The organism is Sphingomonas sp. DG1-23, assembly GCF_030730875.1.
Taxonomy (GTDB): domain Bacteria; phylum Pseudomonadota; class Alphaproteobacteria; order Sphingomonadales; family Sphingomonadaceae; genus Sphingomonas.
The window spans coordinates 169,108-226,778 of the sequence record NZ_JAVAMA010000001.1 but is presented as its reverse complement, the minus strand read 5'-3'; the positions used below and the strand labels follow the sequence as shown (position 1 = coordinate 226,778).

46 protein-coding genes and 1 tRNA gene (1 of these 47 running past the window's edge) are annotated in these 57,671 nt (G+C 66.9%); 30 read left to right on the top strand and 17 right to left on the bottom strand.

The window, feature by feature from the left end; genetic code table 11:
• The first annotated feature begins 85 nt into the window (after positions 1-85).
• From Q9Q95_RS00980 to Q9Q95_RS00965, 4 genes are all read left to right on the top strand, one after another.
• Entirely contained in the window at positions 86-1,387 is a 1,302-nt protein-coding gene (locus Q9Q95_RS00980; RefSeq protein ID WP_371876654.1) for an Hsp70 family protein, read from the top strand.
• Between the two features lie 97 nt (positions 1,388-1,484).
• Complete coding sequence (locus Q9Q95_RS00975) at positions 1,485-1,676, top strand: hypothetical protein (protein ID WP_306093193.1); 192 nt, start codon at positions 1,485-1,487, stop codon at positions 1,674-1,676.
• A gap of 78 nt (positions 1,677-1,754) precedes the next feature.
• Complete coding sequence (locus tag Q9Q95_RS00970; RefSeq protein WP_306093192.1) at positions 1,755-5,117, top strand: amidohydrolase family protein; 3,363 nt, start codon at positions 1,755-1,757, stop codon at positions 5,115-5,117.
• A 101-nt stretch (positions 5,118-5,218) separates the two neighbouring features.
• On the top strand, positions 5,219-7,036 hold the full coding sequence (locus Q9Q95_RS00965; protein ID WP_306093191.1) for a DUF885 family protein: 1,818 nt from the start codon (positions 5,219-5,221) through the stop codon (positions 7,034-7,036).
• On the opposite strand, the gene Q9Q95_RS00960 is transcribed toward Q9Q95_RS00965, so the two are convergent.
• From Q9Q95_RS00960 to Q9Q95_RS00950, 3 genes are read right to left on the bottom strand one after another with little or no spacing between them, the layout of a single operon-like run.
• On the bottom strand, positions 7,037-7,507 hold the full coding sequence (locus tag Q9Q95_RS00960) for a hypothetical protein (RefSeq protein ID WP_306093190.1): 471 nt from the start codon (positions 7,505-7,507) through the stop codon (positions 7,037-7,039). It abuts the gene before it with no gap.
• Between the two features lies 1 nt (position 7,508).
• On the bottom strand, positions 7,509-8,984 hold the full coding sequence (locus Q9Q95_RS00955) for a hypothetical protein (protein WP_306093189.1): 1,476 nt from the start codon (positions 8,982-8,984) through the stop codon (positions 7,509-7,511).
• Complete coding sequence (locus Q9Q95_RS00950; protein WP_306093188.1) at positions 8,896-10,866, bottom strand: DUF4157 domain-containing protein; 1,971 nt, start codon at positions 10,864-10,866, stop codon at positions 8,896-8,898. Before Q9Q95_RS00950 ends, Q9Q95_RS00955 begins: the two co-directional genes overlap by 89 nt.
• 258 nt (positions 10,867-11,124) lie before the next feature.
• Here Q9Q95_RS00950 and Q9Q95_RS00945 point away from each other — a divergent pair, with 258 nt between their 5' ends.
• From Q9Q95_RS00945 to Q9Q95_RS00935, 3 genes are all read left to right on the top strand, one after another.
• Positions 11,125-11,568, top strand: a complete 444-nt coding sequence (locus Q9Q95_RS00945; protein ID WP_306093187.1) for a GNAT family N-acetyltransferase — start codon at positions 11,125-11,127, stop codon at positions 11,566-11,568.
• 469 nt (positions 11,569-12,037) lie between these two features.
• Entirely contained in the window at positions 12,038-15,052 is a 3,015-nt protein-coding gene (locus Q9Q95_RS00940) for a TonB-dependent receptor domain-containing protein (protein ID WP_306093186.1), read from the top strand.
• A 349-nt stretch (positions 15,053-15,401) separates the two neighbouring features.
• Positions 15,402-16,460, top strand: a complete 1,059-nt coding sequence (locus Q9Q95_RS00935; RefSeq protein WP_306093185.1) for a hypothetical protein — start codon at positions 15,402-15,404, stop codon at positions 16,458-16,460.
• A 321-nt stretch (positions 16,461-16,781) separates the two neighbouring features.
• On the opposite strand, the gene Q9Q95_RS00930 is transcribed toward Q9Q95_RS00935, so the two are convergent.
• Together Q9Q95_RS00930 and Q9Q95_RS00925 are read right to left on the bottom strand one after the other, a co-directional pair.
• Entirely contained in the window at positions 16,782-17,483 is a 702-nt protein-coding gene (locus Q9Q95_RS00930; protein WP_306093184.1) for a hypothetical protein, read from the bottom strand.
• Positions 17,484-17,512: 29 nt separating this feature from the next.
• A complete protein-coding gene (locus Q9Q95_RS00925; RefSeq protein WP_306093183.1) occupies positions 17,513-18,487 on the bottom strand; it encodes a hypothetical protein in 975 nt (324 codons plus the stop codon).
• Between the two features lie 400 nt (positions 18,488-18,887).
• Between Q9Q95_RS00925 and Q9Q95_RS00920 the strand changes: the two genes are divergently transcribed.
• Positions 18,888-19,637: an SDR family NAD(P)-dependent oxidoreductase gene (locus Q9Q95_RS00920; RefSeq protein ID WP_306093182.1), complete on the top strand. Its 750-nt coding sequence runs from the start codon at positions 18,888-18,890 to the stop codon at positions 19,635-19,637.
• 12 nt (positions 19,638-19,649) lie between these two features.
• Here the strand turns inward: Q9Q95_RS00920 and Q9Q95_RS00915 are convergent, their stop codons facing one another.
• The gene (locus tag Q9Q95_RS00915; protein WP_306093181.1) at positions 19,650-20,276 is read right to left on the bottom strand and encodes a response regulator transcription factor; all 627 of its coding nucleotides are present in this window, start codon (positions 20,274-20,276) and stop codon (positions 19,650-19,652) included.
• The gene (locus Q9Q95_RS00910) at positions 20,269-23,352 is read right to left on the bottom strand and encodes a sensor histidine kinase (RefSeq protein ID WP_306093180.1); all 3,084 of its coding nucleotides are present in this window, start codon (positions 23,350-23,352) and stop codon (positions 20,269-20,271) included. Before Q9Q95_RS00910 ends, Q9Q95_RS00915 begins: the two co-directional genes overlap by 8 nt.
• 155 nt (positions 23,353-23,507) lie before the next feature.
• Here Q9Q95_RS00910 and Q9Q95_RS00905 point away from each other — a divergent pair, with 155 nt between their 5' ends.
• From Q9Q95_RS00905 to Q9Q95_RS00890, 4 genes are all read left to right on the top strand, one after another.
• Entirely contained in the window at positions 23,508-23,903 is a 396-nt protein-coding gene (locus tag Q9Q95_RS00905; protein ID WP_306093179.1) for a hypothetical protein, read from the top strand.
• Positions 23,904-23,979: 76 nt separating this feature from the next.
• Complete coding sequence (locus Q9Q95_RS00900; protein ID WP_306093178.1) at positions 23,980-24,666, top strand: response regulator transcription factor; 687 nt, start codon at positions 23,980-23,982, stop codon at positions 24,664-24,666.
• A gap of 82 nt (positions 24,667-24,748) precedes the next feature.
• Entirely contained in the window at positions 24,749-25,123 is a 375-nt protein-coding gene (locus Q9Q95_RS00895; protein WP_306093177.1) for a response regulator transcription factor, read from the top strand.
• Positions 25,124-25,175: 52 nt separating this feature from the next.
• Entirely contained in the window at positions 25,176-26,804 is a 1,629-nt protein-coding gene (locus Q9Q95_RS00890) for a sensor histidine kinase (RefSeq protein ID WP_306093176.1), read from the top strand.
• A gap of 36 nt (positions 26,805-26,840) precedes the next feature.
• On the opposite strand, the gene Q9Q95_RS00885 is transcribed toward Q9Q95_RS00890, so the two are convergent.
• Positions 26,841-27,665, bottom strand: coding sequence for an alpha/beta fold hydrolase (locus tag Q9Q95_RS00885; RefSeq protein ID WP_306093175.1), 825 nt, complete (start codon positions 27,663-27,665; stop codon positions 26,841-26,843).
• Positions 27,666-27,990: 325 nt separating this feature from the next.
• On the opposite strand from Q9Q95_RS00885, the gene Q9Q95_RS00880 reads away from it, so the two are divergent.
• The 11 genes from Q9Q95_RS00880 to Q9Q95_RS00830 all read left to right on the top strand — a co-directional run bounded on the left by Q9Q95_RS00880 (position 27,991) and on the right by Q9Q95_RS00830 (position 37,581).
• Positions 27,991-28,743 carry an SDR family oxidoreductase gene (locus Q9Q95_RS00880; protein ID WP_306093174.1) on the top strand — a complete coding sequence of 251 codons (753 nt, stop codon included), beginning with the start codon at positions 27,991-27,993 and terminating at the stop codon, positions 28,741-28,743.
• Positions 28,744-28,777: 34 nt separating this feature from the next.
• Positions 28,778-29,539 carry an SDR family oxidoreductase gene (locus Q9Q95_RS00875; protein ID WP_306093173.1) on the top strand — a complete coding sequence of 254 codons (762 nt, stop codon included), beginning with the start codon at positions 28,778-28,780 and terminating at the stop codon, positions 29,537-29,539.
• Between the two features lie 8 nt (positions 29,540-29,547).
• On the top strand, positions 29,548-29,949 hold the full coding sequence (locus tag Q9Q95_RS00870; protein WP_306093172.1) for a hypothetical protein: 402 nt from the start codon (positions 29,548-29,550) through the stop codon (positions 29,947-29,949).
• Positions 29,950-29,977: 28 nt separating this feature from the next.
• Positions 29,978-30,442 (top strand): carboxymuconolactone decarboxylase family protein, encoded by a 465-nt coding sequence (locus Q9Q95_RS00865; protein ID WP_306093171.1) that lies wholly within the window; start codon positions 29,978-29,980, stop codon positions 30,440-30,442.
• A 71-nt stretch (positions 30,443-30,513) separates the two neighbouring features.
• Complete coding sequence (locus tag Q9Q95_RS00860) at positions 30,514-31,278, top strand: sensor histidine kinase (RefSeq protein WP_306093170.1); 765 nt, start codon at positions 30,514-30,516, stop codon at positions 31,276-31,278.
• Positions 31,275-31,904: a glutathione S-transferase N-terminal domain-containing protein gene (locus tag Q9Q95_RS00855; protein ID WP_306093169.1), complete on the top strand. Its 630-nt coding sequence runs from the start codon at positions 31,275-31,277 to the stop codon at positions 31,902-31,904. Before Q9Q95_RS00860 ends, Q9Q95_RS00855 begins: the two co-directional genes overlap by 4 nt.
• Positions 31,901-32,677, top strand: coding sequence for an SDR family oxidoreductase (locus Q9Q95_RS00850; protein WP_306093168.1), 777 nt, complete (start codon positions 31,901-31,903; stop codon positions 32,675-32,677). The genes Q9Q95_RS00855 and Q9Q95_RS00850 overlap by 4 nt, the downstream gene beginning before the upstream one ends.
• Positions 32,678-32,719: 42 nt before the next feature.
• On the top strand, positions 32,720-33,502 hold the full coding sequence (locus Q9Q95_RS00845; RefSeq protein ID WP_306093167.1) for an alpha/beta fold hydrolase: 783 nt from the start codon (positions 32,720-32,722) through the stop codon (positions 33,500-33,502).
• Positions 33,503-33,530: 28 nt separating this feature from the next.
• Positions 33,531-34,559 carry an HlyD family secretion protein gene (locus Q9Q95_RS00840; RefSeq protein WP_306093166.1) on the top strand — a complete coding sequence of 343 codons (1,029 nt, stop codon included), beginning with the start codon at positions 33,531-33,533 and terminating at the stop codon, positions 34,557-34,559.
• Positions 34,556-36,163 carry an MFS transporter gene (locus tag Q9Q95_RS00835; protein WP_306093165.1) on the top strand — a complete coding sequence of 536 codons (1,608 nt, stop codon included), beginning with the start codon at positions 34,556-34,558 and terminating at the stop codon, positions 36,161-36,163. Before Q9Q95_RS00840 ends, Q9Q95_RS00835 begins: the two co-directional genes overlap by 4 nt.
• Positions 36,160-37,581, top strand: a complete 1,422-nt coding sequence (locus tag Q9Q95_RS00830; RefSeq protein ID WP_306093164.1) for an efflux transporter outer membrane subunit — start codon at positions 36,160-36,162, stop codon at positions 37,579-37,581. The genes Q9Q95_RS00835 and Q9Q95_RS00830 overlap by 4 nt, the downstream gene beginning before the upstream one ends.
• Positions 37,582-37,782: 201 nt before the next feature.
• Here Q9Q95_RS00830 and Q9Q95_RS00825 read toward each other — a convergent pair whose 3' ends face one another.
• The 4 genes from Q9Q95_RS00825 to Q9Q95_RS00810 are packed head-to-tail and all read right to left on the bottom strand — an operon-like array spanning position 37,783 to position 43,430.
• Positions 37,783-38,487, bottom strand: coding sequence for an ABC transporter ATP-binding protein (locus Q9Q95_RS00825; protein WP_306093163.1), 705 nt, complete (start codon positions 38,485-38,487; stop codon positions 37,783-37,785).
• 13 nt (positions 38,488-38,500) lie between these two features.
• Positions 38,501-39,895: a DUF3526 domain-containing protein gene (locus Q9Q95_RS00820; RefSeq protein ID WP_306093162.1), complete on the bottom strand. Its 1,395-nt coding sequence runs from the start codon at positions 39,893-39,895 to the stop codon at positions 38,501-38,503.
• Positions 39,892-41,322, bottom strand: coding sequence for a DUF3526 domain-containing protein (locus Q9Q95_RS00815; protein ID WP_306093161.1), 1,431 nt, complete (start codon positions 41,320-41,322; stop codon positions 39,892-39,894). The genes Q9Q95_RS00820 and Q9Q95_RS00815 overlap by 4 nt, the downstream gene beginning before the upstream one ends.
• Positions 41,322-43,430 (bottom strand): TonB-dependent siderophore receptor, encoded by a 2,109-nt coding sequence (locus tag Q9Q95_RS00810; RefSeq protein WP_306093160.1) that lies wholly within the window; start codon positions 43,428-43,430, stop codon positions 41,322-41,324. Before Q9Q95_RS00810 ends, Q9Q95_RS00815 begins: the two co-directional genes overlap by 1 nt.
• Positions 43,431-43,829: 399 nt before the next feature.
• Here Q9Q95_RS00810 and Q9Q95_RS00805 point away from each other — a divergent pair, with 399 nt between their 5' ends.
• Positions 43,830-44,480: an RHS repeat-associated core domain-containing protein gene (locus Q9Q95_RS00805; RefSeq protein WP_371876668.1), complete on the top strand. Its 651-nt coding sequence runs from the start codon at positions 43,830-43,832 to the stop codon at positions 44,478-44,480.
• 1,034 nt (positions 44,481-45,514) lie between these two features.
• Here the strand turns inward: Q9Q95_RS00805 and Q9Q95_RS00800 are convergent.
• From Q9Q95_RS00800 to Q9Q95_RS00790, 3 genes are all read right to left on the bottom strand, one after another.
• Positions 45,515-45,991 (bottom strand): integrase arm-type DNA-binding domain-containing protein, encoded by a 477-nt coding sequence (locus Q9Q95_RS00800; RefSeq protein ID WP_306093159.1) that lies wholly within the window; start codon positions 45,989-45,991, stop codon positions 45,515-45,517.
• Positions 45,992-46,022: 31 nt separating this feature from the next.
• The gene (locus Q9Q95_RS00795) at positions 46,023-46,163 is read right to left on the bottom strand and encodes an Arm DNA-binding domain-containing protein (protein ID WP_306093158.1); all 141 of its coding nucleotides are present in this window, start codon (positions 46,161-46,163) and stop codon (positions 46,023-46,025) included.
• A 151-nt stretch (positions 46,164-46,314) separates the two neighbouring features.
• Positions 46,315-46,390 (bottom strand) — tRNA-Thr (locus Q9Q95_RS00790).
• A 203-nt stretch (positions 46,391-46,593) separates the two neighbouring features.
• On the opposite strand from Q9Q95_RS00790, the gene Q9Q95_RS00785 reads away from it, so the two are divergent.
• The 6 genes from Q9Q95_RS00785 to Q9Q95_RS00760 all read left to right on the top strand — a co-directional run bounded on the left by Q9Q95_RS00785 (position 46,594) and on the right by Q9Q95_RS00760 (position 56,310).
• On the top strand, positions 46,594-47,847 hold the full coding sequence (locus Q9Q95_RS00785) for a hypothetical protein (protein ID WP_306093157.1): 1,254 nt from the start codon (positions 46,594-46,596) through the stop codon (positions 47,845-47,847).
• 84 nt (positions 47,848-47,931) lie between these two features.
• Positions 47,932-52,554, top strand: coding sequence for an NAD-glutamate dehydrogenase domain-containing protein (locus tag Q9Q95_RS00780; protein WP_306093156.1), 4,623 nt, complete (start codon positions 47,932-47,934; stop codon positions 52,552-52,554).
• 741 nt (positions 52,555-53,295) lie between these two features.
• The gene (locus Q9Q95_RS00775; RefSeq protein WP_306093155.1) at positions 53,296-53,940 is read left to right on the top strand and encodes a PepSY-associated TM helix domain-containing protein; all 645 of its coding nucleotides are present in this window, start codon (positions 53,296-53,298) and stop codon (positions 53,938-53,940) included.
• A gap of 11 nt (positions 53,941-53,951) precedes the next feature.
• Positions 53,952-54,473, top strand: coding sequence for a DUF2271 domain-containing protein (locus tag Q9Q95_RS00770; RefSeq protein WP_306093154.1), 522 nt, complete (start codon positions 53,952-53,954; stop codon positions 54,471-54,473).
• A gap of 17 nt (positions 54,474-54,490) precedes the next feature.
• Positions 54,491-55,348 carry a DUF4198 domain-containing protein gene (locus Q9Q95_RS00765; RefSeq protein WP_306093153.1) on the top strand — a complete coding sequence of 286 codons (858 nt, stop codon included), beginning with the start codon at positions 54,491-54,493 and terminating at the stop codon, positions 55,346-55,348.
• 62 nt (positions 55,349-55,410) lie between these two features.
• A complete protein-coding gene (locus tag Q9Q95_RS00760; RefSeq protein WP_371876651.1) occupies positions 55,411-56,310 on the top strand; it encodes an FAD:protein FMN transferase in 900 nt (299 codons plus the stop codon).
• A gap of 43 nt (positions 56,311-56,353) precedes the next feature.
• Here the strand turns inward: Q9Q95_RS00760 and Q9Q95_RS00755 are convergent, their stop codons facing one another.
• On the bottom strand, positions 56,354-57,037 hold the full coding sequence (locus Q9Q95_RS00755) for a Fe2+-dependent dioxygenase (RefSeq protein ID WP_306093152.1): 684 nt from the start codon (positions 57,035-57,037) through the stop codon (positions 56,354-56,356).
• Positions 57,038-57,173: 136 nt separating this feature from the next.
• Positions 57,174-57,671, bottom strand: the 3' end of a protein-coding gene (locus Q9Q95_RS00750) for a TonB-dependent siderophore receptor (protein WP_306093151.1). Its footprint extends 1,905 nt past the window's final position; the window shows 498 of its 2,403 coding nt (coding positions 1,906-2,403); its start codon lies beyond the right edge, outside the window — the gene reads right to left on this strand; the stop codon is at positions 57,174-57,176.

Sequence of the window (57,671 nt, the reverse complement as noted above, 5' to 3'; positions counted from 1 at the left end):
TCCTTGCCCTGTCGTGCCGGCATTGCCATAGGCGGCGGCCCGCGCAGGCCGTCCTGCAAGTTCCGAAACCATGCAGGAGAAGCACGTGCACAGCCTCGCTGGCCCCGATGCGCTCGGGCTCGATTTCGGCACCACCAACACCGTCGTCGCACTCGGTTCGGGCGACGGCGAATCGCGGCTGGTGGAGTTTGCCGGCGCGGCGGCGGCGGGATCGGTGTTCCGCACGGCCTTGTGCTTCTGGGAGGAAGAGCGTGGCTGGAATGGCATTGTGCACGAGGCGGGGCCGTGGGCGATCGCCGAGTTCCTCCAGTCGCCGCTCGACAGCCGCTTCGTCCAGTCGTTCAAGACCGTCGCCGCGAGCCCGTTGTTCGAGCGCGCGCAGATCTTCGGCAAGCCGCTGCGCTTCGAGGATCTCGGCCAGCGCTTCCTCCAGAAATTGGTGGCGCATGCCGGCGGGCAGCTCGACCAGCGCCCGCGCCGGGTGATCGTCGGGCGCCCGGTCGAATATGCCGGGGCGCGGCCCGACCCCGCGCTGGCGCGGCAACGCTATGACGCGATGCTCCATGGCTTCGGCACCGAAGTGCATTATGTCTACGAGCCGCTGGGGGCCGCCTATAGCTATGCCGCGCGGCTGACCGAGCCCGCGACGGTGCTGGTCGCCGATTTCGGCGGCGGCACCACCGATTTCTCGATCGTGCAGGTCGCCGAGCCGGGCGCGGCGCGGCGCTGCGTGCCGCTGGGCTCGACCGGTGTGGGCATCGCCGGCGATCGGTTCGACCAGCGCATCGTCGACCGGCTGGTGCTGCCTCTGCTCGGCAAGGGTGGCGAATATCGCTCGTTCGGCAAATTGCTGCCGATCCCCGGCGGCTATTTCGCCGAGTTCGCGGATTGGTCGCGGCTCGCGCTGATGCGCAACCGCCGGACGCTGGACGAATTGCAGCGCCTCCAGCGGGACGCCGTCGATCCCGAGCCGATCGGCCGGATGATAGCGCTGATCGAGCACGAACAGGGCTTTCCGCTGTACGATGCGGTGGGGCGGCTCAAGCGGGCATTGTCGAGCGAGAGCCATGCCGAATTCGCCTTCGAGGGCGACGGCGTGTCGATCGCGGCCGATGTGCGCCGTGCGGATTTCGAGCAGTGGATCGGCGAGGATCTGGTCCGCATCGAAGCCGCGATGGACGCGGCCTTTGCCCGCGCCGCCACGCCGCCCGAGAAGATCGACCGGGTGTTCCTCACCGGCGGTTCGTCGCTGATCCCGGCGATCCGGACATTGTTCGAGCGGCGTTTCGGCGCGGATCGGATCGCGAGCGGCGGCGAACTGACCTCGATCGCGCATGGGCTCGCATTGATCGGCCAGCAGGAGGATCTGGCGGGCTGGGTCGCCTGAAACGGGCGGACTTTTCGATCGATGGGGGGACACCCTCTGCCGCAGGCGCGTTGACGCTCCCGAATGGCGCATTCCGCGCTGACCGATGGAGAGAGACATGGCAGACGCCGCGACGGTTTCGAATGGCAAGACGGCGCTCACCGACGATTTCCGGACCCATTTCTCCGGAAGTGCGCCGATCACCGAAAAAGCGAAGAGCTTCGCCAGGGCGCGGCCGTGGACCAGCGCGGCGTTTCTCGGGATCGCGGCGATGGCGGTGCTGAACGCGGTGCGCGGCGCCCGCCGCTGATCGGCGGAAACGCTTCTAATCTGATGGATTCCCTTCTCGACCGGCGATAGGGATTGCCGGTCGAGAAAAGGGGAATTCATGAAAGCCTACGCGATCGCGCTCGTCTCGCTGGTTGCACTTGCCGCGCATCAGGCCGCGGCGCAGGTCGCGCCGCCCAGCCAGCAAAAGCCGGTGCAGGAGACTCAGGCACCCGAGGACGAGATCGTCCGTCCGGTCGAACAGCAGGCCCCGCAGCCGCAGCCGGCACCGACCGGTGCACCCGTGCCTGCCGCCCCGGCCGCCGCGAAGGCTGACAAGCCGGCGAAATGGGACGTCAATGCACCCGCCGGCGCGACCATTCGCCAGATCCCGATCCGCGTCTCCGAAGGCAGCTGGATGGATCTCGACGTCAGCCCCGATGGCGGCACGATCGCATTCACCTTGCTCGGCGACATCTACACCATGCCGATCGCCGGCGGCACGCCGACCCGGATTGCCGAAGGCCTCGCCTGGGAAGTCCAGCCGCGCTTCTCGCCCGACGGGCGCCGCATCGCCTTCACTTCGGATCGCGGCGGCGGCGACAATATCTGGGTGATGAACCGCGACGGTTCGGACAAGCGCCAGGTGACCAGGGAGGAATTCCGGCTGCTCAACCAGCCGAGCTGGAGTCCCGACGGCCGCTACATCGCCGCCAAGAAGCATTTCACCACCGGCCGCTCGCTCGGCACCGGCGAAGTCTGGCTCTATCACGTCTCGGGCGGCGGCGGGGTGATGCTGGTCAAGCGTCCCAACGAGACCCATCAGAAGGAACTGGGCGAGCCGATCTATGCGAAGGACGGCAAGTCGATCTTCTACACCCGCAACGTCACGCCGGGCCCGATCTTCGAATACGCCCAGGATTCGAACACCGGGCTGTTTGACATCGAGCGCTACGATCTCGACACCGGGGAGGTGACCACCGCGGTGAGCGGCGCCGGCGGCGCGGTGCGGCCGACGCCCTCGCCCGACGGCAGGAAAATCGCCTTCGTCCGGCGCGAGGCGACCCGCTCGAAGCTGTATGTGAAGGATCTCGCCTCGGGAGAGGAACGCAAGATCTACGACGATCTCGACCAGGACGTGCAGGAGACCTGGGCGGTCACCGGAGTCTATCCGAACATGGCATGGACCCCCGACGGCAAGTCGCTGGTCTTCTGGGCCAAGGGCAAGATCCGCCGGATCGACGCCGACGGATCGAACGCGCGCGAGATTCCGTTCGCCGTAAACGACACCCGTGGCGTGATCGATGCGCCGCATCCGCAGATCGCGGTGGCGCCCGATCGCTTCACCACCACGATGCCGCGCTTCGCCACCGTATCGCCGGCCGGCGATCGGGTGGTGTTCGAGAGCCTCGGCAAGCTCTGGATCAAGCCGATGGCCGGCGGCGCGGTGAAGCGGCTGACCAGCGGCGGCGACGGCTTCGAATTGTTTCCGAGCTGGTCGCGCGATGGCCGAACGATCGCGTTCGTCGGTTGGACCGATGCCGGGCTGGGACGCATCCGCACCGTTGCGGCAAGCGGCGGCGCGGCGCGCGACGTGACCAGCCAGCCCGGCCATTATGCCCGGCCACGTTTCTCGCCCGACGGCAAGACGATCGTGTTCGAGCGGGTCGGCGCGGGCAACCTCACCAGCCCCAATTGGTCGCAGGATCCCGGCGTGTACCGGGTCGCCGCGGCGGGCGGCGACGTGATCCGCGTCGCCAAGGGCATGGCGGCACCGCAATTCGGCGCCGCGAACGACCGCATCTTCATGATCGGCGAAGGCGAGAAGGGCGCGCGCGAGCTGGTCAGCACCGATCTCGGCGGCAAGGACAAACGCGTCCATGCCAGCGGCGAGCTGGTGACCGATTATGCGGTAGCGCCGAGCGGCGAGTTCGTCGCGTTCCGCCAGAATTATGCCGCGTTCGTGGTGCCGCTGATGCCGGGCAACCAGTCGGTCGCGCTGGCCAGCGACGGTAAGGCGCTGCCGGTGACGCGGGTGAGCGCGGGCGGTGCGGATTATCTCCATTGGTCGAACGACGGCAAAAGGCTGCACTGGAGCCTCGGGCCGACGGTGTACACCGCCGAGACCGCGCAGCTCTTCCCGAACGCGCCGCGTGCCGAGGGCGCGCCGGAATTCGTCCCGCCCTCCAGCGGCGTGTCGCTGGCGCGCGAGGTGACGGCGGCCAAGCCGGACCGCACGGTGGCACTCACCGGCGCGCGCGTCGTGACGATGGCCGATGCCAATGGCGGGATCATCGACGACGGCGTGGTGGTGATCCGCGGCGACCGCATCGTTGCGGTCGGCCCGCGCGCCTCGACGGCCGTCCCGGCGGGCGCGACGCAGATCGATGTGGCCGGCAAGACGATCATTCCCGGGCTGATCGACGCGCATGCGCATGGCCCGGCGGGAAGCGACGAGCTGATCCCCCAGAACAACTGGTCGATGCACCAGAATCTCGCGCTCGGCACCACGACGATCCACGATCCGTCGAACCGGTCGAGCGAGATCTTCGCCGCGTCCGAGCTGCAGCGCGCCGGGATGATCCTCGCCCCACGCATCTTCTCGACCGGCGAGATCGTCTATGGTGCGAAGGCGGCCGACGTCTATGCCCAGATCGACAGCCTCGACGATGCGCTCGCGCATGCCCGGCGGCTCAAGGCGCAGGGCGCGCACAGCGTCAAGAACTACAACCAGCCGCGCCGCGAGCAGCGCCAGCAGGTGGTCGAGGCGGCGCGGCGCGAGAATATGCAGGTCGTCGCCGAGGGCGGGTCCTTGTTCGGCATGGACATGACGATCGTCGCCGACGGCAATTCGACGCTCGAGCACAATGTCCCGCTCGAGACCTTTTATGACGACGTGCTGCAATTCTTCCCGCAGACGAGGACCAACTACACGCCGACTCTGGTGGTCACCTATGGTGGGCTCGCCGGCGATCCCTATTGGCGGCAGGCGACCGACGTCTATGCGCATCCGCTGCTGCGTGCGCATACGCCGCCGACGGTCCTGCTCGCCGACAATGCCCGGCGGATCAAAGCGCCCGAGGATAATTTCGTCGACGACGACAATGCCCGCGAGGCGCACAAATTGGCGAAGCGCGGCGTGCTCGTCTCGATCGGCGCGCACGGTCAGCAGGCTGGAATCGGCGCGCATTGGGAGCTCTGGTCGTTCGTCCGGGGCGGGATGACGCCGGTCGAGGCGCTGCGCGCGGGCACGATCGTGTCGGCCCAGTCGCTCGGCATGGCGCGCGACATCGGTTCGCTCGAACCGGGCAAGCTCGCCGATCTGGTGGTGCTCGATGCGGATCCGACCGCCGATATCCGCAACAGCGACAAGGTGTCGCGGGTGATGCTCGGCGGGCGACTCTACGATGCGGCGACGCTTGACGAAGTCGGGACGGGAACGGCGAAGCGCGGCGCCTATTGGTGGGAAAAGACCGGTCGGTAAGGTCATCGCCCGTCGTCCCGGCGAAAGCCGGGATGACGGGCGGAGGCGCGATGCGGCAGGAAATCCCGGCCTTCGCCGGGATGACGAAGCGGGAGAGTAAAGTGGATCGTCGTGAATTCCTGGGCGGCGTCAGCGCATTCTCCCTCGCCGCCGCATGGCCTGCCGCCGCCACGCCGCGCAGCCAGGCAACCGCTGACAAGAAGCTCTCGTCGTTGCTCGACCGCTTCTTCTACGATCGGCTGAACGACGCTCCCGAGGCAGCGACCCAGCTCGGCCTCGACACCGGCGCGCGCGCCGGGCTGCGCGCCAAGCTCAGCGACAATTCGGCAGCGGGCGTGGCGAAGGCCCTGGCGCGGTCGAAGCGCGAGCTCGCCGAGTTGCGCGCCATTCGCCCGGCTTCCTTGTCGTCGTCGGCGCGGCTCGATCAGGAAGTCGTCGCCTATCAGCTCGAGCGCAGCATCTCCGCCGCGGCGCGCTTTCCTTACGGATCAAACAGCGACGGCTTCGCGCCTTATGTGCTGAGCCAGCTCGGCGGCGCCTATCGCGACGTGCCCGACTTTCTCGATTCGCAGCATCGGGTGGGAAATGCCGCCGATGCCGACGCCTATCTCGCTCGGCTGGAGGCGTTCCCGCGGACGATCGACAGTGACACCGCCCGCCAGCGCGACGATGCCGCACGTGGGGTGTTCGCGCCCGATTTCATCCTCGACACCACGCTCAGGCAGATCGCCGCGATGCGCGATCAGGCCGCGGGCGAGACGGTGATGGTCGCTTCGCTGGCGGGCAAGCTCGCGGCGGCGAAGCTGCCGGCGGATCGCGCGAAGGCGGCCGAGAAGCTCGTCGCCGAACGGATCTTCCCGGCGATCGATCGCCAGCGCGCGCTGGTGACCGAATTGCGTGCAAAGGCAGTGCACGACGCCGGCGTCTGGCGGCTGCCCGAGGGCGACGCCTACTACACCGCCGCGGCGCAGGCGGCGACGACCACCAGCCTGACCGGCGCCGAAATCCACCAGCTCGGACTGGAGCAGGTCGCCGAGATCGGCGCGCGGATCGATGCGATCCTGAAAGCGCAGGACATGGGGCAGGGGAGCGTCGGCGAGCGGCTGGTCGCGCTCAACAAGCGCCCCGATCAGCTCTTCCCCAATACCGATCCGGGGCGCGAGGCATTGCTCGAGGCGTTGCGCGCGCAGGTCGTGGCGATGCAGAAGCGGCTCGGCGAGCAGTTCCGCTCGTTGCCCAAGGCGCCGGTCGAAGTGCGGCAGGTGCCCGCGGCGATCCGCGCCGGCGCGCCCGGCGGCTATTATCAGAACGCCTCGCTCGATGGATCGCGGCCGGCGATCTACTTCATCAATCTGCGCGACACGTTCGATCGCCCCAAATTCGGGCTGGCGACGCTGACGCATCACGAGGCGGTGCCGGGGCACCATCTCCAGGTGACGCTCGCGCTCGAATCGCCGAACATCCCGCTGATCCGGCGCCGGGCCGACTTCAATGCCTATACCGAGGGCTGGGCGCTCTATTCGGAGCAACTGGCCGACGAGATGGGTATGTACGACGGCGACCCGCTCGGGCAGGTCGGCTATCTCCAGTCGCTATTGTTCCGCGCGACGCGGCTGGTGGTCGATTCGGGGCTGCACCACAAGCGCTGGTCGCGCGAACGGGCGACCGATTATTTCATCGCGACCACCGGCATCGCCCGCGGCCGCAGCCAAAGCGAGATCGACCGCTACACGGTATGGCCGGGCCAGGCATGCAGCTACAAGATCGGACATACCCTGTGGGTGCGCCTGCGCGACAAGGTGAGGGCGGCGCAGGGGGACAAGTTCGATCCGCGAGCGTTCCACGACGTGCTGCTCGAAGGCGCGATGCCGCTGACGGTGCTCGAGCGCGTCGTGCAGGAGCGCTTCCTGAAGGTTTGATCAGCGGGCCTGGAGCAGCGCGCGCAGCCTGCCGACCAGATCGGTCCCGGGCAGCGTCTCGATCGGCTCGCCCGTCAGGTCCGCCACCACGCTGACCACGTCGACCGAGATCAGGTTGACCCGCGCCAGCGTCTCGCGGTCGATCGGGACGGTCTCGATCGCCGCGATCGTCCCGTCCTCGACGCGGATCTCGGCCCAGTGGATGAACACCGCGCAATAGGGGCATTCCCAGGTCTGGCAGATCCGCACCGGCGCCCCCGGCACGACCGGGTTGACCAGGAGATAGCCGTTATAATCCCCGGCGTTCGCCCGTGCCGGATCGATTTCCAGCCGATCGCCCACGCCGAGCTCCGCCATCGCCGGCTCGGCCGGCAAATAGGTGGTCATTCCCGTGGTGTAATCGGCAGGCGTCACCTTGCCGGTGACCGGGCACCGCAGCGCGGCAACGAGATAATCGTAGCTATATCCCATGCTATTTCTTCGGCAGCGGCAGCACGTTGATGGTCTGTCCCTTGATGGTCACCGAAAAGCCATTTGGATAGAATTCGGCAACGCTCTTGCCGAGCTTCGCCGGATCCTTGCCGGTTGCCAGCAGCAACCGATTGTAGATGCCGGGGTCGTGGGTGGCCAGCGTCGGCGTGGTGCCGGGCTCGGTCTTGGCGAAAAATACGTCGGCGACGATGGCGCGGTCTTCGGCGCCCTTGTTCTGGCCGACGGTCAACCGCTCGAGCTCGGACACCACGTCCTTATACGGCTGGCTGTCGCGCGGCACGGTGATGTCGAACGCGTCGGTGCCGCCGCCCTTGGTGCCGATCACCTTGGATACCCGCATGTCGGGCGAGCCCTGCGCGTCGATCCGCTTGAGCGCGGCCTCCTCGCCCGGCTGGAGCTTCGTGCCTGCCGCGCGCTTTCTCTGCGCGATGATCACATTCTCGTCGACGATCAGCGATTGCTTGCCGAGCGGCCGGCTTGGGAGCCCCCCTTGCTTGGTCGCGGCGAACACGCCCATTTCGGCCTTGGTCTGGGCGAGCGTGGCGTTCTTGCTGTTTGCCCAGAGCTTGAGGAAACCCTCGGTCTGGGCCGCATCGAGCCCCAGCGACTTGGCGTGCGCGGCAACCGATTCCATGTCCGCCACGGCCTGGATATAGCCGGTCTTGAGCAGAGCGAGGTCTTCGGGTGCCATCTTGGCTATGTCGCCGATCAGATTGATCGCCTCGTTGGTCTTCACGAACACCTTGAAGTCGTGAATGCCCTGCTTGGCGGTGAGATAGACCGCATAGATCAGCCGGCCGAATTCCTCCGCGCCGGGCAGGATCACCATCCGCAGCACCGCCGGCGGCCGCAGGATCGCCTTCCACGCCGCCCGCGCCTCGACGCGCGCTTCGGCCGCGCGCACGATGGTGGCGCGGATGCCTTCCTCTACATCGGTAAGCTTGGCGGTCAGCTTGGCGACGTCGTTCGCTTCCGCCCCGGCCTCGAAGGCCTGGATCGCGGGGCGCAGCTTGGGCAGCACGCTGGCGAACGCCGCGGCATCGAAGCCGGCGCCGATTACCGCCACGATCACCCAGGCGATGGTCGGGTCGTCGGAGCTGAGCTGCGCACCATAGGCGGCCGACTTCATCTCGTAGCGGCGGAATTCCTCGAGCGCCTGATAGGCGCCGATGCCGAGCGCGGTCCCCCCGGCGAGCACTGCGACCGTCCCGCCGCCGCCGGTCAGAAGCCCGGCGGCGACTGCGATCACCCCGAGGATGATCTGGGGGATCGCCTCGATCCAATGCACGTCGGAGATATGGTCGCGGATGATCCGCTCGCGCACGCCCTCCAGCCCCTGCGCGGCGAAGGAGGCGGCGAGCAGCTTGTCAAGGCCATAGATTTGCGACGGCTTGTCCTCGAGCGCCTTGCGCGTCGTCTCGATGTCCTTGCGGCGCGCGGCGATGTAATCGAGCATTTGCTGACGGCGCCCGCCCGCCGAGGTGGTGCGGGCGAACTGCTCGCGATCGAAATCGTTCTGCTGGATTAGCGGGTGGTCCTTCCCCGCGGTGCTCACCTTGCTCGATCCGCGCGCCCGGGCCTCGTTGCGCTTGCCGACCCAATAGGCCTGATCCGCCATCTCGTCCGGCGTCATCGGCATCTGCGCATGCTCGTCGCGGATCTTGTCGCCTTCTTCGTAATCGCCGCGCGCGCCCGATTGCTCGACCGACTGGTGCAGTGCGTCCATGCTGCCCGTGGCGCTGTAGCGTTCCTCCTCCTTCCAGAGCGTATGGGCATTGGTCGAGCATCACTTTCGCGAGCGCCAGCGTCTCCTTCTCGAAAGCCGCTTCGTAGCGGTGGAGCAACGCCTCGAAATCGGTGATCCCGCCGGGGAAGCCGGCAGTGACCAGATCGGCGTTGAGCTCCGCGCGCATCTTGTTGGTGGTTGATAGCGTCCCGATGCCGGTGCCGCCCACCATCCCGCCCCCGGGGATTCTGCTCGCCCCCGCACCCATCGTGCTGGTCTTCTGCAGCGACATCAACTCGCGGTAGCGCGTGTAGAGCGCGTCCATGTTGAACAGCCGCGTCTCCACCGTGCGGCGTTCGCTGGTGACCTCGGCGCGCTGCTTGCGCTCGGCGAGATAGCGATCGACCGCGCTTTCATAGACCGACCAGTCGGTGGTCCGCGCGGTGACGCGGCTCTTATATTCGGCCAGTTCGAGCGGAGTCAGCTCGGAGATCTTCTGCGCGATGCGCAGCGCGTCGTCATAATGCTCGGGCGGGATGACGGTGGTGGCGGTCTCGTCGAAGATGAACGCCTTGATCTCGGGCGGCAGCGCCTCGATCGCTTCGCGCTGGCGCAGCAGATTGGCGCGGATCGTGTCCAGCGTCTTGCCCATCTTCTTGTCGTCGCCGCCGGAGCCCAGCTTCTGCCCGACCTTGTACTGGGTCTTGTTCCAGAACTCCTCATAGGCCTCGCTCTCGATCGCGGCACGCTCGCCGGGAGGAAGCGACGCTGCGAACTTGTCGCGCGCCTTCTTCTCCTCGGGGCTCGACGGCTGGATGTTGCGGTCGCGGACGGGGACGATGATATAGCCCTTGCGGACATCGGCATCGGTCACGACCATCGGGTCGCCTACCCAGGTCCAGTTGGTCGCGGCGCGCACCTTGGCGACGGCGGGGTCGGCGGCGGCGGCGGCATATTGGAGGCCGAGCTCCTTGAGCAGCTCCGCGCTGCTGAGCACGCGCGTCACCTTGACGGCAAAGGGGATTGATACTCCCGTCTGCTCGCCTTCCTTGCTCTGGCGCTGCACCCGTTCGCCGATCTCCGACTGCTGCGCCACGTGCGCGAGTTCGTGCGCCAGCAAGTGCAGCCCGCCACGGCTGCCGGGATCGAATCGCCCCGCGCCGAACAGGATGCTGCCGCCCTTCGCAAAGGCATGCGCGTTCACCGCCGCCGTCGCGCTGGCCGAGGCGGCATCCGAATGCACGCGCACGCGCGAGAAGTCCCAGCCGAAGCGGGGCTCGAAAAAGGCGCGCATGACCGGCGCCAGCGGCTGCCCGCCGCTCCGCGAACCATCGGCGGCCAGCGCCCTGCGCGGCGCATCGCGTGGCGGGTGCGGCGGGTCGCCGCTCAGCGCCTTGGCGGCGGCCTCGTCGGCCCGGCGCTCGAGCATGTCCTCGTCCGGGGCCTTGTCCGCCAGCGACGTCGCGGCGGCGGAATAAGTGGGGATCTGGGCCAGCTTCTCGCCCAGCGAGCGTCGGGGCGGCGCGCCGATGTCGACCGAAGGTCGTGCCGACGGCGCCGCGATGCGCGATTCAGCGCGCTCCGTGATCGGTGGAGGACTCCACCTACGCATGACCGGGAAAGCGCTGCATCGCGGCTCCACGACTCGGTGATGCGCAATATCCTACGGGCAGGGCCAATGCCCGCAAAGCGAATATTGGAAACTTCTGTCGGGTTTCAGCCTCGGAGAAAACTTTATGGTCGTGTATCCTGTATTTACGCAGTTCGGATGGGTATCTTGGCAATATTACGGCGGAAGGTTTATTGAAGTGCGCCGAACACATGCCGGGATACAGCCATGACTGACATATCGGGCATTCGCGCAGCACGCGTGGACGAGCGCGCCGATCTGGAAGCGCTGCAACGACGCGCATCGCTGGCTTGGGAAACATATCGAGAGGCGTTGCTGCAGCATCCGGAGGCGATCGACCTTCCTGTCGGGCAAATCATCAAGGGGGATGTATTCGTCTGCGAACGCGAGGATGGGGTGAAGGGCTTCATGGTGGTCCTGTCGCGTCCCGATGGGCAGGCCGAACTCGACGGTCTGTTCGTCGATCCGGCGGTGTGGCGCACCGGGCTGGGGCGCGACCTGGTGCGCGCTGCGCGTGCCGTGGCGAGCCGGCGCGGGGCGAATTCGCTGCAGGTAGTGGCGGCGCCGGAAGCGCGCGGCTTTTACGAGGCGTGCGGTTTCGTCGCTTCCGGCACGGCGCAGACCCGTTTCGGGCCGGCGATCAACATGACGCTGGCCCTAGAGCGGCCAGCCGACCGATCGTAAACCGATAACTTACCTCGGCTGGAAGCAGGTGGTCAGCTGCCACTCGCCCCAGGCGTCACCCCCGGACCTGTTCCGGGGTCCGCCGTACCACGACGGCGGCGCTCTCCACTCCCCTTCGTCCAGCCGCCCGCTGGATCCGGCACAAGGCCGGAGTGGAGGAGAATTTGGGGTGTTAATGGCCGCGGGCGCGCTTCGTCGTAAAGTGCGGTTTTCAAAGCACAGGTGCCGGAATTCGTAAACCAAGTTTCGGAATTATAGTTGTCCAGAACGTTTCTGTGTGACAGCACCGGTGTTACCGACGTTGGGGGAGGGGCATGGCGTGAAATGGGCGGATCGCCCGTCGCGCGCGAATGCCAGGCGGTACGATTGCGCGAAAAGCAGTCGACGCCACTCCGATCCCGCCAGACGCGGCAGGGAATGAAGAGGAGTTAGAATGCTGTTCAGGGGTTTGTTGGCCACGAGTTGCTGCGTGGCCGCATTGGTTGCGCTGCCTCCGTCCGCACAGGCACAGGACGCGCCGGAATCTGCCGGCGATCCGGTTGCCGCAACGCAGGTGCCCGCGGATGCCGATAGCAACGACGTGACCGAGAGCGTCGGAATTGTCGTCACCGGCACGCGCATCGTGCGCCCGAACAACCGCTCGGCTGCACCGATCGTCACCACTACCTCGGCCGAGATCGCCGCGCAGGGCGCGACCACGATCGAGGAAGTGCTCAATCGCCTGCCGCAGGTCCAGGTCAATTCCGAGCAGAATTTCAGCGACTCCGAAGGCCGCCAGCGCATCAAGCTGCGCAGCCTCGGATATGAGCGCACGCTGATGCTGATCGACGGATTGCGCATTGGACTGCCCAACACGGTTGACGTCGGCATCATTCCGACCGCGCTGGTCGACCGGGTCGACGTGCTGACTGGCGGCGCCTCGTCGGTCTATGGCTCCGACGCGGTCTCGGGCGTGGTCAATTTCATCCTCAAGAAGAACTTCGAAGGGGTTCGCCTCGACGCGAACTACAGCTTCTTCAACCACAACAATCGCGCAGGTGACGTCACCGACGCCGTCCGGCGCGCCGGGTTCAATTCGGCGACCGGTACGGCCAATGACGGAGGCCGCGCCGACGTCAGCCTGGCAGCGGGCGTCAACCTGTTCGACGACAGGGTCAACATCAGCGGCTTCGTCAACTATCGCCAGTCGGAGCTGGTGCGCTTGCGCGACCGCTCCTTCTCGCAGTGCGAAGTGGTCCAGCCCAGCAACACCGCGACCTTGTCTTGCTCGCGCGCCAGCTATACGCCGGCCGGCACGATCATTCCCCAGTCGGGCGCGAGCGCCGGGCAGGTGCTGGTCAACAACCCGAACGGCAACGGGACTTTCATCCCGATCAACAGCGGCCCGTCCGCCGCTTCCGCCAATCCCTATGACGACTGGGCTTTCCAGCGCCCGTTCGAGCGGCTGAATTTCGGTGGGTTCCTGACGGCGCAGATCAGCGACCATGTCGAATTCTACAGCACGGCGCTGTTCTACCGCGACAAATCGTACAACACCCAGCTCAACCGCAACTACTCCTTCACTGCCTATGGCAGCGATCCGTTCCGGGTGAATTGCGACAACCCGTTCCTGTCGGCCTCGCAGGCGCAGGTGCTGTGCGGCGCCAATGCCGGGGTCGCCGGGCAATACGCCCCGCTCGACGTGCGCTATCGCTTCGACGGGCTGCCGCTGGTCGAGCAGAAGTTCACCAACGAAGGCTATCGGATCGTCGCGGGGCTGCGCGGCCGGGTGCTGGACGATGTCTGGTCCTATGACGTGGCGGGCATGATCTCGCGCGCACGGCTCGACACGATCGACGTGCCGTTCGCGCAGTTCGACAACATCAATCGCTCGCTCGACGTGGTCAATGTCGGCGGCCGGCCGACCTGCCGCTCGGTGGTCAACGGCACCGATCCCAGCTGCGTGCCGTTCAACGCGTTCACGCCGTTCAACCAGGATCTCGCGCTCAACAATTATCTCTACGGCGAAGCCTCGGGCGGAATCAGCACGCGCATTCCGCGCCTGCTGCAGTTCGTCGGCACGGTCAGCGGCGATCTCGGCAAATACGGCATGACCTCGCCGTTCGCCGAGCAGGGCCTCGCGATCGCGCTGGGCGGCGAATATCGCGAGGAGATGGAACGCACCATCGTCAACGAGATCTACCAGCAGAACAATGGTGGACAGAACCAGCGCTTCACCCAGAGCATCCTCGAAGGAAATATCGAGCTGCAGGCGCCGCTGGTCGAGGACCAGTCGTGGACCAAGCTGCTCCAGGTCAATGCCGGCTATCGCCTGTCGAAATATAATCGTCTCGACGGCAAGTTCGGGACATGGAAGGTCGAGGGCCTGTGGTCGCCGATCTCCGACCTGACCTTCCGTGCATCGTACAACAAGTCGCAGGCCGCGCCCGGCGTGGGCACGGCGGCGGGTGCCGCCAACATCTTCTGGAACCAGGGCTTCTACGCCGATCCCTGCGCCCCGCGGATCAACCCGGCAAATCCCAATGGTCCGCGTCTGCCGCCGTCGGCAACGCCCGAGCAATGCGCCAATACCGGGCTTGCCCCCAATCTCTACGGCAGCACTACGCTGATCTGCCCGGACGATCGCTGCACGGTGCGCGAGGGCGGTTTCGACCTCAAGCCGGAAACCGCCTATACCAAGACGTTCGGCGTCGTGTTCCGGCCGCGCTTCGTGCCCGGGCTCACCGTGTCGATCGATCGCTGGCTGATCGACCTGCAGGACCAGCTCGACTTCCTGCAGCCGCAGAACCTGATCAACGAGTGCCTCGCCACCGGCAACGAGTATTTCTGCCGCGGCATCGTGCGCAATCCGAACGGGACGCTGTCGAGCTCGCCGGCGACCAGCCCGGCGACCGGCTGGGTCGCGCGCGGATCGGCGAACGGCTACAAGTCGCAGTCGCACGGCTGGGACTTCCAGGGGCAGTATAATGTCGGGCTCGGCTCGGTCGGACGGCTCGACATGAGCTTCAACGGCACGCTGATGACGCGCGTCGGCTCGCAGGCCTCGCCGACGATCGATCCGCGCGATTGCGTCGGCTATTTCGGCAATCTGTGCGGCGAGAGCATGCCGCGCTGGGCGCACCAGCTGCGCACCACCTGGACCTCGCCCGAGCGGACGACCAGCGTGTCGCTGAACTGGCGCCATCGCGGGCCGATGCCGCTCGACGTCTACGCGCCCGCCGACACCGGCATTCCGGCGCAGGACGCCAGCGCGCGTCGCGATCAATATCCGGGGATCGGCGCGTACAACTGGTTCGACCTCGCCTTCACCTTCGACGTCACCAAGGACATGACGTTCCGGCTCGCCGCGAACAACATCCTCGATCGTGATCCGCCGCTCGTGCCCGACAGCCGCTCGCGCATCGGGCTGCTGCGCGGCAACACGATCATGGGTTACGATCTCCTCGGCCGACAGATCGTCGCGGGCATTTCGCTCCGGCTGTGACCGCGTTTCGCCCCCCGGATCTATCCGGGGGGCGAATTCGTGACCCCTGTGTGGCCCCCCTGAATTTCGGTCCGTGTCGAGGACGCGCACCCGCGCGTTACGGCAATGAAGGGAAGGTCGTTTCGGCCCCGCATTCCGCTTGTCGGCGATTGCTTTCTACGTAATATGAAGCAATCGGAAGGGGGGACGATGTCAGAAGAAACCGAGCGCACAGGAAAGAGTGCGGAAGATCTGCCTGCCTGCAAAGTCGCCGGCTGCGACTGCCAAGGTTTCATCAAGAACCCTTTAGTCTCTACGGATTGCCTGGAATGCCATCATGATGCCTTGAAGCACCGGAGGGCCGGCTGATATGAATGGCATTCTTATGGGCGCTCTCCCGCTTGCGATCGCGGGGCCATTATTGGCGCAGGACACGCAGCCAATATACTTGTCGGCGCAGCAATTTGTGGACGTGAAGTTTCCGCAGTCCAGACAAGGGATGATGCCGATCGTTCGCAACCAATTGAGGCTGACCAACCCAAACGCCAAGACAGATCTAGGGCTCATCAACTGGCGTAACGCGCAGCTTTCGATCAGGGTAGCCGGCGCGCCATCCTTCACGTTTCGGGATATTCGCTTCAACGAAATTGGGACAAGAAACCCTTCGATCAACTCCATTGCGGCGGAAGCATATTTCAATTGCACCAGCCAACCTGAGACCCGCCAGATCGAATCCTCCGACGTTCGGACCACCGAAGCCGAGCAAACGCGGACACGGGCGCGCCAGCAAACGGACCGGGTAAAGTCCTTTTTCACGCTGACTTATGAGCCAGTCAGCTTCGAGGGGTACGGCGTTGCCGTCTCCGGTGGGCTTGGTGGAAGCGCCGGCCGGGAGTTCGAAACTACCGTCGTCAAAAGCGACGAGTACATTACGCGCACCAAGGAAACGGTGCAAACAACAAGGTCGATCGGCTCCAGCGTTACCGTGCTGCCGCTTTCGTTGCGTTTTCACGAATATGTCAGTCGCAGCGAAACCGTGAACTACCAGATTCTCGGCAAAGCCACTGCCGACGTTCCCATAGAAGGAATTGTCACGCGCCCGGCATATAAAAAGGACGGGTGGATCAGGGTGCCGAAGGCCTTTGGAGGGTGGATCCGAGTAAGGGCTAAAATACCTGTCGCTGCGAAGACGTACGAATTTCCTCTTGGCAAGTGGAGTTATTATTACCCGTCCGAGGCGCGAACGATCACGCAAGCCGCGACTTTGGGAGTGAGCCGCGAGATGATCGTTGTCGGCCCGGTTGAAGTAAAGTTTCCAAGCGTGGGTGCTTGTTATGACGCTCGCAACGCGCTGCTGCGCAACACGACGGATGTGCAGTCCCTCATCCGCGCAATGGAGCAATATGATCGGCAGGCGGTGCCGCTGTAGCACCGCGATGCGCGCCTGCTCCCGGGCAACGCGTTGAGCAAATAAACGGCGACCTGGAGGGGCAAAGCGGTCACTCGCGGGGAGGATTGCCACCTCGAAGATCGGATTGCGTAGCCGGGTTTCGACTGCCGACTGGCGCCCGGCCCGCACAGCGCGGCATGCTCGATTGATCTCGTGCCCGGTGAGCCGGATGACCGAGTAGCCAGCTCAGCATGCCCGTGACGGCGCTCGAAAGCGGCCGTTCACTCATGCGGCAATCCGGGCTGGCGCTACGATACTGGTTTCAAAGCTGCTCCAACCCGTCAGGCCGCGCACACGCGCTCATCTGAAGATCAATTGCAGCGAAGATCTGATCTCGAAGCTCTTGATCAACCAGAACGATGCAAAGACAACAACACCCGCGACTTCGATCCACAGCGTGGAGCGGCTGCTTCGATCGGGCGCGACAACTTTGAGCGCCAGCACTGCGGCCGGCGTTGCCAGCATCAGGATACCAAGGATCAGGTAGATGCGTCCGAAGGCCCTGCGACGTCGGTGGCTCTTCAGGATGAGCAAGGTATCGCGCGCGCGGAAGATGCACACATAGGCTATCATGATGAAGAAGAGGATTGCCGACCCCGAATGGATGCACGCGGTAAGGCTCACCGGGGTCGCCGCGCCTACTGGCCAGTCCATGGGCAGCAGCGCGATGAGCACCGCGCAAATGCCGGCGATGTTCAGGGCCATGTCTTCCTGGAGCGAATGGCCGCGATAGAAGAACAGAAAGGCGCCAATCGCGAAGAGCATCCCGACAAAGGCGTCGCGCATGGTTCCCGCACCATATTCGGCCGGGCGAGTCGGGGAGAAGTGATAATAGGCGCTGAGCGAAGCCTGGACCGAATCAAAACCGCCCCCGGCAATCACGACGATCGGAAGTGCCAAGCCAAGGGCGCCGACTCCGTTGCGCATGATCACATAGCTGGTCGTGACGCTCAAAGGATCGGGGCGCCGCGCGAAAATCTGTCTGATGGGCGGTTTGAGCATGTCGGTGGTCCCGGAAGACATCCGCGCGGTCAGGCCCTTGCGGGCGGGTCGATCGCAAGCGGATCGCTGGCGGGAAAGCTTTCGTCGAGCGCTTCGTCCAGCTCGCGGTCGCGCCGGTCCTCATGAGACGACCGGCCGGCGAGCCAGAAGGCGAGATTGCGGACATAGCGCTGGACCGCGCGCCGCGCCTCCGGCGAATGGGCGAGGGCGTTGCCCGGCGGCTCACTGACGAAGCTGGGCGCGCCGGCGCCCGGGTCCCAGTTATAGTCGGCGAAATGATGGAAGGTCGATTGCGCCACTGCCGGCCCGCCGTCCGCCGAAGGCTCGAACGCGACTATGAGATTGAAACGGCGGCCGCTCGCCTTGCTGGTGCCGGTGGCGATCACGCGTGCCGATGGGTCGTCGGCGGGCACGCCGACGGCGCCCTCGTGCGGATGGGCGGGAAGGTAGCGGATCAGCCCGCCGGGCGCGGTCGGGTCGAGCAATAGCGGGTGGGGCGGGTCGGCGACCGCGATCTCCTGAAAGTCGCCGTTCGCGCCCGAATGATAATTGGGCCACAAGATATAGCTGGTCTCGCGGTCGTCCACGGCGCGGCGGGCCGGATCCGGTTCGGCATTCTTGCTGTGAAAGAAATGGGCGTTGCCGACGCCACCCAGCGTGCACACCGAGCTGCCGAGGTTCATATGGTCGCGCGTGACCAACAGGCCGCGCCCGCGTCGGCGGAAGCGGCCGATTGCGGCGCAATCCGCCTCGTGAAGGCCGTCGCCGGTGTCGACGGCGAACAGCCAGAGTTCGTCATAGTCGGACTGGTCGAGCGTCGACAGAACCGGGTCGGGAGCGCCGGGTGGGGTACGATCGCGCGCAGTGACCTCGTACAGCGACGCGCCTGAATCGTCGGTGAGCCCGGCGAGATGGTCGCGCAACATCGAAAAGCGCGCGATGTTCCAATCGTCGGCGATCGGAGGGATCGTCGTCTGGAGCAGGATGCGGATTGGCCGGGACATCGAATCTTCCTCGCTGGTGCCTGTAGAGCCGGACAGGTGGGACGCTCGACTGCCATTTCGTTGGCCACAGGGTGAAATCGGAAAAAACCCTGCGTTCATCATCCCTGTCGCGTCCGATTGACACGGCTCGACAAGCCGCTCTGGAGCACCGTGTTGGGGGAGCGGCGCGCCGTCTGAGCTGCGAGCGGATGTGCCAGCGTCGGCGCGGGCGCGATATCGTACCAAGGTATGGCTCCGCTCCTGCCGCCGGCTAGCACGCGTGCGTCCGGGCGTGGGGAGTTCCCCCGGGTTCAGCAAGCTCGAACCTGGGCTTCGGGCGGGCGCGGCATCGCCCAGGGCGTGAGTTTCCGGACCCGCCCGCCTGTCTAGATCGGTCGCGACAACGATCGGAGGACCGACCATGGGAACGCTGAGCGGAAAGACGGCGCTGATCACTGGCGGAAGCAGCGGAATCGGACTCGCCATCGCCACGTCCTTTGCCGAGGCTGGCGCGCAGATCGTCATCACCGGCCGTAGCCGGCATGCGCTCGAGGCGGCGGCCGCACAGATCGGGCCGGGTACACTGGCGTTCGAAGGCGACGCGGCGGATCCCAAACATCACAGCCGCATGGCGGGCGAGCTTTCCGCGCGGATCGGCGGCCTCGACATCTATGTCGCCAATGCGGGCATGAACACCATCCGCAACTCGGCCGAGGTCTCCGAGATCGAATATGACGCGCAGTTCGCGCTCAACACGCGCGGCGTCTTCTTCGGTGTGCAGCGGATCGCGCCCGTTCTGCGCGATGGCGGCGCGATCCTGCTCACCGGCTCGCTTGCGAGCGAGAAGGCGCTCGAGGGCCATGCCGTCTATGCCGGCTCGAAAGCGGCGATCGGCGCCTTCGCGCGGAGCTGGGCGCTCGAGTTCCGGTCGCGCGGCATCCGCGTCAACGTGCTGAGCCCGGGGCCGACCGATACTGCCATCCTCGACAAGCTGGGCATCGCGCCGGACCAACGCGATGCCTTTGCAGCGGCAATGGCGGAGGCAATCCCGCTCGGCCGGCTCGGGCGCCCCGACGAACTCGCGCGCGCGGCGCTGTTCCTTGCGTCCGACGCGGGCAGCTTTGTGACCGGCGTCAATCTGCGCGTGGACGGCGGGATGGCGCTGCTGTGAGAAATGGGAGCCTCAGAGCTCGATGATCCCGCGCCGCGCGGCCACGGTCACGGCGTGCGTACGATCGCCCACGTCCAGCTTGGCGAAAATGTTCTTGAGGTGCGCCTTCACTGTCTCTTCGGAGAGCGACAACGCACGCGCGATCTCCTTGTTGGCCTTGCCTACTGCGACGAGACGCAGCACCGCGGTCTCGCGTTCGCTCAGCGCCTCGTCGGCGACGTGGAGCGCGATCTCGGCTGCGACGTCGCCCTGAACGTGCCGGCGTCCGCGATGCACGTTGCGGATCGCGTCGAGCATCTCGGTCCGGAGACTGCTCTTGAGCAGATATCCGGTCGCGCCTGCCTTGAGCGCGCGAACCGCCTGTGCGTCGCCCGCATAGGTTGTGAGGACGAGGATGCGCGCCTGCGGAAAATCGGCGCGGATCGCCATGATCGCCTCGAGCCCGTTCATTCCCGGCATCTGCAAGTCCATCAGCGTGACGTCGGGCTGGAGAATGCGGAACTGCTCCACTGCCTCCGCGCCATCGCCGGCCTCGCCGACGACCGATATGTCGCGCCAATCCTCGAGGATCGCGGCGACGCCCTCGCGCAGGAGCGGATGATCGTCGACGATCAGGATGCGAATGGGCGTGTCAGCCATGGCCGGATTCCTTCCAACGGCGCCAAAGCCGCGCGAATAGCCGCCCACGCGGCGCGTGATCGGCGAAAGCGAGACGGGCGGGCAACGCCATCGTCACGGCACACCCCATGCCGGGTCGGCTGTCGACCGAAAAGCTGCCTCCGATCCGTTCCGCCCGCTCGCGCATGCCGATCAGTCCGAAATGGCCCGGCTTGTGCCCCTTGTCGAGAACTTCACCGGTGATCCCGACGCCGTCGTCGCGCACCTCGACGGCGAGTTGACGGGCTTCGAAGCGAATGGTGATGTCGACCGAACTGGCGCGGGCGTGGCGCGCGGCGTTGAACAGCGCCTCGCCGGCGATCCGGCCGAGCTCGGCCGCGACGAGCGGATGGACCGTTCGCTGCCTGCCTTCGACGATGATGCGGATCGGAATCTGCGGATCGAAGCCGGCGTCGATCGCCCGGTCCTTGATCAGTTCCGCGAGATCGCCCGATCCCGAGGAGGCTCGCAGATCCTGCACGCGATCGCGCCCTTCGGCGAGGACCTCGTCGGCGCGCTGGAGGGCCGCTTCGAGCTGGGTGCGGGACGCGCCTTCGGGAGGCATCTTGTTCGCCACCGACTGGAAGCGCAGGACCAGCCCCTGGACGCTCTGCAGCAGCGTGTCGTGAAGCTCGCGGGCAATGCGCTCGCGCTCGCCGAGCCGTTCCTCGAGCCGTGTCCGGATCCGGTTGGCCACCTGTGCCACGCGCAGTCGATATGCTGCTGCGAGGAGCAGGAGCACGAACGCCACGCACAGCGCGGCGAACCATCCGGACTGGACGAAGGTCGGCGGGATGACGAAGTCCACCGTGGCACCTTGCTCGTTCCAGATGCCATTGTCGTTCGCCGCAATCAGTCGAAAACGATAGCTGCCCGGCTTGAGGTTGGTGTAAAAGGCCTGACGGCGTGTGCCGGCCTCGACCCAGTCGGCATCCTGCCCCTCGATCCGATAGCGGACCTGCGTCGCGCGGGGATTGGAGAAGCTAAGCACAGCGAAGTCGATCTGGATGTTCGACGTACCGGCCGGCAGCGTCAGCGCGGCCGGATCGCGATAGACCCGCTTCCGCGTGACGAGGGCGCCGACTGCGACATTCGGCGGCGTCCGGCTGCGCGTGACGTCCGTCGGATCGAGCCACAGGGTCCCGGTCTGGGTAGCGATCCACAGCCGGCCGTCGCCGCCGCGAACGATCGCGCGGCGGCTGTGCGAGTGCGGCCGGCTCCTGAGGCCGTCGACGGCGCCGAAGACCTGGATCGGTAGCGCCGCGCCCGGATCCGCAAAGGCACGGTCGAGCGCCGTGGAAGCGATGCGCAGGACCCCGCTTGGGGCCGTCAGCCAGGTATCGCCTTCGGACGTCCGGACCATGCCGTTCACGCCGCTAAGCAGAGGAACCCGGCGCGCCGAAATGCTCTGGAAGCGGTCGTCACGGAGCCGGGCGAGGCCGAATCGTCCGCCGGCGAACAACGTCGCCGGGGCGATCGGATACAGCGCCACTTCCGCGGGACCATATCCGTCGAGCGGGAGTGGCACCGAGCGGCGCACCTCGCCCTCGAGCCGGCTCAGGACATGGTCATTCCATTGCAGCACGATCCGACCCTGTTCGTCGGTGACCATCGATTTCGGCAGAAAGCCGCTACCAGGGGAGTCGAACATGCGTTGCCAGCGACCTGCCCGATACCGCGCCATCCCGCCCAGCGCGGCCGTCAGCCAGAAACCGCCTCTGGCGTCGAAGGCGCAGTCGTAGATCGTGTCGGTGAGGGGCGCGGGCCGACCGAGCGGGTCGACGCGGCCCGCGCGCCAGATCACGACCTCGCGGGTCTGATCGAGCGCGATCCACAGTCCGCCGTCCGGCGCCTCGCACAGGGTCCGCGGCGCGGCTTTGGTCCGGAAGATCGCCTCCGGGCGCCCGCCCGGGCGGACCCGGTACACCGTGTGCGCCTGGCCGATATAGACCGCGCCGTCCGTACCCTGCAGCAGCAAGTCGCCGAACGCGCCCGGCTCGGTGAGTTCGGGCTCGAGGCGCAAGGTCGCGGGCCAGAACCGGTCGACACCATTTTCGGTGGCAGCCCAGACATTGCCCTCGGCATCCTGGAGGATCTGCGCCATCGCGTTGGAGGACAGGCCGTCACGCGCGGTGAAATGCTCGACCGCGGACGCGCCCTCGGCCGTCGAGGGCGCGCCGCGGGGATCGGGCCGGGGGATGCGCTGCAGCCCGTGATAATAAGTCGCGATCCACAGATTTCCCTCGCGGTCGAACGTAGGCCAGCCGCGTATCTGGCCTTTGTCGGTCGCATAGGCGTGCCGGAGCAGCGGCGGCTTCCCCTGTCCCCGCGGGCCGGTAAGCGGATAGGTGCCGCGGCGCTCGGTCAGCCAGACTCGCTGTTGCGGATCCAGCGAAAGCCGGCCGAGCATGCCGCGTCGGCGAAGAACGAATTCGAACCGACCGCCGTCGCGCGCCAGTCGCGCCACCGACGCTGTGAAGGAGAACCAGACCGTACCGTCGGGCGTCACCGCCATGCTGAACGGATTGTCGAGCGGCGCTCCGGCATCGATGCCGAACGAGGTCCATTTGCCGTGACGAAAGCGCAGCAGGGGCACGCCGATCCGTTCGGTCGCCACCCAGATCGTTCCGTCCTCTGCCTCGTGCATCGACATCACGCGTGCGGGGGCGGGCGGGGCGCGCAGGAAGCGCAGCTGGCCATCGCGATAGACTGCAAAACGCCCCGAACGTTCGAAATTCGTCCAGATCTCGCCGTTGCGCCGGACGAGAAGCGCGGAAGGCGCGCCGTGCTCGATCAGATCGACGCCCATGCTGATCGCCTCGAAGCGAATACCGTCGAAACGGAACAGGCCGGCCGCGCTCGCCACCCACAGATAGCCACGCCGGTCCTGGGCGAGGGCGAAGACCGGCCGCGGCGCATCGCTTTCGGCGCTCCAGCGCTGATGGGTATAGTGGCTCAGCCGCCGCGCCGGGGCATCCGACGGATCGGCGGCGGCATCGACGCACGGCAGCAAGAGCAACAGCGCCGCCGCGACGAAAATCGTCCATTTCAGCTGCATCGCCGTCCCTGCAACTCGCGCTGGATTCCCCGCCGTTACTCAAGCCAGAGCGCCCATTCGCCGGCCGGCACCGCCCATGCTACCCCCGAACGGGGGATCGTAACATCCCCGAACCGAAGGCTGGCCGATCGCCCTGGCGGAGCTATCGCTGGGCCGTGCCAAAGTTGATTCTGCGTTATCCCGACGGCGCCGCCGGTGCCGCACTTCTGCTGATGCGTCTATCGTCGGCGGCGATCGTCTATCCCGCGCTCGCGCGGCTGACCCCGACAACGGGCGGCTGGTGGCTGGCAGCGGCCGCCGCCGGAATCCTCGTGCTCGCGCTCATAACCGGACTGGGCACCCGGGCAGCGGCGCTGCTGCTCGCCGCGGCCTTGATCGCCGGTCTGTTCGCGGCCCGCGGCGAGGCGGCACTGCTGCTGTGCGCCGCCGCGGGCTCCGCCACTGCGCTGGCGCTGCTCGGGCCCGGCGCGTGGTCGATCGACGCGCGTCGCTACGGTCATCGCGTCATCCGGCTGGAACCGCGCTCCCTCGATCGGGGAGGGCGGGGCTAACCGGCTTCGGGGTTTCGCGCGCAGTCGCGTCATGAAATTATTGCCTGTCTCCAGCCGCAATCGCCCGGAGGTGACGATGATCCACGGATCCGAGTTAGATCACGAAGCAGCCACGGCGCTGCCGGCGGCGGTCGTGCAGGACCGCCCGCTGGTGTTGATCGTCGACGATGACGAAGCCGTGCGCATGTCGATCGAGGAGCTCATGCAGTCGGTGGGAATCGACACTGCGGGTTTCGGCTCGACGCGCGAATTGCTCGAGGCGGTGCTGCCCGACCGGCCGGGCTGCCTCGTGCTCGACGTCCGGATGCCCGGATCGAGCGGGCTCGACCTCCAGCACCATCTCGCGGCGACGGGCAATGCGCGCCCGATCGTATTTCTCACCGGCCATGGCGACATCCCGATGTCGGTGCAGGCGATGAAGGCCGGAGCGATCGATTTTCTGACCAAGCCGGTGCGCGACCAATCGCTGCTCGACGCCGTCGCCTCCGGCATCGAGCGCGATCTTGCCAGCCGTGCCGACATGCGACGAATCCGGCAACAGGCCGATCGTCATGCAACGCTCACGCCGCGCGAGCGACAGGTCCTCGCCCAGGTGGCGTCCGGACGGCTCAACAAGCAGATCGCCTTTGATCTCGGCATCAGCGAAGTCACCGTGAAGCTTCATCGCAGCAGCGTGATGCGCAAGATGGGCGCGGCGACGATCGGCGAATTGATCCGGGCATGGGACGTGCTCCCGCCCGAGTTGCGCGAGGCGCGGACCTAGACCATGGTATGGTTACAACCCGCTGTTAAATCAGCGACATCCGGAGGGGGCCGCGCCGGCCGCGTCGAAGAGGACCCTCCGCTTGTCCAAGGCCTGGATGATCGCGATCGTGGACGACGACGCAGCCGTACGCGAGGCGCTTGTCGACTTCCTGCAGGTGGAGGATCTGCCGGCGCGCAGCTTCGCCGGCGCCGCGGATTTTCTGGCCGATCCCGCGTTTCGGGATTTCGACTGCGTCATCACCGATCTTCGCATGCCCGATATCGACGGGCTCGAACTGCAGCGACGACTCTGCGCGTGCGGCGCGCCGATACCCGTGATCTTCATCACCTCGACCAGCGAGGAGGCGACGCGCGCCCGTGCGATGCAGGGCGGCGCGGCCGGGTTTCTCACCAAACCCTTCGACGACGCGACGCTGATCGCGACGCTTCGCGCCGTGCTGGGCGGACGTCGCTGACGTGACTCGCCTCGCGTCCCTGGCTGGATCGCAGATCCTCGAGGTGGGAAGTATGCCCCTGGGCGTAGCCGATGATTCGGCGGCATGCTGGGAAGTCGATCTGTCGAGCGTTCGCGCGCTCGTCGATACGGTCGCCGACGGCGGCGAATGGCCGAACTGGGTGGCGGCGTTGCTCCACGGGGCACGCATCGTCGACGTCAATGCGCGCGGGCTCGAGCTGGTCGGCTCTCCGGTCGGCCGCGAGATCATGACCGGTCAGCCGGTCGCGAGCTTCTGCCCGCCCGAGAGCTGGACGATCCTGGCCGAACTGATCGTTGCGGTGACTTCGGACAGACCGGATCATGCGCCCCGGGAGCGCGCGATCAATTCGTTCATGTTCCGCAATGCGGTGCTGACGGTCTGGGGCGCACCGGACGACCTCGCCCCGGACACGGTATGGGTCGCAGTCGATGGGCAGATGGGTGACGATCGCTCCTTCTGGTCGGTGCGTGCCAGCGAGCAACGCTATCGCCGCCTCATCCATCATCTCCCCGGGGCGCTACTGCAGGTCGATGCGCGACCGATGGGCGCCGTCTTCTATCAGCTCCGCTCGGAGGGCGTCCGCGACATCCGCGCGCATCTGGAGGCGCATCCGGACCTCGTGGATCGCGCCCGCGCGATCGTGTGCGTGACCGACGCCAATGGCGGTGCCGCGACGCTGCTCGGCGCGAGCGGAGTCGCCGATCTGATTGGACCGGTCGACTATGTGTTCGCGCTTGCGCCCGAAACGGCGCGGCGCGTCACGATTGCGCATTTCGATGGGCAGCGCAGCCATGTCGAGCTCATGAAGCTGCGGACGTTCGACGACCGCGTCATCGACGTCGAACTTACGGTGACGTTCCCGACGCCGCCCGAAAGCCTCGACATCACGTTGCTGACGCTGGAGGACGTCACCGAGCGGCTTCGCACCGAAGCCGAGCTCCGTCAGCTCCAGGCCGACTATACCCGCGCGGCGCGGATCGTGACGCTCGGCGAGCTGGCGAGCTCGATCGCGCATGAAGTGAACCAGCCGCTTGCCGCGATCGCGATGAACGCCGAGACGAGCCTGCGGTGGCTGTCGCGCGAGGATCCCAATCTCGACAAGGTGGCGCAGCTCAACCGGCGGATCGCGGAGAGCGCGCGCCATGCGGGCGGGATCGTCCAGCGCATCCGCGGCATGGCGGCGCGGCACCTCCCCGAGCCGATGCCGCTCGATTTCAACGGCGTGGTCGAGGGGGCGCTGCTCTTCGTCTGCCACGACGTCGAGGCGCGGGGCATCCAGTTGTCGGTGGTGCTCGACATCGGCGTGCACCGCGTGCTCGGCGATCGGGTCCAGCTCCAGCAGGTGATCGTCAATCTGCTCGTCAACAGCCTCCAGGCTCTGGCACCGATGGGGACGGGGGAGGGCCGTATCGCGCTCGCGACGTCGAGCGATGCCGGCGGCGCGGTCCACTTCACGATCCGCGACAATGGCCCGGGCATCGCCGAGGCGGACCTCGCGCGCATCTTCGACGGCTTCTTCACCACCAAGCCCGACGGCATGGGGATCGGCCTGGCGCTGTGCCAGTCGATCATCGCGGCGCATGGCGGAACGATCACGGCGTCCAATCACCCCGAAGGCGGCGCGATCTTCCGCATAACCATCCCGCCGGTCGAGGGATGACGGCCCGGCGGCGTCGGGCGCCGCCGGGACATTCGTTCAACTGCGCATGAAAGCGAGCAGGTCCGCATTGAATCGCGCCGCGTGCTTCGTCGCGGTCAGCCCGTGCGGCGCGCCGGGATAGAAGATCGCCTGCGCGCCCGGGATCAGCCGCGCGGTCTTGTGCCCGGTATCCTTGACCGGCACGATCTGGTCGTCCTCGCCGTGCACCACGAGGGTGGGCACGTCGAACTTCCGGAGATCCGCGGTGAAGTCGGTCTCGGAGAAGGCCTTGATGCATTCCCACGCGTTCTTGAGACCCGCCTGCATGCTGATCAGCCAGAATTCGTCGAGCAGGCTCTGCGGAACCTCGGCGCCGGCGCGGTTGGCGCCGTAAAACGGGATCGCGAAATCGCGGTAGAATTGCGAGCGATTGGCCGCGATGTCCTTGCGCAACCCGTCGAACAGTTCGATCGGCAGGCCCTCGGGATTTTCCGGGGTGCGGAGCAGGCCCGGCGGCACTGCGCCGAGCAGCACGGCCCTCGCGACGCGGCCGGTGCCGTGCCGGCCGATATAGCGCGCAACCTCGCCGCCACCGGTCGAATGGCCGACCATCGCGATGTCGCGCAGGTCGAGCGCCTCGATCAGCTCGGCGAGGTCGTCGGCATAGCCGTCCATGTCGTTGCGGGCCGAGCTCTGCGCCGATTTGCCGTGGCCGCGCCGGTCATGCGCGACGACCCGGAAGCCGTTCTGCGCGAGGAACAGCATCTGCCCGCTCCACGCGTCCGAGCTCAGCGGCCAACCATGCGAAAAGGTGACCACGGGGCCTTCGCCCCAATCCTTGTAATAGATCTCGTGTCCGTCGCGCGTCGTGATCGTCGGCACTGAACATCTCCTCGGTCGTGCGCCATCATGGGCGCCTGCAGGCAATAGGCGCACGCGGCGTGGCCGCGCGATCAGACCGAGTGTCGGCCGAGGGCATGCCGGCGGAGGCTTCGCCCTCGCCGCACGGATCGGTGCAACGCGCCGATCTGCGGGGTTTGTCGCGCGCCGCTCGCTTCGGGCGTGCCGCACCTGCACCTGAGGAGAGGGTGGCCTGCCGAATGGCGAGCCTCGCGCATGCCTCGGCACGATAGAGGCGGCGGCTCCGATCCGCGATCCTGCCTCTGTCGGAAACGCCCGTCGGCGTGACCGGCCAGCGAGGTGGCTCATGAAGATCGTGGTTATCGGCGGAACCGGCCGGGTCGGCGCGAAGCTCGTCCGCGGTCTCGGCGCGGCAGGGCATCAGGCGGTCGCGGCCGCCCGTTCGACCGGAGTCGACATCGCGACCGGCGCGGGCCTTGCCGCTGCGCTCGAGGGCGCCGACGCGATCGTCGACGTTTCCAACCCCGGCTATGGCGATCCGGCGGCGATGCTCCGCTTCTTCCGGGCCTCGACCGGGAACCTGCTCCTCGCCGGGCGGCGCGCCGGGGTCCGCCACCACATTCTGTTCTCCGCGATCGGCGCGGGACGCGTGAATGACGGCTATTATCTCGCCAAGAGCATGCAGGAGGCGCTGGTCGCGGCTTCGGCCATGCCGTTCTCGATCATCCGCTCGGCGCCCTTGTTCGAGTATATCTACGATGTCGTCGACGCCGGGCGCGCGGCCGAGGTGGTACGGGTGCCGCCGGTGCGCGTGCAGCCGATCGCCGTCGAGGATGCGGCCGGGGTCCTCGCGCGGGTCGCGCTGCGGGCGCCGGCGAACGGCATCGTCGAGATCGCCGGTCCCAATGCCTATCAGCTGCCCGCGCTCGCGCAGCAGATCCTGACTGCGAACGAAGATTATCGGCCGGTGCTGATCGATGGCCACGCCAGCTTTTTCGGCGCGCGCCTCGACGGCGATCCGCTCGCGGGCGGCGAGGCGCCGCACCTCGACACAGCGGACTTCGACGACTGGCTGCAGCGGGCGCTGGTGCCGGCATGAACCGCTCTCCCCATTCGAACGAAAGGAAATTGGCATGAAGATCGTCGTGATCGGCGGAACCGGGCTGATCGGCTCGAAGACCGTCGAGAAGCTCAGGCAACAGGGCCATGAAGCGATCGCCGCGGCGCCCAACACCGGCGTCGACACGATCACCGGCGCGGGGCTCGATGCGGCGCTGGCGGATGCGGACGCCGTGATCGACGTCTCCAACTCCCCCACGCTCGACGAGCGGACCGCGATGGACTTCTTCCAGACTGCGGGCCGGAACCTCGCCGCCGCCGAAGCGAAGGCGGGGGTACGCCACCATGTCGCGCTCTCGGTGGTCGGCACCGCGCGGCTGCAGGACAGCGGCTATTTCCGCGCCAAGCTCGCGCAGGAGCAGCTGATCAAGGCCTCGCCGATCCCCTGGACGATCGTGCACGCCACCCAGTTCTTCGAATTCCTTCGCGGCATCGCCGGATCGGCGACCGAAGGCGATGTCGTCCGGCTGCCGCATGCGCGCTTCCAGCCGATGGCGGCGCAGGATGTGGCGGAGGCCGTGGCGCAGGCGGCGCTGGCCGGGCCGGCACGCGACACGATCGAAATCGCCGGCCCCGAGGATTTCTACATGGACGAACTCGTCGCCCGGGTCCTTGCCTGGGACAAGGATCCGCGCCGGGTGATCGCCGATCCGGAAGCGCCCTATTTCGGGCTGCGGATCGACAATGGCTCGCTGATGCCAGGGGCACGGGCACGCCTCGGCGCCACCGGCTTCGACTGGTGGGTGGCCAATGTGCCGCCGCCCGCGAAGAAGTGAGCGGGGCGATGCTGAAACAGACCTGCCTCGCGCTCGCGGTGCTCCTCGGCATCGGCGCGCTCGTCAACGGCGCCTATATGTTGGTCTCGCCCGCGGGATGGTATTTCGCGGTGCCGGGCGTGACCACCACCGGTCCGTTCAACCAGCATTTCATCCGCGACATCGGCATCATCTTCCTGTTCCTCGGCGCCGCCTTCCTGATCGGCGCCGCGCGGCCCGGCTATCGGGTGGTGCTGTGGGGCGGCGCGGCATTGTGGCTGAGCTGCCACGCGCTCTTCCACTTCTGGGAAGTCGCGGTCGGCATCTGCGGCGCCTCCGCGCTCGCCCGGGATTTCCCCGCCGTCACGCTCCCCGCGCTGCTCGCGCTGGGCCTGACTTTCTGGGCCCGGCGCGAACGCCGCGCCGCCTGAACATCGCTTTACCCCGAAGGAGAAGACCATGACTCCCCGACTGAACATCTTCCAGGCCGCACCCGAAGGCGCGAAGGCGATGATCGCCGTCGAGACCGCCATCGGCCAGAGCGGGCTCGAGCACGGCCTCGCCGAGCTGGTCCGGCTGCGCGCCTCGCAGATCAACGGCTGCGCCTTCTGCATCCATATGCACGTCACCGACGCCCGCAAGCAGGGCGAAAGCGACATGCGCATCCACCTGCTCGACGCCTGGCGCGAGTCTCCGGCCTTCACCGATCGCGAGCGGGCCGCGCTCGCCTGGACCGAGGCGCTGACCCGGATCACCGAGACGCGCGCGCCCGACGGCGATTACGCGCTGCTTCAGAGCCAGTTCGACGAGACCGAGATCGCCAATCTCACGCTGCTGATCGGCGCGATCAATCTTTGGAACCGCGTCCAGATCGGCCTGCGCGCGGTCCATCCGGTCGAGGCGCCGGCTGCCGTCGCCGCCTGACCGCCGACGGTTGCGAGCCGCGCGGCGCCCCGGCCCGCGCGGTTCGCGGCCTTCCTGCCACGGAGGTATCGATGATAGGTTTTCAGGATCGAAACGCGCGGGACTGCGAGATCCTGCCTCCGATCGGCGATCGGTCGCGCCCCGGCGGCGCTCCGGCGATCGCGGCGGCAGGCGTCGTCCATGACCTCGGCAACCTGATCCAGATCGCCACGTCGGCGATCAACATCATCGCCCGTACCCCCGAAATGCCCGCGATTCATGCCGGGCCGATGCTCGATCGGGCGCGGACCTGTCTCGAACATGCCGGCGCGCTGGTCCGGCAGAATCTCGGCCGCATTCGCGACACCGGCGAAACGCGGAGCGACCTTGTCGCGTGCCTCGCCGACGTCGCGGCGCTGGTCGAAGCGCTCGACCATCCCGGGCTGGTCCTGACGCTCGACGTCGAGCCCGGCTTGCCCGCGGCGCAATGCGATCCGATCGAGCTGCGCCGGGCGGTGCTCAACCTCGTTTTCAACGCGCGCGACGCGATGGCCGGTGGCGGCCGCATCGCGATCCGCGCCCGCCGCGTCGGCCATGCCGGCGCGATGATCGGGCTCGAGGTCGCCGATCAGGGCGTCGGCATGTCGCCCGAGACGGTCGCGCGCGCCTTCGATCCCTTCTTCACCACCAAACAGGATGGGCTGGGTGGCATCGGCCTGCCGATGGTCGAGCAATTCGTACGCACCGCGGACGGCGACGTCGCGATCGCGAGCGAGCGCGGTATCGGCACCGTCGTCACGCTTCGGCTGCCCGCTGCCGTCCCCCCCGACCCGCACGCAGAGGAGTCACGTCCATGAAGCTCTATTACGCACCCGGCGCCTGCAGCCTTTCGGGCCGCATCTCGCTCCACGAAGCCGCCTTTCCCGCCGAGTTCGAGCGGGTCGACATCAAGACCAAGTTCACCGAGCGCGGCTACGACTATACCGCGATCAACCCGAAGGGTTATGTGCCCATGCTGGTGCTCGACGACGGCAACGCCGTCACCGAGAACACCGCGATCCTCGAGTTCATCGCCGATCGTCACCCCGAGCTCGCGCCCGGCGGCCCGCTCGGCCGCACCCGGCTGATCGAGATGCTGTCGTGGCTCTCGACCGAGCTGCACGTCGCGTTCAAGCCGCTCTGGCATTCGGACAGCGACGACGCCAAGGCCGAGGCCGCCGAAGCGGTGGCGCGCCGGCTCGAGCTGGTCTCCGAACATGTCAACGAGCTCTATCTGTTCGGGCCGCGCTTCACCGTGGCCGACGCCTATCTCTTCGTGATGCTGCGCTGGGCGCATGCCTTCGGCGTGCGCATGGCCCCTGAGATGCTCGGCTATTTCGCCCGCGTCCTCGAACGTCCCGCCGTCCGCCAGGCACTGATCGAGGAGGGGCTGTTCGATCCGCCGCCTTCGCTCGACGTCTCGTCGATCGAGGTGCTGATATGAAGATCGTGGTCATCGGCGGCAGCGGCCGCATCGGCGAGAGGCTGGTCAGGAACCTGCGCCAGGAGGATTGCCGCGTCTTCGAGGCGTCGCCGAGCTACGGGGTCGATGCGGTGACCGGTCAGGGGCTCGCCGAAGCGCTGGCGGAAGCCGAGATCGTCGTCGACGTTTCGAATTCCCCCTCGCTCGAAGGTCCCGCGGCGCTCCGCTTCTTCGAGGCTGCCGGGCGCAACCTCGCCGCGGTGGGCCGCGCGGCCGGGGTACGGCACCATATCGCGCTCTCGATCGTCGGCGTCGATCGCCTGCTCGCCGGCGAATATTTCCGCGCCAAACAGCTGCAGGAAGATATCGTCCGGGGCTCCGGAATACCCTTTACGATCCTGCGTTCGACGCAGTTCTTCGAATTCATCAGCGACGTGGTCCAGGAAGGGACGGCGCGGGACATTCCGATATCGCCGGCGCTGGCGCAGCCGATCGCGGGCGAGGACGTCGCCGATATGCTGGCGGACGTCGTGTTCAGCGATCCGTTCAACGCCGCGATCGAGATCGCGGGGCCCGAGCAATTCCGTCTCGATCAGATTGCGACCGAGATCGCGACTGCGCACGAGGACGGGCGCCGCGTCGTGGCGGACGTCCATGCCCGCTATTTCGGCCTCGAGCTCGAGGAGCGCTCGCTGCTTCCCGGACCCGATGCCCGCATCGCCGCGCAACGGTTCGACGACTGGCTGCGTGACAGCCTGCAGCCCGCCGGCCGGGCCGCGGCCCGCGCGGGCTGATCCCTGCCGGGCCCGCACCAACACGATCGAATGGAGGAAGAAATGCGCATTCCAGCTCTAGCCCTTGTCTTTGCTGCAGCGCTCGCCCCGTGCCCGGGCGCGACCGCACAGCCCGCCGACGACACGAAGCCGACGATCGTGCTGGTCCACGGCGCCTTCGCCGAATCGTCGAGCTGGCAACCGGTCATCGCGGCGCTCGCCCGCGACGGCTACAAGGTGATCGCCGCCGCCAATCCGCTGCGCAGCGTCGCGGGCGATGCGGCGAGCGTCGCGGCGGTCGTCCGCTCCGTCGGCGGTCCGGTGGTGCTCGTCGGCCATTCCTATGGCGGGCCGGTGATCACCGAGGCGGCGAGCGGCGACACCAATATCAAGGCGCTGGTCTATGTCGCCGGTTTCGTTCCGGAAACTGGCGAGTCCAGCCTCGGCCTTTCCGCCAAATTCCCGGGAAGCACGCTCGGGGAGACGCTCACGACCGTGACGCTGCCCGACGGCAAGCAGGATCTCTACATCCGGCCCGACAGGTTCCACGCCCAGTTCGCCGCGGACCTGCCGGCGCGGCAGGCCGCCGAGATGGCGGCGACCCAGCGGCCGGTCGCCGCATCCGCGCTCGCCGAGCCTTCGGGCGCCGCGGCGTGGAAGAAGCTGCCGTCATGGGTGATCTACGGGTCCGCGGACCGAAACATTCCTGCCGCGGTGATGAAGTTCATGGCCGAGCGCGCCCGGGCGCGGAAGACCGTCGTCGTCGAGGGCGCCTCGCATGCGCTGATGCTCTCGCATCCCGAGCAGGTCGCCGCGCTGATCGAGGAAGCGGCGTCGGCTGAATGACGCCGCGTTGAGCCAACAGGAGGCGGACATGAAGAGCGCCAGCAGGAAGAGGATCATCGGCGCGCTGCTCTGCGTCGCGGCATTGGCAGTGCTGATGGCGGGTTGGGCATGGGCGCGTTCGGGAGCGTCGGCTTCGACCGACAATGCCTATGTCCGCGGCGACGTCACATCGCTTGCGCCCAAGGTCGGCGGATATGTGATCTCGGTCGCCGTGCGCGACAATCAGGCGGTGCGCGCCGGCGACGTCTTGTTCCGCGTCGACGACCGCGACTATCGCGCGAGGCTGGCGCAGGCGGAGGCGGCGGTGGCGGCGGCGCGGGCCCGCCTCGCCAACAGCGCCGAGGACATCCGGCTGCAGCACACGCTGGTGCGCCAGGCGGAAGCCCAGCGGCGTGCGGCGTTCGCCGACCTGAACCTCAGCCGCAAGACCAGTGAGCGCAGGCGCGAGCTGGTCGAGCGCGGCGCGGTCAGCCGCGCACAGGTCGACGAGAGCGATGCCGGCAGGCTCCGCGCCGAGGCGGGAACCGCGGTGTCCGCCGCTTCGGTCGAAGCGCAACAGCAACGAATCGCGCTTCTGACCACGCAGCGCCAGGCGGCGGTCGCGGCGGTGGCGCAGGCCGAAGCCGCGCGCGATCTCGCGCGGATCGATCTCGACAATACGATCGTCCGCGCGCCCATCGCGGGCGTTGTGGGCAATCGCCAGGTCCGCGTCGGCCGGCTCGTGGCGCCGGGCGCGTCGCTGCTCGACATCGTGCCGGTCGCCGATCTGTTCGTCGTCGCCAATTTCAAGGAAACCCAGCTCGGGCGGATCCGGCCTGGACAGCGCGCGCGGATCACCGTGGACGGCTATCCCGACGTCGCGCTCTACGGCGTCGTCGACAGTTTCGCGCCCGGCAGCGGCGCCACGTTCAGCCTGATCCCCGCCGACAATGCGACGGGCAATTTCGTGCGCGTGGTGCAGCGTGTGCCCGTCAAGATCCGGCTGCGGAGCAACCCGCTGAACGGACGGCTCGTGCCGGGCCTCTCCGCCCGGGTCGACGTCGAAGGCGCATCGTGACCACCGCGATTACCGCCCCGGCGGAGCGCGGCGCGAGCGCATCCGGCTGGCTTCTGGTCGGCGGTATCGTGCTGGCGAGCCTGACCGAAGCGATCGCCGGGACCGCATTGTCGCTCGGGCGAGCCGACATCATCGGCGACATCCACGCCACGCCCGACGAATTCGCGTGGCTGGACGTGAGCTATGTCGGCGCGAAGCTGACCGGCCTGGGGCTTGCGCCATGGCTGGTCGCGCGCGTCGAGCCGCGGACCCTGTTGCTTTGGGCAGTGCTGGCGATGGGCGCTGCCTGCGGCCTCGCCGCGATCACGATCCGGCTCGATCTGCTGATCCTGCTGCGCGCGGTACAGGGGCTCAGCGGCGCGGTTTTGCTCGTCTGCGGTCAGGCGATGCTGTTCTGGGGCTGGCCCGCGTCCCGCCAGCCGATGCTGCAGGCGATCTTCGCGATGGGAGCCGTCGTCGCTCCGGCGACCCTCGCCCCGGCGCTGCAGGGCTGGCTGATCGATACTGAATCCTGGGCGTGGATATTCTTCTGCGTCCTCCCCCTCGCGCTTGCTGCTGCGGGGCTCGTCCTCGTCGACGGGTTCGCGCTCCCGGCGCCGTCGCCGGAACGGCGGACGCCGGACTGGCCGGGGCTCGCGCTGTTCGGCGTGGCGATGTTCGGCACCAGCTGGCTGCTGAGCCAGGGCAGCCGCTGGGACTGGTTCGAGACGCACCGGATCGTCTGGCTGAGCGTGATCGCCGGGGCGAGCCTGTTGCTGTTCGTGCTCCGGCAACGCCGGGCAGGCAGTTGCGCGCTGCTCGACCTGAGCGTTTTCAGGGTCGGCGACTTCGCCTTTGCCTTCGTCGTCAGCTTCGTGGCCGGTGCGGCGCTGTTCGGCAGCGCCTGGCTCATTCCCGGCTTCGCCGTCGCCGCGCTCGGCTTCACGCCCACCGACGCCGGCCTGCTCCTGCTGCCGAGCGGCGCACTGTTCGTGGCGGCGTTGCTGCTGGCGGCGTGGCTGATGCAGGCGCGCGGGATCCCGCCGATCGCGACCGTCCCGTTCGGCATCGGGCTGATCATGGTCGCGATGTGGATGTTGTCGGGTTCGAACGCCGGGAGCGGCGCGCACGACATGCTGCCCGCGGTCCTGTTGCGCGGCCTCGGCCTCGGCTTCCTCTTCCTGTCGATCACGCTGATCGCCTTCGGGCGGCTCGCGCCGGCGACTCTCGCCTCGGGCATCGCGATCTTCAGCATCGGGCGTCAGCTCGGCGGGCTGATCGGCGTCGCCTGGCTGCAGACCGGCATCGATCATCAGATCGTCGCGAACCAGAGTGTGCTCGCGGCGGCGCTTGCCCCCGGAACGCCGGCGCTGGCCGAGCGGCTAGGGACGATGACGTCGCTGCTCGTCAATCGCGGGATGGAGACGGGGGCGGCAGCAAGAGTCGCGACTGCGATGCTCGGCCGCGCGATCGGCGGGCAGGCGATCGTCATTGCTTTCGACACTGCGTTCGCCCGTGTCGCGCTGCTCTTCGTGTTCGCCGCACCGGTCGTAATCGCCGTCAAGATCGCGCTGGCCCGCACGGCCAAGGCGCGCGCGGCGAAATTGGCGGAGGCTGCGTCGTGACCGGCAAGGGTCGAGGTCTCGCCGCTCCGGCGCTCGCGCTCTGCGTCGCAGCCTGCACGGTCGGGCCCGATTACCGGCCTCCCGTGACGACCGTCGATGTGGCCTGGCTCTCCCCGGTGGCGCCCGGCGCGGTCGATGCCGCCTGGTGGACCCGGTTCGAGGATCCGATGCTGGGTGCGCTGGTCGAAACCGCCATCGCCGGCAACAAGGATCTTGCGGAAGCGCAGGCCCGGTTGCGAGAGGCGCGCGCCAATCGCGATGCGGTTCGCGGGCGGTCGTCACCGCAGGTCGGCGCGTCGGCGGCGGCGACGCAGAGCCGGTTGAGCGAGAACGGTTCGCTCCCGGTCGGCAAGGTACCGGGACTAGGACCCGATCTCACCATCTACGATCTCGCGTTCGACGCTTCGTGGGAGATCGATCTCTGGGGCGGCACGCGCCGCGCGATCGAGAGCGCCGAGGCGCGCGCGCAGGCGGCGGAAGAGGCGCGGCGGGCGGTCATCTTGCAGGTTATCGCAGAGGTCGTACGTGCCTATATCGACCTGCGCGCCGCGCAGAGCCTGCAGGCGAACGCCGTCGCCGATGCGCGCGCGCAGCAGTCGATCGCGCAGCTCGTCGCCGATCGGCTCGGCGTGGGGCTCGCCTCGCGCTTCGATCTGGTCCGCGCCGAGACGCAGGCGCGCAGCACCGCAGCGGCTATCCCGGGGTATGAGAGCGACGCCGCCGCTGCGGCCTTCCGCATCGCTTTGCTGCTCGGTCAGCCGCCCGAGGCCCTGTATGACCGCCTGCGCACGCCGGGCGCACTGCCTGCGAGCGACGTCGCGGTGCAGGCGGGGCTTCGATCCGATCTGCTGCGCCGGCGGCCCGATATCCGGCAGGCGGAGCGCGACCTCGCGGCGTCGACTGCGGAAGTGGGCGTTGCCACCGCGGAACTGTTCCCGCGTTTATCGCTGTTGGGCGGAATCGGCCTGCAGGCACGCGAGCCGGGCGATCTCGCCTCGGGTACCAGCCTGCGGTTCTCGGTCGGACCGTCTTTGCGCTGGCCGATTTTCTCCGGCGGGCGCATTCGCGCGCAGATCCGCGCGGCGAACGCCCGCGCCGATGCGGCGATGGTGCGCTATGAGCGCAGCGTGCTCGCCGCGCTGTCCGACAGCGAAACCGCGATCAATCGGCATGCCTCGGCCGGACGTACCCGCGCGGAGCGGGGTCAGGCGCGTGCGGCCGCAGAGGAAGCGGTGCGGATCGCGCGGCTGCGTTACGAGGCGGGCGAGGACGACCTTTCGATCCTGTTGCAGACGCAGTCCGCTTTCAGCATTGTCGACCGGCTCAGCATCCAGTCGCGCGCATTCGAGCTGCAGCAGATCGCCTCATTGTACAAGGCGCTGGGAGGAGGATGGGAGGCCGTCGACGACACTCCGTGACAAGCGCCGGCCGGACGGGACGTCAGTCTGCGGGCAAGCCATTGCCGGCGATAAGCAGAAAATTTGTCAGTTATGGAATGTCCGCGATGGGGAGCGCAGCTGGCGTGACTAGCTTTGATTGGACGTCCGCGTTCGGGAAGCAGCCAGGGCGATTCGCACATCCTTTTCAGGTCGTCGCCCGGAGCGCTAGAGTGCTTGGTCCTATCGTCCCATTTCTTCGAGATAGAGGTCTTCCAGTTCTGTTGCAGTGATGTCTGCCGCGTCGATCATGCGTCGCAGTCGTCCCTCTCGCATCAATCCAATTCGGGTGCCCACTTCGCGGGCGCGGAAGAGGTCGTGCGTGACCATCAGGACGGCAGCGCCGGCGTCGCGTTGCCGGACCACCAGCGCGTGAAATTCGGCCGATGCCTGAGGGTCGAGACCTGAGGTCGGCTCGTCGAGCAGCAGGGCGCGCGCCTCCTTCGCGATCGCCAGCGCGATGCCGACTTTCTGCCGCATGCCCTTCGAATAGCCCGCTGCCCTGCGATCCATTGCCGCGGCCGCCAGTCCGGCTTGCGCGAGGCACCGGCGCAGAATGGCAGGCGACCGGTCGCCGATACCCGAGAGAGCTGCGAAATAGGCGAGGTTCTCGAGGCCGGTCAGCTCGCCGAAGAGTGCGATCTGCTCGGGCACATAGAGAAGCTTTCGCTTGGTGCCGACGGGATCGCTGCGCACGTCCACGCCATCAACGCGTGCCTCGCCGGCGCTCGGCTCGAGAAAACCGAGAAACAGGTTGACCGTCGTCGTCTTGCCCGCGCCGTTGGCGCCGAGCAGGCAGACGATCTCTCCCGCCTCAACGCGAAGGTCGAGCGCGTCGAGCGCGCGGTGGCTGCCGAAATCCTTGGTGAGCGCGACGGCTTCGAGCATCGATGACATATCCTCAGAGCAGCTTGGCCGGACCGCCCCGGAGACGGCGGACGGCGAACAGGAGCAACAGACCGGCGAACAGCAGCAGCCCCAACAGGTCGGAAGCCATTGGCGCGATGCGCGAGGGTTCGACGAAGCCGAAACGCAGCAGCGGCCGATCATAGTCCGCGAGCGTCATCAGCCGGCCGCGATCCATCCAGTCGAAGGCGAGCCTGCGCGCCCGCGCGGCGAAGGCGCGCGCCTGTTGCTGGAATGCGAGCGCGCGCGCAGCATCGGTCCCTGCGAGCCGGTCGAGCGCATCCTGGGCGATCACTGCGGGCGAGAGGAACCGCAGGCGTTCGGCGAGGCGGCGATGCCTGTCGGCACCTTCGGCGTGCATGCGGTGAATGGGCCCCAGCCGAGCGTCCCGAACCTGGATCTCGGCGCGGCTGTGCCACAGCGACGCCGGATAGTTGTTGCCAGGTTCTGCCGTGGCGGCCGCGCGCGCCGCCGCGGCATGATCGGCGCGGACCTCGAGACCTGCCGCACGCACGGCATTGGTGTAGGACAGCGCCGAGGGGCGCGGGGCGGCAAGATCGGCGGCGGCGGCCATGACCCCCGGCAGCAGCACGACGATCGCCAGCCAGGCGGTACCCGCCGCCAATGCCGCGGTGGTGGAGGCGCGCACGAACAGATTGACGAGCGTGGCGAGCGCAACCCAAAACAGGCCATAGGCAAGGACGATCGCGGCGAAGCCGGCAAGGTCGCCAAGGTTGCGCGCACCGGCGATCGCCAATGCGAGGCAGGCGATCAGCGTCGAGCCGAGGAGCAGGGTACCGCCACGCAGCGCGACCCGCACCAGGATCAGGCTCGCGGGCGAAACCGGCTGGGCGAGCTGGAAACGCGCGCTGCCATTCTCGACATCGCGCGACCAGAAGTCGTAGGTGGCGGCGATCAGCAGCAACGGCAGCAGCACGACGATGACGAAGGCGAGGTCGAAGCGGCCTGCCGCGAGTACCGACGGACTTTCGAGCCCTGCCATGTGAGGATCGAAGATCGTCCAGGGATCGAGGAAGGGCGCGATGCTGGCTGCGGCGGGGTAGCCCTCGGCCTGGCCCGCGGACGCTGCCGCGAGCGGCGCATTGGGCAGGCCCGCGTGGAACGGCAGGGCGGTCGCGTAGATCAGCCCGAAATTGGGCTTCTCGCCCCTGGCGACCATCTCGGCGAACGTCTTACGCCGCTGTGCCATCGTCTCGTCGGCTACTGCCACGGCTTGCTGCACCGCGTCCCGCCGCGCGTCCGCCCAGCGTGCGCCGCTCAGTGCCGTATAGCCCGCCAGGATCGCGAACAGGACCAGCATGACTCGCATCACCGGATCGCGCCAGGCGCGGACGCCTTCGAGGCGGACGCGTTCGAAGCGCCCCGTCATGCGCCAGCCCTTGCAAGGCGCTTCGCGGCCGCGAATGCGAGCAGCGTGGCGCCGCCGGCCCAGGATGCAAGCAAAGCGAGGTCGGGCCAGTGGCGCCCCAGCGCCTCGCGCAGGCGGGGTGGCGAGGGGCTGAAGCGCGCCTCGCGGGTGATCGCCGCGACATCGGCGAGGTACGGTCCTTCCGTGCCCTTCCGGCGATGGATGATCGCGCGGTTGAGCGTCTGGACCAGATCGTAGCGGAAGCCGTCCGCCTGTTCGAGGAAGCGGCGATGTGCATGCTGGTCGCTCTGCGCCAGCGCCGCCGACCAGGGGCGGATCGCCTCGAAGGGCGAGAGAAGGGCGAAGCCGCGCTCGATCGCCGCCTGTCGGTCATAGCCGTCGTACAGCGCGGCGAAGTGGCGGCGGTAGATCGCGGTGGAGAGCTGCTCGCCGGCAAAGAGGGCGATGCCGTTGAAGTCGACCGGCAAATCCTCGAGCCGGGTCACGCGATAGCGTCGCGTCGTCGCCTGGCGGAGCCGCTCGAGACGCGCATCCTGCGGATCATGGCCGCTCGGCCCTTCGCGCACTTCTTGGGTGACCGCAGCCTCGAACGCCGGGCCGGACAGGGTAGGTGCCAGCGTCTCCGCAATCGTAGGCGCCACGCGCGGCACGAACAATGTCGCCATGGCCCAGAAGCCGAGCAGCACCACCAGAGCAGTGCGCGCCGAGGCGAATGCAGCGGAGGCCGCGAGTGTCAGCGCGGCGAAGGCGAAGAGATAGAGGCCATAGCCGAGCATCATCCACAGCAACGCCGTGTAGTCCTCGGGTCCGCCGCCGTTCCATGCCAGCGCCAGCAGGCTCGCAAGCGCGGCGACGGTAAGCAGCAATCCTGCCGTCGCGCTCAGACCAACGAGGCGCCCGGTCATCAGCGCTGCCGGGGCAACACCGGCAGCGAGCTCCTGCCGGAGCAGGCCGCGCGCCCGCTCTCCCGAAAAGGCGGCGAAGCCCGAGAGGATCACGAGCAAAGGTGCGAACAGCTGCAGCATCGTCGCAGGGCTGATCCCGCCGAACCGGTCGAGTGCAGTGCCGCCGTCGATCGCGCGGTTGCGCGCAGGATTGTTGGCATGCGCCTCGATCTTGAGCGAATTGCCGAGCTGCGGCAGCAGCCCTGGGTCGATCGCAGCCAGCGGCGAAGCAGGCTCGAAGAAATAGCGCCCGAAATGCGCCGCGCCATGCGGGTTCGCCGGACCCTGAGAGGCCCAGACCCGCGCCTCCTCGGCCTGGGCAGCACGCCGCTCCTTCTCCCGGCCGCCGTGCACCGCGGCGCCGGCGATCGCGGCGGCGAGCAGCGCCAGCAGCAGCGAAAGCCCCAGCACCGCAAGCCGCCGGTCACGGACCAGCAGCCGCCATTGCTGCGCGGCGATTACAGGAAGGAGGGCGGGGCGCATCAGTAGCTTGCCCGCAGGGTCAGCAGGAGGTTTCGCGGCTCGCCATAGAAGTTGTAGGTGTTGATCGAGCCGACGCGCTGATAATAGACCTTGTCGAACACGTTGTTGACCGACACGAACGCCCGCAGGCCCTTGTTGACGCGCCACCCGAGCTGTGCGCCGGCGACCGCGAACGGCGCCTGCTCCCGGACCCCGGCGACGCCGCCGGCAACGACGCCGCTCTGGCCGTTGACGCTCACCGCCGCAAAGCCGCCGCCAAGCGCGGCCGGCTCGTACCGGACATATGCCTTATACTGGTGCCTCGGCGTGTTGAGGTCGAACACCGCTCCCGTCTGGGCCGCGGTTCCGAGCTCGAACTGGGTCTTCACGTTGGTGTAGCTCGCGACCAGGTCCAGCCCGGGAAGCGGACGCCCGGTGACTTCGAACTCGAAGCCCTCGATGGTGACGACGCCTGCCTCGACGAAGAAGCCGGGGTTTGCCGTGTCGGCGAGCGCGCGGTTCTTGTCCTTGCTGCGGAAAACCGCCGCGCTGGCGTTGAGCGCGCCATCGAGGAAGCGACCCTTGAGCCCGGCCTCATATTGCTCGCCGATGCGCGGATCGAGCACGCTGCCATCGGCCCGCAGCGAGGCCTGCGGGTTGAAGATGTCGGAATAGCTTGCGTACAGCGTGACATCGTCGGTGAGATGCAACACCGCGCCGAGGCTCGGCGTGAACTGGCCGCGTTCGCGGGCGCCGGTCAGGAAGTCGGTAGCGGGCGAAGGCGCGACGTTCCGCGACTTGTTGGTATAGTCGCTGATCCGCCCGCCGGCGACGATCGTCAGACCCTTGATCGGACGCAGCCGGAGCTGGGCATGGAAGCCGCTCTGCTGCAGGTCGGTTTCGCTGCCCGACGTGAAGGCGGCGCCCGGCAGCGGGATCGAATCCGCGTCGTAGATCGAATAGCGGCCGACCGGCGTCTGGGTGCGATTGAGGAACGAGGTCGTCCTCTTGTCCCAGCTATAGCCAATCGCCAGCTCATGCTCCTGGCCGAACAATTTGAAAGGCCCCGTGGCATAGGCATCGATGGACGTCTTGCCGTTCACGCCGCGGCTGCGGCGGTTCACATATTCCGCGGTGAGGGTGACGGGGTCGACGCCGGTGCCGGGACGAACGAATGCGTCCTCCCAGGCGCGCGGAATGTCGCGGTGGAGCCCGCGAACGACCATCGACCAGTCGCCGAGCTGCTGCTTGATCTCCCCGGCATATTCGGTGGTCGTCTCGGCGAACCTGTTCCAGCTCGGCAGGTGCTGGAAGGTGCGGGGCAAGCTCAGGAACCGATCGGTCAGCGGGTGCCGTCGACCGTCGGTCGACAAGCCATAGGCCGGCTGACCGTTCATCGGCGTGTCCGCCACCGTATCCTGATAGCTGAGCGAGGCGCCGATCGTGGTGGTCGGCGTCAGGTCCAGGTCGAGCGCGGTATAGGCAGTGAGCTTGCGGGTATGCGACTTGTCCTGGAAGAAGTCGCGGTCGTGGAGGGCGCCCGCTGCCCGCAGGCGCAGGCGCCCTGCGGCATCGACTGGTCCGCCGATGTCGAACTCGCCACGATGATTGTTCCAGGAGCCCGTGGAGAGCGCGCCGGAGAGCGCGAGCTGATCCTGCCCTCGCTTGCGGATCAGGTTGATTGTGCCGCCGGGCGAACCCGAGCCGCGGAACAGGCCGGTCGGGCCGCGCTGCACCTCGAGCCGCTCGTAGATGACTAGGTCGAATTCGGGCACGCCCGAAGAGAAGGTCGAGGGGATGCCGTCATAGGCATAATCGAGCACGAAGCCGCGGGCGCGATAATCGGGATTGGTGCCGTCGAACGGCATCACCGTGACACCCGCCACGGTCTGCACCGCCTCGCCGATCGTGAACAGGTTGCGATCCTCGATCTGCTGGCGCGCGATTACGCTCACCGATTGCGGAATCTCGATCAGCGGCGCCGCGCTCTTGCCGGCGACCGTCGCCTGCTGCGGCGCGTAGCTGTCGTCCTCGCGGATCCCGGTGACGACGATGTCCGCGCGACGCGAATGCTCCTCGTCGTCGGTCTGGGCGAAGGCAGGCATGGTGATGAAGGGCAGGCCAAGCATCAGGCCCGCCCGAATGGACAGTCGGTTCAATCGATCCCCCTCGTTCGAATCGCGATATGGTATATCATATCGCTTATGACCCGGCGCGTCGCAGTGCAAGGGGGTTTGAGATAGCTCGTAACGCGAGCCGTCGGTCCGGCTACCGGCGAAACGCCTTGCGGGCCCGCGCAATGGCTGCGCGGGCGGGCGTTCGCTGACCCTTATCTCGTTTGTACGAACGTCCGATGTCCGTCGCGGGCAGGCGGGCAAGGCGGGATATTCCTGGCCGCGAACTCTCGGCTATGATGCGTCAGATCGAGCGCAGGAAGCTGGTGGAATGAACACGTCGCTGCGGGAACGGTTTGAGACCGACGGTTTCGTTCTGATCGAGCGGCTGATACGACGGGACGTCATCGCAGCCTGCAGATCAATCATCAGGGGACGATCGTCTCGGTCGCCGATGCCGGCGGCAACCTGATCGAGACGAACAGCTACGACGAATATGGCATCCCTGGTACGCGCAATATCGGGCGCTTCCAGTATACCGGCCAAGCTTGGATCCCTGAGCTCGGCATGTATCACTACAAGGCTCGCGTTTACTCGCCGACGCTCGGCAGATTCCTGCAAATTGATCCCATCGGATACGACGATCAGATCAATCTGTACGCTTACGTTGGTAATGATCCGCTCAACAAGGTTGACCCAACCGGTACGCAATGTTCGGGGATCAATAACTTACGGTGCGAGTCGGAGGCGCATAAGAAGCAGGGATCCGAATGGACCACAGGTAGAGCCAAGGAGATATATGCCCGGGCGGCTAAACGTGGAGATGCCTATGCATCTACAGCCAAGCAGTTTGGGCAAGATAAGCCGGCGAATGGTGACATAAGTCGCTCGCGGAACGCGCTCTTTAAGTTATTGCTCAAGCGGAATGGTGCCGCAGTTCTCCGACGCGGCGAAGGTATAGCGCCTATTGAGTTCCTTCAATACGGGAAGGAGGTGCGTGACGCAGCACTCCGTGATACAGAGCCATCAGAGAAGATCTCGCGAAAACTTATGATAGATTCATGAAATCTGATTCGAATGGAAGAGTGTCAATAAATCAGCTCTGCGATATACACGTTGAAGTATTTACGAGGCACAATGTCCCCATGACGTATTATAGGGCGTCTCCTCTGTTTGGCAGTAGGGCTGAGGCGATTTTGACTACTCCGGCATATTGCATGGGATGTATCGGACAATGAACGCATTTGCTGCTACGGCCAGAATTGTAACCGGGATAATTTCGTTTGCATATTTCCTTATTATGATCCCCCATGTTGGATCTTTGTCAGATCCGGCTGTGAGTTCCAATCCGCTCGTTTGGGTGGCATGGATAGTAACAATACTATGGGTAGCGATTATCGGCGTCCATATTTTCCGAGATAAGATGGAGAGACGCGCCTTAATTGCTATATCCTTTTGCGTGCTTTTAGTAGAGGTGTTATTTTTTGCTTTACTGTTCCTCGGGGCGTAACGATTGGCGTGGCGCGAATGAGTCGTTGGCGTTCGCGACAGGAACCGTTGAATCGATTCAGGGATGATGGATTTGTCGAAGAAGAATGGCACTATTTTTCTGGGGCAAGTCGTCTAGCAAGAGCGCGGATCCGACCCGCCACATCCGCAAGGAGCTCGGAAATTCGAACAAGCGATCCGTTTGGTGCAAGCCTAGAACCCTAGCTTTACCGTTATTCGCAAGGATTCCGGAAAAATGGGATTAAAGGGCGATCAACTCCACACATTCTTAACACGATCGGAGAGTTGGGGGCAATCTGCACACCGCCAGCCAGGCCGTCACTGAGGTCGGCGCCCGTTTCGGCACGGAAGGGGCAGATTGTTACACTATCTGATGAAGATCCCCTTTCAACCGGGTCTGGAAGCCGCCGCGCTTCTCAACCGTCCGGACCTTCCCGACAGGACAAAGCTCAGCAAGAACGTGCTTGCCAACATCGACAAGGCATTCAAACAACTGAAGGGGGCCGCCCGCCAGATCAGGGACGGTACAATTATCTACGATCTTAAGGGGCGTGAGCACGAAGTTGAGCGAACTCAGCCGATTCACGCGATCATCCTCGTTCCGGATCTGCGTTTGCTGCCAAACGAGCTCGGGTTCGAGATGATGGTCGAATTTGTGAAAGCGACTCGCGGCTATCCGCCGGGTTCCTCTCGGTTCGCAGTGTCGCGAAGCCATAGCGGAACACGCGGCCGGCAAAGGCGCGGAGCCGCAATGCCGTCTCGTAATGGCCGCGACGTTCGACGCGCTTCAAGACATCGAGCAATTCATGCGGGGTAATCGCGGCTATGGGGCGCTTGGCGATCCCGCCGAGCAACTCCAAGAACCAGCGCGCTTTCTTGATCGTGGCGGGCGATTTGCCCTCGAGCTCCATCTTCTGAATGAACTCGGTGGCGACCACGGCAAAGGAGGTCTTTGCCGCCAGCTCTGCCTGGAGCCGCTTCTGCCGCTTCTCCTCGGCAGGGTCGATCCCGTCGTCCAACTCGCCCTTTGCCTCGTCGCGCTTCCGACGCGCCTGCGACAACGTCACCTCGGGGAAGCTGCCGAGGGAGAGCTTCCGCTCAATGCCCGCAGCAGCGATAGCGGAAGCGCCACAGCAGCGCTCCGGACGGCTGGACGAGCAGGTAGAGCCCATCCGAATCTAAGACCTTGAACGGCCGCGCTGCCGGTTTGAGCGCCTGAATCTGCACCACGGTAAGCATGGGGCCACGCCTCCTTGCATGTTCGTGGCCCCACGTTTTGTGGCTCCTTTTGCGTGGGCCGCGGCGGAACATAATGGGAAAACATGGGGCCGCGCAGTGCCCATAATACCGCAGAATTCCACGGTTTTCTAGAGATGTTCTAGTTATGTACTGGTGCCGCTTACAGGACTCGAACCTGTGACCCCCGCATTACGAATGCGATGCTCTACCAGCTGAGCTAAAGCGGCCCGTCCGAAGCGCGTCGCTTCGAAAGAGAGCGCGCGCTTACCAGCATGATTCGTCGCTGACAAGCGTTGCGATTGGGTTGCCGCCGCCGCGACCCGGCACCCGCAACAATACTTAGCCGGTCGGCTTTACGCGTCGTTTACCACGGGAGGTGCACAAGCGCAGGCTCAAGCAGCGGGCCGTTCGCCCGTAATGGAGCACGCGCATGGACATGGCTCGCGGCATCAATGAGCCCCTCGACCCGGCCCCCGAGGTCTCGAACGACGACGCCGTCGCGGAACGGCCGCTGGATATCGGCGCCGACGAGCGCCGGATGCACGTGCGCGCCTATAATCACTGGGTCTCGCTGCTCCACGGCCGCGCCTATCCGTCGATCGAGGATCTCGATCCCGGCAACATCACCGATTTCGGCCCGCACAGCGTGCTGCTCGACTTCACTCGCGGGGTCGAGGACCCGGCGATTCGCTATCTCGGCGGGATGCTGCGCGAGGAATGCGGCTTCACCCCGGCGATCCAGCATGTCGGCGAAGTGCCCAGCCGCTCCTTGCTGTCGCGTCTCACCGACCATTATCTCCAGATCATCGCGAATCGCGCGCCGATCGGCTTCGAGGCCGAGTTCGTCGGGCAGCGCGGCCACAACACGCTGTACCGCGGCATCCTGATGCCCTTCTCGTCGGACGGCGAGACGATCGACTTCATCTATGGCGTGATCAACTGGAAGGAACTGGTCGACGCCGAGACCCAGGCCCGGCTCAACGCCGAGATCGAGGAATCGCGGCGCGCGGTTCCGCAGAATCCGGTCGCCGCGGCGGTCTGGGCCGACGGACCCAGCGCGGGCTTCGACTCGCCCGAGCCCGTCGAGGCGCCGATCCACGGCTCGAGCCTCGCCGATCATCTGCTGCTCGCGCGCGAATCGGCCGCGGCGGCGCGCGCTTCGGACACGCGCAGCCGTTCGGCGCTCTATCGCGCCCTCAGCCGCGCTTATGATTTCGCGCGCGCCGCCGAGGAAGCGCCCGAAGACTATCAGGAACTGCTTCGCGATTCGGGCCTCACCGTTCAGGCGCGCGCGCCGATGACGCCGGCGGTCAAACTCGTCTTCGGCGTGGATTACGACAAGACCCGCGTCACCGAATTTGCCGCGGTGCTCAGCTATGCCCGGCGGCAGGACGTGCCGCAGAACGGGCTCGACGCATTCCTCGAAGTCGTCGACGGCGGCATCAAGGGCGTGGTGAAGGCCGAGCGCGAGCATCGTCGCCCGGCGCCCCGGCGCAATGTCTTTGCCCAGGCGGCAGAAGAGCTGCGCAGCCGGCCGCCACTCGGCCATGTCGCTATTCCGGCGGGACAGGACGAATTCGTCGTGTTGCTCGCGCGCGCCGGCAAGCAGGGCCTCGACATCGTCGCGCGCTTCGCGGACGACGCGGCGCTGACCGAACGCGCGATCCGCAAGGCTGCGGCCTGAAATTTTCGCAAAACTGGTAGCAAGCGTTACTTTCTCTCGCGCCGAGCCTTGAGGTCGCGCGCCGGGCGGAGCATAGCGCGTCCCATGAAAAGCATGATGACGTCGCTCACGCAGGCGTTCGAGGCGCGGCTGCTCGAAGGAGCGCTGCCGGGAGAGTTGGAAGATTTCGACGAGGCCGAACGCGCCGAAGCGGCGCGTTTCGTCGCCGAGGCCGCGGCGGTGCGCCCGCCCGGCACCCCGCAGATCCGGGTCGAGACCTATCTCGACGACGAGCGGCGCAGCATGCGGCTCGCGGTCGTCAACGACGATATGCCGTTTCTCGTCGATTCGATTTCGAGCGCGATCGCCGCGCACGACATCGCGATCTTCCGAATCATCCACCCGGTGATCGCGGTCGAGCGCGACGATGCGGGCAAGCTCCTGTCGATCGGCCCCGACGCTTCCGCGGCGCGGCGCGAATCGATGATCTATATCGAGATGGAGCGCAGCGACGCACGCACCCGCCGCGGTCTCGTTGCGGAAATCGAACGCACGCTCGAACAGGTGCGCAGCGCGGTGAAGGATTGGCGCGCGCTTCAGGCGGCGATGTTCTCCGATGCCGGCGCGCTCGCCACGCCCGAGGGCACCGCGCTGTTGCGCTGGTTCCTCGACGGCGCGATGACCTTGCTCGCGCACGAGAAGTGGCGCACCGACGGCAGCGTCTCCGATCAGCTCGGGCTCGCGCGCTTCGCGCTCGAGACGCCGATCCTCGCCGAGGCCTCGCGCAAGGCGGCGGTCGAGCATTTCCAGAAGGGCGGCGAGGCGCCCTTGCTGCTCAAATCCAATTCGATCTCGACCGTACACCGCCGGGTGCCGCTCGACATCGTGGTGCTGCCGATCCTGACCGGCGCCGAGGTCACCGGCCTGTCGATCCATGCCGGCCTGTGGACCAGCGCGGCCTTGTTCGCCGATCCGCAGGAGGTGCCGGTGCTGCGTGCCCGGCTCGGCGCGCTCGAGAAGAAGTTCGGCTTCGATCCCAAGGGCCATACCGGCAAGGCGATGTCGCACGCGCTGACGGCGTTGCCGCACGATCTGACCACGGCGTTCGATCCCGCGTCGCTCGAAAATCTGGTGCTCACCTCGATGTCGGTCGCCGATCGGCCGCGTTCGAAGCTGGTGCTGGTGCGAAGCCTGCTCGGGCGGCATCTGTTCGCGTTCGTCTGGCTGCCGCGCGACGAAATCTCGACCGGGCGCCGCGAGGCGATCGGCGAGATGCTGAGCGAAGCGGCGCATGCCAAGCTGATCAATTGGTCGATCGCGCTCGAAGACGGCGTAGTCGCGCTGCTGCGCTACACGCTCGACCTGCGCGGTGGCGGGGTGATGCCCGACGCCGACGAACTCGATGCGCGACTGGAGCGGATGCTGCGCGGCTGGGTGCCCGCGGTCGAGGCGGCGCTCGCCGAGCAGGCGGGGGCGGCGTCGACGCGGCTCGCCTTGCGCTTCGCCAATGCGTTCCCCGCGGTCTATCGCGCGACCAACACGCCCGAGGAAGCGGCACGCGACATCCTCCGGATCGCGACGCTGGAGGGCGTCGGAAGCCGTTCGGCCCGGATCGCTCCGCACCCGAAGATCAAGGGCCAGTACCGGATCAAGCTCTACGCCCAGGGCGGCGCGCTCGCGCTGTCCGATGCCGTCCCCGCGTTCGAGAATTTCGGCTTCCGGGTGATCGAGGAAGTCCCGACCCAGCTCGCCAACGGCATTTTCGTCCATGATTTCGAAGTCGCGCTGACCGGCGGCTCGCGGACGCTCGATGCCGAGCCCGGCCTTGTCGAGGACGCGATCGCCGCGGTGCTCGAAGGCCGCGCCGAGAACGATTTGTTCAACCGGCTGATCGTCGAAACCGGGATGCGCCCGGCCGCGGTCGTGCTGTTCCGCGCCTGGTTCCGCTATCTGCGCCAGACCGGGCTGAGCTATGGCATGGCGACCGTGGTCGACGCGTTGCGGCGCGCGCCTACGGTCGCTGCCGCGCTGATCGAGCGATTCGCGGCGGCGCACGATCCCGAACGTGCCGGCAAGGACGAGGACGCGGTCAAGGCCGCGACCAGGGCGATCGACGCCGGGCTCGATCAGGTCTCGGCGATCGACGACGACCGGATCCTGCGCACGCTGCGCGGCGTGGTGCTCGCGACGCTCAGGACCAATGCCTTTGCGCCCGCCGCGGCCGAAGCGCTTGCCTTCAAGATGGACTCGGCCAAGGTTCCGGGGCTGCCCGCGCCGCTGCCGTGGCGCGAGATCTGGGTATATAGTCCCCGCGTCGAGGGCATCCATCTGCGCGCCGGGCCGGTTGCGCGCGGGGGCTTGCGCTGGTCCGACCGGCGCGACGATTTCCGCACCGAGATCCTTGGGCTGATGAAGGCGCAGCGGGTCAAGAACGCGGTGATCGTGCCGACCGGCGCCAAGGGCGGCTTCTATCCCAAGCTGCTGCCGTCCCCGGCCCAGGATCGCGACGCGTGGCTCGCCGAGGGAACCGAGAGCTATCGGGTGTTCATCCGCTCGCTGCTGTCGATCACCGACAATATCGTCGCGGGCGAAGTGGTGCATCCCGAGGGCGTGGCGATCCTCGACGGCGAGGATCCCTATTTCGTCGTCGCCGCCGACAAGGGCACCGCGACCTTCTCCGACGTCGCCAACGCGATCGCGGTCGAGCGCAATTTCTGGCTGGGCGATGCCTTCGCCTCGGGCGGATCGCACGGCTACGACCACAAGGCGATGGGGATCACCGCCAAGGGCGCGTGGGTGTCGGTCCGCCGGCACTTCCTCGAAATGGGCGTCGACGTGCAGTCCGAGCCGATCCGCGTCGCCGGCTGCGGCGACATGTCGGGCGACGTGTTCGGCAACGGCATGCTGCTGTCGAAGGCGCTGAAGGTGGTCGCCGCGTTCGACCATCGCCACATCTTCCTCGACCCCGATCCCGATCCGGCGAAGAGCTGGGACGAGCGCGCGCGGATGTTCGCGCTGCCGCGATCGAGCTGGGCGGACTATAATCCCGACCTGATCTCGCAGGGCGGCGGTGTGTTCGCGCGCACCGAAAAGTCGATCTCGCTCAGCGCCGAGGTCCGGGCGATGCTCGGGCTCGAGGTGGCCGAGATCGATCCGACCGGGCTGATCACCGCGATCCTCAAGGCGCAGGTCGATTTGCTCTGGTTCGGCGGAATCGGCACCTATGTGAAGGCGGCGAGCGAGAGCCATGTCGATGTCGGCGATCCCGCCAACGACCGGCTGCGCGTCAATGCCGAGCAAATCCGCGCAAAGGCGATAGGGGAGGGTGCCAATCTCGGCGTGACCCAGGCCGCGCGCATCGCCTTCGCCAGCCTCGGCGGGCGGATCAACACCGACTTCATCGACAATTCGGCGGGGGTCGATTGCTCGGACAACGAGGTCAACATCAAGATCGCGCTCAATCGCGAAGTGATCGAGGGACGGCTCGATTTCGAGGATCGCAACAGCCTGCTCGCCGAGATGACCGATGACGTCGCGCACCTCGTGCTCGAGGACAATCGGCTGCAGACGCTCGCGCTTTCCTTCATGGAGAATGATGGCGCGGTGTCGCTGCCCAGCTACGTTCGGGTGATCGAGATCCTCGAAAGCGCCGGGCGGCTCGATCGTGCGGTCGAGGGGCTAGCCTCGAACGAGGAAATGCTGCGTCGCGCGCAGGAGGGCAGGGGGCTCACCCGGCCCGAGCTGTCGGTGCTGCTCGCCTCGACCAAGCTCGCGCTGCAGGATGCGCTCGAGACGGGCCAACTCGGCGCCGATCCCGAGCTCGAAGGCGATCTGCTCGCCGCCTTCCCCAGGGCGATGCAGACGCGTTTCGCCACGGCGATCGAGGAGCATCGCCTGCGCAACGAGATCGTCGCGACCAAGCTCGCCAATCGCGTGGTCAATCGGCTCGGCGTGCTCCACCCGTTCGAGCTCGCCGAGGAAGAAGGCGCGGCGATGCGCGACATCGCGGCGATGTTCGTCGTCGCCGAGCGGCTGTTCTGCCTGCCCGACACCTGGGCGGCAGTGGAGACCGCGCAAATCAGCGAAGGCGCGCGGCTGGCCCTGCTCGACGAGATGGCAGTGGCGGTGCGCGGACAGGTCGCCGATCTGCTCCGCGTCTGTCGTCCCGGCGCCAGCCCTTCCGAAGTGATCGCGCGGCTCCAGCCCGGCATCGACGCGCTCGATCGCGAGACCAAGGCGCTTTTGCTCGACGAAGTGAAGAGCCAGAGCGGGCGCATCGCCGCCAAGCTCGAGGCGGCCGGAGCGCCCGCCGGGCTGGTCCAGAAGGTCGTCCGGCTGTTCGAGATGGACGGCGCGGTCGGGCTCGCCGAACTCAGCACGCGCAAAGGGATCGACGAAACCGTGCTCACCCGGGCGTTCACCCATCTAGGCCAGGCGCTCGGGCTCGACTGGGCGCAATCGACCGCGGCGCGGATCACCACCGGCGACCCGTGGGAGCGGCTGCTCATCGCGGGGCTGGCGCGCGACTTCCAGCAGCTCCGGCTCGATTTCCTCAGCCGTTCGGAGGAGCAGGATCCGCAGGCGGCGGTGGCGGCGTGGCTCGAAGCGAACCGGGCGCGCGTCGAGCAGTTCGCCAATTTGGTGCGGCGGGCGCGACAGGCGGCATCGCCCAATGCGGCGATGCTGGCGCAGATCGCCGGGCAGGCACGCGTGCTGCTGGGACGGTGATCGGGCCGGCAGAATAGGATTCGCGCCGGCAAGTTTCACGGTTTTCACGGTAAACGGGCAATGAAGTTACGCAACTTCGTAATATTGTTTCGTGCGGAGGGAGTGGGGATCGACGGAGTCAAAGAGCGTTGGCGGCACGCGTTCGCGCGTCGCGGGCGCTAGTTGCAACAGACGAAATCCTATTTTGCAACGGGCTTGGCGAGACTGCTCGCGACGCCGGGTCGAATCTCGTACGTCACCCCGGCCTTGTGCCGGGGTCCACTGTGCCGCACAGGAAAAGCCCCGTCTCTTGTCCATGAACCCGCCTCATGGTGGACCCCGGCACAAGGCCGGGTGACGATAGGTGGTGCAAGCAGAGAACGACGCTTATGTCAGGCTTTGTCGGCGCGCTGGCTCGGAATTCGCCGCAGGATCAGGTACATCGCGCCGAGGCAGGTCGTAATCCCCAATCCGCAAACCACTGCCAGGCCGATATAAAGTGCCGACATCAAGCTCTCCCTCTTCTTTTCTGAAGAGAGACTGCTTGGCTTTGGGAAGCGCGGCAATATTTTTCGTCGCTGCACTGCGGCGCGACTTTGCTGCGATTGCGAGGTCCGCCGTCATCCCCGCGAATGCCGGAATCACAGGCGCGCGAAATGGTACGCGATATCGGCGTGCGCCGGGATGACGGGTTGCGATTGCAATTGCGAATCGTTCGCGTTATCCGCAGCTATCGCAATCTTTCCGAGTTCGTCCCTGTCCATGCATGGAACCACTGCAGCGCCGGCCAAAGCGAAGCGCAGCCGGAAGAGCTTCTGGCTGAAGCAGCTGCATACCTGGCACTGGATGAGCTCGGCGATCAGCCTGATCGGGCTGCTGTTGTTCGCGATCACCGGCTTCACGCTCAACCATGCCGCCGAAATCGAGGCATCGCCCAAATCGGTCGAGCGTGCGGCGCAGCTGCCGCCGCCTTTGCTCGCTTTGGTCAAGCCCGACGACGCGCCCGACAGCAAGAAGCCATTGCCCGCCGAGGTCGCCAGGTTCGTCGGCGAGAAATTGCAGATGCCGACCGCGGGCGACGCCGAATGGTCGATCGATACGGTCTATCTGGCGCAGCCGCGCCCGGGCGGCGACGGCTGGATCTCGATCGACCGCGCCACCGGCGAAGTCACCAGCGAAATCAGCTCGCGCGGCTGGATCGCCTATCTCAACGACCTCCACAAGGGCCGCAACGCCGGCACGGTGTGGAAATGGTTCATCGATGTCTTTGTGCTCGCCTGCATCATCTTCACGCTTACCGGCCTCGTGCTGCTGTGGATGCATTCGCGGCATCGCAGGAGCACCTGGCCGCTGGTCGCGGCGGGGCTCGCCATTCCGGCGGCGCTCGCCGTCTTCTTCATCCACTAAAGGGGTTCGTCATGCAGATCCGTCTGACCGGTCTCACCGTCACTGCGCTGGGAGCGAGCGCGCTCGTCGCCGGGCCCGCCGCGGCGCAGACGCTCGACCTGACGATCACCATCCCGAAGATGAGCGTCGCCGAATATCACCGACCCTATGTCGCGGTGTGGCTCGAAAAAGAGGGCGCGGCGCCGCGCAGCCTCGCGGTCTGGTACGATTTCGACATGAAGGCCAACGAAGGCACCAAATGGCTGCGCGATGTGCGGCAATGGTGGCGCGCCTCGGGCCGCTCGATGTCCTTCCCCGCCGACGGGGTCACCGGCGCCACCCGCGCGCCGGGAACCCACAAGTTGAGCTTCACTGCCGGCAAGGGGCCGATGCCGGCGCTGAGCGGCGGGCAATATACGCTCGTCGTCGAGGCCGCGCGCGAGGTCGGCGGGCGCGAATTGCTGCGCCTGCCGTTCAGCGTTCCCGCCGGGGGCACTGCCACCGCGCAGGGCGCGCACGAGCTCGGCGCCGTCCGCCTCACCGTCCGTCGTTGATCAAAGGGGGTATGACCATGAAGCTTCGCACATCTTTCCTCGCCGCCGCCGCGTTCCTCGCGCTGGCCACCCCTGCCGCGGTGCAGGCGCACCGCATGTGGATGCTGCCCTCGGCGACGATCGTCTCGGGCGACGATGTGTGGGTGACGATCGACGCCGCGGTCTCCAACGATCTCTTCTATTTCGAGCATCAGCCGCTGCGCGGCGATCCGAAGGTGCTCGCCCCCGACGGCAGCACGCTCGAGGTCGAGAACAAGGCGACCGGGCGCTATCGCACCACCTTCGACGTGCATTTGACCCAGAAGGGCACCTATAAGGTCGCGATCGTCAGCGAGGGCGTGTTCGGCAGCTATTTGCTGAACGGCGAGCGCAAGCAGCTGCCGCGCGGCACCACCACCGCGACTCTGGCGAGCGCGATCCCCGCCGGCGCGACCGAAGTGCGCACCAGCGAGAGTGCGAGCCGCAACGAGGTGTTCATCACTTCGGGCGAGCCGACCAGCACGGTGTTCAAGCCGACCGGCAAGGGCATCGAGCTGGTGCCGGTGACGCATCCCAACGACCTCGTCGCCGGCGAGACCGCGACCTTCCAGTTCACCCTCGACGGCAAGCCGATGCCCGACCAGGCCGTGACGGTGATCCCGGGCGGCATCCGCTATCGCGACAAGCTCAACCAGATGGATCTCAAGACCAATGCCGCGGGTAAGGTCCAGATCAAATGGCCCGAGCCGGGGATGTACTGGCTCAACGTCACCACCGGCGGCCGCCGCGAGGGAATGGGGCCGGGCGCCGAGGGCCAGGCGGCACCGGCAGCCCCTGCCGGTCCGGCGCCGCGCCGGGCCAATTACGTGACCACGCTCGAGGTGCTCGCCCCCTGAGGATCGCGATCCCGCCGGCGCTTGCGGCGCGGGCATTCCATCGCCGCGCAACCGGCGCCGCCGTGACCTCGCTCGGCGGCGCCACGATGGGCACGAACTGGTCGGTGCGGATCGCGGGCATGCCGGATCGGCTGTCGCAGTCGGTCGAGCCCGCGATTTGCGCCGTGCTCGACCGGATCGTCGCGCAGATGAGCCAATGGGCGCCGGGATCGGAGCTCAGCCGCTTCAATCGCGCGGCGCCGGGCAGCTGGCATACGCTGCCGCCTGAATTCGCGCATGTCCTCGGCGCCGCGCTCGACGTCGCCGCGCGGAGCGGCGGGGCGTTCGATCCGGCGATGGGCGAACTGGCCGACCTTTGGGGCTTCGGCCCCTCCGGTCCGCGCAGCAGCGTTCCGCCGGCCGCTGCGACCGACGTTCGGACGGTAGAGTTCGATCCGTTGCTGTTCCGGGCGCGGCGCAGCGCGGGCGCGGCGCTCGACTTTTCCGGAATCGCCAAGGGCTATGCCGTCGACGCGGTGGGCGAATGCCTGGCGGGGCTGGGGCTCGAAGACTTTCTCGTCGAGATCGGCGGCGAGCTGCGCGGCCACGGCATCAAGCCCGACGGGCAGCCGTGGTGGGTGGATGTCGAGCAGGCGCCGGGCGCGCCGGTGGCACCGATCCGGGTGGCGCTGCACGGACTGTCGATCGCCACTTCGGGCGATTATCGCCGGCATTTCGAGGCGGACGGGCGGCGCTACGCCCACACGCTCGATCCGCGCACCGGCGCGCCGCTGGACAATCAGGTGGCTTCGGTGACGGTGCTCCATGCGGAATGCATGCGCGCCGATGCGTGGGCGACCGCGCTGACCGTGCTCGGGCCGGCGGGCGCGGCGGTGGCCGAACGCGAGGGGCTGGCGATGCACATGGTGGTGCGCGGCGGTGGCGAGATCCTGTCGCAGGCGTTCGCGGCGCTGCTGGAGTAGCACGGCGCCCATGTTCCCCTCCCTGCTGGCAGGGAGGGGAGTCCTAGGCGTCCGCCCAGCTGCGCAGCAGATTGTGGTACACGCCGGTCAGCTCGATCACCGAGCGATCGGCGCCGCCGAGCTGGGCGGTGAGGCGCTGGACCGCCTGATCGAGGTCGAACAGGATGCGGCGATTGCCGTCGTCGCGGATCATCGACTGGAGCCAGAAGAAGGAAGCGACGCGGATTCCGCGGGTGACCGGCGTGACGTGGTGCAGGCTCGACGAGGGATAGAGCACGGCATGCCCCGCGGGCAGCTTGACGCGCTGGACACCGAAATGGTCCTCTACGACCAGCTCGCCGCCGTCATAATTGGCGGGGTCTTCGAGGAAGATCGTGATCGACAGATCGCTGCGAATGCGGAACTCGGTGCCGCGCTGGATGCGGATCGCATTGTCGACATGGGTGCCGAAGGTCTGGCCTTCGCCGTAGCGATTGAACAAGGGCGGGAAAACCTTGAGCGGCAGTGCCGCGGCGAAGAACAAGGGCGACTTGCCGAGCGCCTCGAGCACGAGCCCGCCGGCTTCCTTCGCCGCGGCGCTGCCCTCGGGCAATTGCTCGTTCTTCTTGGCGAGCGCCGACTGGTGCCCCGAAGTGACGTTGCCGTCGACCCATTCGGCCGCATCGATGATGCCGCGCAGCCGCGCCACCGCGGCGGGTTCGAGCAAATCGGGGATCGCTATCATCATGCGCGTGCACTCTCGAAGGACCGGCAGCCGGGGCCGCCACGCCCCGGCTGCCGCAAAACGCGTCGCGGATCAAATGTCGGAGCGGACGGCCGGCCTTGCCTGGGGGGGCACCGGCCGTCCGCTCCTCCCCCTTTTCTCAGAAGCGGTAGTTGATCGTCAGCACCGCCGAGCGTGCGTCGCCGGGGGTTGCCCAGCCATTGTTGCGGATACGGGTGTAATATTCGGCGTCGGTGAAGTTCTTGACGTTGATCTGGGCGCTCAGCGTTTTGGTGAAGTCGTACGCAACATAGGCGCCGTGCAGCCAATAGGCGTCCGACTTGTAGACCGTCGGCGCGGCGAGCGTCGGCAGCGCGAAGGCGAAGCTGCCCTGATAGGTCAGGCTGTAGCCGACCCGCAGCCCGAACGGCAGCTCATAGGTGGTGAACAGGCTGCCCGAATGGTGCGGGGTGTTGGCCAGCTCGGCGCCATGACCCGGATCGGGGTTCGCGGCATTGTTGTTGCAGCCGGTCGCGCCGGGATTGGCGATGCAGAAGTCGGAGACCGACTGGAGCAGCTCGCCGTCGAGATAGGTGTAATTGGCGGTGATCGACCAATGCGGGGTGATCTTGCCGACGGCGCTGAGCGCCACGCCGTC

Excerpts from the sequence above, each read along its gene's own strand:
- Q9Q95_RS00815 (WP_306093161.1), bottom strand. The coding sequence starts at position 41,322 with ATGCGCCCCGCCCTCCTTCCTGTAATCGCCGCGCAGCAATGGCGGCTG.
- Q9Q95_RS00875 (WP_306093173.1), top strand. The coding sequence starts at position 28,778 with ATGAAGATCGTCGTGATCGGCGGAACCGGGCTGATCGGCTCGAAGACC.
- Q9Q95_RS00970 (WP_306093192.1), top strand. The coding sequence starts at position 1,755 with ATGAAAGCCTACGCGATCGCGCTCGTCTCGCTGGTTGCACTTGCCGCG.
- Q9Q95_RS00810 (WP_306093160.1), bottom strand. The coding sequence starts at position 43,430 with ATGCTTGGCCTGCCCTTCATCACCATGCCTGCCTTCGCCCAGACCGAC.
- Q9Q95_RS00915 (WP_306093181.1), bottom strand. The coding sequence starts at position 20,276 with ATGGCTGACACGCCCATTCGCATCCTGATCGTCGACGATCATCCGCTC.
- Q9Q95_RS00890 (WP_306093176.1), top strand. The coding sequence starts at position 25,176 with ATGCCCCTGGGCGTAGCCGATGATTCGGCGGCATGCTGGGAAGTCGAT.
- Q9Q95_RS00935 (WP_306093185.1), top strand. The coding sequence starts at position 15,402 with ATGAATGGCATTCTTATGGGCGCTCTCCCGCTTGCGATCGCGGGGCCA.
- Q9Q95_RS00910 (WP_306093180.1), bottom strand. The coding sequence starts at position 23,352 with ATGCAGCTGAAATGGACGATTTTCGTCGCGGCGGCGCTGTTGCTCTTG.
- Q9Q95_RS00820 (WP_306093162.1), bottom strand. The coding sequence starts at position 39,895 with ATGACGGGGCGCTTCGAACGCGTCCGCCTCGAAGGCGTCCGCGCCTGG.
- Q9Q95_RS00795 (WP_306093158.1), bottom strand. The coding sequence starts at position 46,163 with ATGCTTACCGTGGTGCAGATTCAGGCGCTCAAACCGGCAGCGCGGCCG.
- Q9Q95_RS00960 (WP_306093190.1), bottom strand. The coding sequence starts at position 7,507 with ATGGGATATAGCTACGATTATCTCGTTGCCGCGCTGCGGTGCCCGGTC.
- Q9Q95_RS00880 (WP_306093174.1), top strand. The coding sequence starts at position 27,991 with ATGAAGATCGTGGTTATCGGCGGAACCGGCCGGGTCGGCGCGAAGCTC.
- Q9Q95_RS00755 (WP_306093152.1), bottom strand. The coding sequence starts at position 57,037 with ATGATGATAGCGATCCCCGATTTGCTCGAACCCGCCGCGGTGGCGCGG.
- Q9Q95_RS00920 (WP_306093182.1), top strand. The coding sequence starts at position 18,888 with ATGGGAACGCTGAGCGGAAAGACGGCGCTGATCACTGGCGGAAGCAGC.
- Q9Q95_RS00975 (WP_306093193.1), top strand. The coding sequence starts at position 1,485 with ATGGCAGACGCCGCGACGGTTTCGAATGGCAAGACGGCGCTCACCGAC.
- Q9Q95_RS00850 (WP_306093168.1), top strand. The coding sequence starts at position 31,901 with ATGAAGATCGTGGTCATCGGCGGCAGCGGCCGCATCGGCGAGAGGCTG.
- Q9Q95_RS00825 (WP_306093163.1), bottom strand. The coding sequence starts at position 38,487 with ATGCTCGAAGCCGTCGCGCTCACCAAGGATTTCGGCAGCCACCGCGCG.
- Q9Q95_RS00785 (WP_306093157.1), top strand. The coding sequence starts at position 46,594 with ATGGACATGGCTCGCGGCATCAATGAGCCCCTCGACCCGGCCCCCGAG.
- Q9Q95_RS00955 (WP_306093189.1), bottom strand. The coding sequence starts at position 8,984 with ATGCTCGATTACATCGCCGCGCGCCGCAAGGACATCGAGACGACGCGC.
- Q9Q95_RS00765 (WP_306093153.1), top strand. The coding sequence starts at position 54,491 with ATGAAGCTTCGCACATCTTTCCTCGCCGCCGCCGCGTTCCTCGCGCTG.
- Q9Q95_RS00855 (WP_306093169.1), top strand. The coding sequence starts at position 31,275 with ATGAAGCTCTATTACGCACCCGGCGCCTGCAGCCTTTCGGGCCGCATC.
- Q9Q95_RS00900 (WP_306093178.1), top strand. The coding sequence starts at position 23,980 with ATGATCCACGGATCCGAGTTAGATCACGAAGCAGCCACGGCGCTGCCG.
- Q9Q95_RS00775 (WP_306093155.1), top strand. The coding sequence starts at position 53,296 with ATGCATGGAACCACTGCAGCGCCGGCCAAAGCGAAGCGCAGCCGGAAG.
- Q9Q95_RS00950 (WP_306093188.1), bottom strand. The coding sequence starts at position 10,866 with ATGCGTAGGTGGAGTCCTCCACCGATCACGGAGCGCGCTGAATCGCGC.
- Q9Q95_RS00770 (WP_306093154.1), top strand. The coding sequence starts at position 53,952 with ATGCAGATCCGTCTGACCGGTCTCACCGTCACTGCGCTGGGAGCGAGC.
- Q9Q95_RS00865 (WP_306093171.1), top strand. The coding sequence starts at position 29,978 with ATGACTCCCCGACTGAACATCTTCCAGGCCGCACCCGAAGGCGCGAAG.
- Q9Q95_RS00780 (WP_306093156.1), top strand. The coding sequence starts at position 47,932 with ATGAAAAGCATGATGACGTCGCTCACGCAGGCGTTCGAGGCGCGGCTG.
- Q9Q95_RS00840 (WP_306093166.1), top strand. The coding sequence starts at position 33,531 with ATGAAGAGCGCCAGCAGGAAGAGGATCATCGGCGCGCTGCTCTGCGTC.
- Q9Q95_RS00860 (WP_306093170.1), top strand. The coding sequence starts at position 30,514 with ATGATAGGTTTTCAGGATCGAAACGCGCGGGACTGCGAGATCCTGCCT.
- Q9Q95_RS00925 (WP_306093183.1), bottom strand. The coding sequence starts at position 18,487 with ATGTCCCGGCCAATCCGCATCCTGCTCCAGACGACGATCCCTCCGATC.
- Q9Q95_RS00845 (WP_306093167.1), top strand. The coding sequence starts at position 32,720 with ATGCGCATTCCAGCTCTAGCCCTTGTCTTTGCTGCAGCGCTCGCCCCG.
- Q9Q95_RS00930 (WP_306093184.1), bottom strand. The coding sequence starts at position 17,483 with ATGCTCAAACCGCCCATCAGACAGATTTTCGCGCGGCGCCCCGATCCT.
- Q9Q95_RS00870 (WP_306093172.1), top strand. The coding sequence starts at position 29,548 with ATGCTGAAACAGACCTGCCTCGCGCTCGCGGTGCTCCTCGGCATCGGC.